The organism is Flavobacterium sp. GNP002 (assembly GCF_054343795.1).
On record NZ_JBTGUW010000001.1, the window covers coordinates 3,460,287 to 3,517,957 of the forward strand.

The following is a 57,671-nucleotide window of genomic DNA, read 5'->3' on the forward strand; positions in this document are numbered from 1 at the left end:
GATAATTGTTCCTTGCCTGTCTTCTAAAATCAAATTCACATGATCTATTGCATCTTCAATAATCTCATGAATATTATTTGATTCTTTAGTAATATCTAATTCTTTCTTTTCTAATTTAGAAATTCGTAGTACATTTTCTACCTGAGCATGCATGCGTTTATTCTCATCCTTAATCATTTGAAGGTATCGCAAAACCTTCTCTTTATCATCTATTATTTTTGGATTTCTAATTGCATCCAAAGCTAAATTTATAGTTGCAATTGGAGTTTTAAACTCGTGCGTCATATTATTAATGAAATCGTTTTTGATTTCAGAAATTTGACGTTGACGAATTAATTGATTCAATGCACTCGTGTAAGCAATTAAAATAATCAGTGTAAAAACAATAGAAAGAACTGTTATACTAACGAGTTCTGACAATAAAAATTTCTTCTTTAGAGGAAATGTTACTAACAATTGATATTTACTATTCCCTTCATTATCTGTAAAAATGGGAATTGAATAGGTAGCATCTTTATCATATTTAAAATCATTTGATTTAATTTTGGTAGCTAAATTATTGCTGTAAATACCAAATTCAAATCTTGTTTCAATACCATATTCTCCTAATTCTTTTTTAATCAGTTTCTGTAAAACATCACTGGAAACACGTTCTTCAAGTGGCATTGCAGACAAAACATCCTTAGAGGAAATTTCAAAAAGAGCATTGTCTAAAATATCCAGATTACCTGATTTTTCAATTCTAACATCAGGAATCAAACTTTGGCTCACTCCTGATTTATCTATTGAATTATTGTTATAAACTTCAGTTACCCGTTTGGAACTAAAGCTCTTAAATTTTTCACTATCAAATTTTTTATCAAAGAACGTTGGTGAAATATTATAATCTTCAGAAATTATACTGTTTGAATATATAATCGTTTTATTTGTTCTTGGATTTTTTTGAACATAATAAAACTCTAATATGTCATCCTTTTCAGGTACTTTTCCTGTACTGTCTTTATAATGATTTATTTTATCATAAAAACTATATGTTTCTTGCTTCTGTATCTTATCTGCTACATTACCAATAACTTGTTTAACATGAAATTTAAACTGCTCATCATTGTTTTTGAACGAAGTATTAAACCAATACACTTGAACAAGAATTATCCCTATTAAGGACAGACTCATCAATAAAACAAGTAATCTAAAAAAAAGTTTATTCATCGAAACAAATTTAGTATTTTAACAATATATTAAATAATAGATTAACCAAACATTAACACCTATAGCACATTTTGTTTAATCTTTAAAATTTTAAGAATTTTAACAACTTCTAATTTTGTAGTTTCTATAGAAGTATTTTCTATGATGAAATCGCTTTTTGAGATGCGTTGTTCATCAGTCCATTGTGCATTTATTCTTTTTAAAACAAGTTCTCGTGTCGTTTTATCACGCTCAATAACTCTCTGAATCCTTGATTCTACTGGTGCTGTGACAGTTATAACCAAATCGCAATTTTTATAACTACCACTTTCAAATAAAATAGCAGCTTCATAAATAACATAAGAAGCTGCAGTATGTTGCAAAAGCCATTGTTCAAAATGTTTTTTTACTGCAGGATGAACAATTTTATTAAGTTTTTCTAATTTTTCAGGGTTATTAAAAACAATTTTGGCTAATTCTTCTCTGTTTAACTTCTCATTTTCAAAAACTGTATCACCAAATACATTTTTAATAGCTTCAGTAATTTCTGAAGATTGCATGATTTTTCTGGCTTCGTCATCAGCAATGTACAATGGAATGCCAAATGATTTAAAATAATTTGCAATGGTGGTTTTCCCACTTCCAATACCGCCAGTTAAACCAATTATTTTTGTCATATTAAACTTTGAAAAATAATTCAGGGAAAGCTTCTTGAGGATTTTGTTTCAAAATGATAATTTTATAAAAAGATTTTATAAAACCGGTTCCGTAACCATAAAATTGTTTCCAAACGGCTATCAATGATAAATACCCAATTTTCAAGCTTTTATTTTGATAAGAAGACACCAAAAACAGTACCAAAAAGTAAACAAAATACAATTGAAGAAGCAAATCAAAATTAAAAAATAGCATCAATAAAAATGAAGTAAAAAATCCAACTATGAATACCGAAGGAAAGAAAAAAGTTAGCTTATTGTATTTTGGATACCAACTATTCAAAATTGGTCGTGCTTTCCCAAATTTATTTACCTGAATAGAAAACTTATCCCAATCAATTCTTCTTTTGTGATATACGAATGCTTTAGGAAAAAGTTTAGTCTCAAAACCTAAATTCCACAAACGAATTGATAAATCCGGATCTTCACCAGGGTGAATATTTCCAAAACCTTTCGATGCTTCAAAAGCTTTTCTGGACAATCCCATGTTGAAACTTCTAGGCTGAAATTTATCTATTTTTTCTGAACCACCTCTAATTCCACCAGTGGTTAAAAAGGAGGTCATTGCAAAATTAATTGCTTTCTGAATATCTGAAAAACTATCCAAAGCTTTATCAGGTCCTCCAAAACAATCTACATAATTCTGTTTTAAAGCTTTATCAACTTCTGTTAAATACTCCTTTGGAATAATACAATCTGAATCAAAAATGATAAAATAATCTCCTCTTGCTTTTTTCATTCCGTAATTTCGTGAATCCCCAGGTCCTGAATTTTCCTTGTAATAGTAAGAAATATCTAGTCTGTCCCCATATTTCTGAGCTACATCTTTACAAGCTATGGAGGAACCATCTTCAATAATAACAATTTCAAAAATTTCGTTATACGTTGAATGAGATAAACTCTCTAAAAGTTCATCAACTTCATCCGGACGATTGTAAACTGGTATAATTAGGGAAAATAACATAAATTATGAATGTGGTATTAAAGATGTTTTTTTAGGCTCAAAAAATTTTAACAAAGATAATCTTTATCCATAAAAAAACCATCAACTATTAATTGATGGTTTTTAAAATATTTAATTCTGTAATTTGTTTAGCCAATACTTTCGATGTTTACCACTTCGTTTGCATCTGCTTTATAATCAACGCCTTCTACGTCAAAACCAAATAGATTGTAGAAATCTTTTCTGTATCCTTCTAAATCTCCTATTTCAGATAAATTTTCAGTTACAGCTTCAATCCACAATTTAGCTATTTTTTCTTGAACATCAGGACGCATTTCTAAATCATCAATACGGATTCTTCCTTTTTCATCAACTGGAATTTCATTGCCAGTATACAATCTTTCTTGGTACAAACGTTGAATTTGTTCGATACAACCTTCGTGAATTCCTTCTTCTTTCATTATTTTATACAACAAAGAAATATACAATGGAATAACCGGAATTGCAGAACTTGCTTGTGTTACCAATGCTTTATTTACCGAAACAAATGCTTTTCCATCAATGTCAGCTAAACTGTCAGTAATGGCAAAAGCAGTCGCTTCAAGATGATCTTTCGCACGACCTATTGTTCCTTTTCTATAAACCGCTTCGGTCAATGATGGTCCAATATAAGAATAAGCAACAGTTGTAGCGCCAGGAGCCAATAGATTTTGAGCTTTTAAAGCATCAATCCACATTGACCAATCTTCACCGCCCATTACAGCAACTGTATTTTCAATATCCTCACCACTACAAGGCTCAATTGAAATCTCTGAAACTTTACCAGAATGAAAATCAACCGTTTTATTAGTAAAAGTACTTCCGATAGGTTTCAAAACAGAACGATGCAAAACGCCTGTAACCGGATGCATACGAACAGGAGAAGCTAAACTATAGATTACTAAGTCCACTTGCCCTAAGTCCGCTTTTATAAGATCTAATGTTTGTTGTTTTACTTCATTCGAAAAAGCATCTCCATTGATACTTTTTGCATATAAACCAGCAGCATGAGCTTCATTTTCAAAAGCTGCAGAATTATACCAACCTGGTGAAGCTGTTTTACCTTCTGTTGGAGGTTTTTCAAAAAATACACCAATAGTTCCTGCTGCAGATCCAAAAGCACTTGTAATTCTCGAAGCTAAACCAAATCCGGTTGAAGCTCCAATTACTAATACTTTTTTAGCCCCGTTTATAGGTCCTTTTGATTTAATATATTCAATTTGATTTTTAACATTTTGTTCGCATCCTTTTGGGTGAGATGTCGTACAAATAAATCCTCTCATTCTAGGTTCTATAATCATACTCTTGGTTATTCGTTTTTATATTTATTCGTGTAATAGTTTTATCGCTGATGCAAAAATTTTGCTTTTATAAGGAAACAAATATAAAGTAAAAAATTAGTTCAGCAAGGCTTTAGCGTGATTTAAGGCCGAATCAGAAACTACAGTTCCTGATAACATTTGAGCAATTTCTACGACTCTTTCTTCTCCATTTAATAACTTCAGTTCAGAGAGAGTATCTTCGCCAACAGTTGATTTAAATACTTTGAAATGTGCATTTCCTTTAGCAGCGATTTGTGGTAAATGGGTAATGGCAAAAATTTGCATTTCCTGACTCATTTCCTTCATAATTTCTCCCATTCTAATAGCAATTTCTCCAGAAACACCGGTATCGATTTCATCAAAAATCAATGTTGGCAATTTGGAGTATTGTGCTAATATCGCCTTAACAGCAAGCATAATCCTTGACATTTCTCCACCGGAAGCTACTTTTTTTAATAAACCGAAATCAGTTCCTTTATTTGCTGAGAATAAAAACTGAAGCTCATCTTTTCCATTTTGGAAATATGTTTCAGTAGTCTTAATATCAATATTAAAGCGAACATTTGGCATTCCCAAAGTTTCTAAAATGGTAATCAACTTTTGAGATAAAACTGGAATCGAATTCAATCTATTGTTATGAATTGTGGTCGAAAAAGCATCCAATTCAATTGTTTTTTGTTCAATAGAAACAATCAGCGCCGCAATTTCTTCTTCCATATTGCCTAATTCTAAAACTGAATTTTCCAGATTAGCTTGAATTTCCAATAATTCATCTACAGAGGAAACCTGATGTTTCTTTTGTAAATTAAAAATTACCTGAAGCTTTTGACTAATTAAATCCAATTGTTCCGGATCATTAACAAGTTTTTCGGAGCAACGATTCATTTCAACTGAAATATCATCAAACTCAATCGTTACGCTTGTAATTCTTTCTAATAAAGAATGATATTCAGTCGAAAAATAGGCGATTTTTTGTAATGAAACCTTGATTTCATTCAAATTATGCATCACACCTATTTGCTCTTCATTGGCTATAGCTAAAGACCTATCAATAGATTCTTTTATAATCTCAACATTATTCAACTTCTCAAAATCAGCCTCAAGAGTTTCTTGCTCGCCAGATTTTAATTGAGCAGCAACTAACTCATCCAGTAAAAAAGTATTGTATTCCTGCTCTTTCTTAGATTCGCTTTGTCTTTTCAGCAACGAATTCAATTTGGATTTATCCGATTTATAGCTTTTTAAAAGCGCCTGATATTCCAGAATTGTTTCTTTATTATTTGCAATTGCATCAATAATTTCGAACTGTACATTTTCATCTGAAAGTTCTTGGGTTTGTTGTTGCGAATGAATATCAATCAAGAACAAACTCAATTCCTGCAATTCCTGAAGATTCACAGGACTATCATTTATAAAAGCTCTTGATTTTCCAGAAGGCAGAATTTCACGTCTAATTATGGTATCATTTTCATAGTCCAAATCATTTGCTTCAAAAAAAGAAAGCAAATTATACTTAGAAATTTCAAAATGAGCCTCAATGATACACTTTTCTTCTTTGTTTTTTAAAGAAGTCAAGTCGGCTCTTTTCCCTAAAACCAGTCCTAATGCTCCTAAAATTATTGATTTTCCTGCACCCGTTTCTCCTGTGATTGTTGAGAAACCTTTTGAAAAATCGATAGACAATTTTTCTATTAAGGCATAGTTTTTTATCGAAAGTGACGTTATCATTTACTGTATTGTTTTGTGATGTGAAGCTGGATTAATCTAAAAATTGGAAATCAATTAATATTTCATCAGCATCCATTTACTTGAATTCAAAGGAGAAATTTTATTCAGATTATCGACTAAATCTGAGATTGTAATACTGGGTCCACCAGAAAATATAGAAACTATTTCATCAGATTTAGCATCGAAAAAAACACGTGTTAAAAATGCGTTGGGTCTGGAAGTATTTAGTTTGGCCAAATCGATTAGTGATCCTTTCACTTTTTCTTTGGACGCTTTTAAATCCTGATTCATTACATCCAAACCTACATGATAATCGAGCATGGTTTGACGTATTTGTTTGAATGCTGGAGATAAAATATCATTTATCAAAAAGTAGCGATTTTGATTTCCATCAGCTTGACTCCATCCTTTAGAACCGCCTTGTTGTGCTATATTTGAAATATTTTGAGCAATTTCAAAATACGAATTTCCAGATTCGGAAACAAAAGTATCTGCATCCATTCCTAAAATCATATAACTGTAAAAAGCCAATACAGAAACTAAATTAGAATCGAATGTAGTAGGACTAAAAATTAGATTTTCAAACTCTATATACCTAAAATTAAAGTCTTTATCATTGTAATTTAATACCGGAGATGAATATGAGGAATTAAAAATAGGTCTTGAAGATTGTACTTGAATCGTTGCCGTAAATTGATCTGAGTTGTTCGAAGAAACAGTAATATACATCGAACAATTAATTTTCTCATTTTGCTTAACCGTTTGCCCAGTCCAATCCGTTTTATTTACAAACTCACTTATGGAAGTTTGCAAGGTTTTAAAAACTTGCTGATTTGTAACACTCAATTTTTGTGCATCAACCGTTACCGTACAGTTTAATTGTTGCGCTTGTGAAAGCCCAAAAGAAAAAAGCAGAAAAAAAATAATTATTTTATTCATCTGTAGATTTGTATTATCTCTTAACGGTTAACAATAGTTCAAACAGCAATATTGCGTTTGTATTAATCCGACACCCTATTTCATAAAATGTACTTTCACCTTTTCTAGAATATCATCAGCAACAGCTTCTTTTGATTTTAATTCCATTGGCTCAATATTGAAATTTTTATCAATAAAGGTAACTTTATTCGTTGCTTTACCAAAACCAGCACCCTGATCTTGAAGCGAATTTAAAACAATCAAATCTAAGTTTTTTTTCTGAATTTTCAAGGTTGCATTTTCAATTTCATTTTCTGTTTCTAAAGCAAAACCTATCAAAAACTGGCTTTTCTTTTGTTCGCCTAAAGAAGCTAAAATATCCTTCGTTTTTTCGAGTTCAATTGTAAAATTATCAGCTGCTTTTTTTATTTTTTGTTGTGCAACATTTTTTGGTTTGTAATCTGCAACGGCAGCTGCTGCAATCGCAACATCCACATCTGGATAAAACTGATGACAAGCCACGTACATTTCTTCTGCAGATACAACAGGAATCACATTAATTAATGGATTTGAAACTTTACAATTTGTAGGTCCCGAAACCAAAATCACCGAAGCACCTAGATTTGCAGCGCTTATTGCTATATCAAAACCCATTTTTCCCGAAGAATGATTTCCTATAAAACGCACAGGATCTATTGCTTCGTATGTGGGACCTGCAGTAATTAATATTTTTTTTCCTTTAAGAGGTAATTTGCTATTTAAATCAGCTTCAATAAAAGCAATAATATTTTCAGGTTCAGCCATTCTTCCTTCACCGGATAATCCGCTTGCCAGTTCACCGCTTTCCGCAGGAATTATGACATTGCCAAATTGAGTCAGAGAAGAGAAATTAGCAATAGTAGAAGGATGTTTGTACATGTCTAAATCCATTGCAGGAGCAAAATAAACCGGACATTTTGCTGATAAATAAGCTGCAATCAAAAGATTGTCACAAGTACCATTTGTCATTTTAGACAAAGTATTTGCAGTTGCTGGAGCAATAACCATCAAATCAGCCCAAAGAGCTAATTCAACATGATTGTTCCATTTTTCGTTCTCATCGTCTTGATTATAAAAACTGGAATGAACAGGATTTTTGGATAACGTGGATAACGTAAGAGGAGTTACAAAATCCTTAGAAGCAGGTGTCATTATCACTTGGACATGTGCACCTGCTTTTATGAAAAGTCGTACTAATGTGGCTGTTTTATAGGCTGCAATTCCACCAGAAACTCCAAGTAGAATTTTCTTACCGCTTAAAACTGACATAGTAACTATTATTTATTTGAATCTCTGTGGTAAATTTTACCATCTAACCATTCTTGAACTGCTAAAGCGTGTGGCTTAGGTAGTTTTTCGTAAAACTTTGAAACCTCAATTTGCTCTTTGTTTTCAAAAACTTCTTCAAGACTGTCATTATATGTAGCAAATTCTTCCAATTTCTCTGTCAATTCTTTTTTAATTTCAGAATTGATTTGGTTTGCTCTTTTAGCCATAATGGTTATTGCTTCATACACATTACCAGTAGGTTCTTCAATAACAGTTTTGTTGTATGTTATTGTATTTACTGGAGCATTCGTCTTTTTTAAATCCATGACTTTATTTATTTAGTAAATTTTTGTAAATCTTTATCTATTCGAGCTAACATTTCGCTTGCTTCTTGCTTGTATTTAGTATCCGCTTTAAACTTAATCAAATTCAATTGTGCAGCTTTTGCAACATTTAATCGCTCTTCCATTTTTGATGGAATACTATTAATTGCTAATTGATACGCTGAATCTAACTTGTAATATAAAGCATCTTCTTTAAACGGAGTTCCAGGATAATCTGCTACAAAATTGTCTAAAGCAACAATTGCTGATTTATAATCAGAAATTGTATTGTATCCTTTAGCATTTTCAAAAACCTTTTGCTCTATTTTCTCACTCAGTACTTTTACAGTTGCATTCGCTTCTGTCAAGTACGTTGAATTAGGATAATTATCAATAAATGCTTGTAATTTATCTAATGCTTTAGTAGTGTCTGTTTGATCTAAACTATAAACTGGTGACAACATAGAATAGCTTTTTGCTCCTAAATATGCTGCTTCTTCCAGTTTTTCACTTTTAGGATATCCTGAAACAAAACTCTCAAATTGGTATCCTGCCAAGTAATATTGTTGCGTTTTGAAATATGATTGAGAAAACATATAAAACAATTTTTCAGCTTGAGGTTTCCCTCTGTAGGCTGGAGCAATTTGTTCAAAAATACGAATCGCTTTAGAATATTTCCCTGCATCGTATAATTTAGTGGCCATTTCAAATTTAACAGCGACATCTTCGGTTTTTAATGCTTTTTGGTATTCGTTACAAGAACTGAATAAAACTACAAGAAGCAATAGAGATATTATTTTTTTCATTTTTTTACTTTTTTTATGATTTCTTGGTTGAAACAACCCATAAAATCATACCGAAGTTTCGGTGGCAAATTTAGTTATTAATTTAGCGACTTCAAAATATATTTTTTGTTTAAAAAAAGACTCTTTTTTTATCCTTGTTTATTGACTTTTTTGACAAATTGATTAATTCTTTCTGCTAGAGAATCGTCTACTTTTACTAATGGTAAGCGCACGGTGTTTTCTGAAATTCCCAGTGATAGAAACACTTGTTTGATTCCTGCTGGATTTCCTTGCTCAAAAATCATATCAATACAATCTGCTAAAAGGTATTGTGATTTGAATGCTTCATCCACTTTACGATTCAATCCTAATCGAATCATTTCAGAAAATTCTTTAGGAAAACCTTGCCCAATTACAGATATAACGCCTGATCCTCCTGCCAAAACCATTGGCAAAGCAATCATATCATCTCCTGAAATTACCAGAAAATCTTTTGGTTTGTTTTTTAACAATTGCATGGCTTGAACGATATCACCTGCAGCTTCTTTTATGGCTACGACATTTTCAAAATCATTAGCCAAACGTATAACCGTTGAAGGCAACATATTGCTGGCCGTTCTTCCTGGAACATTGTATAAAATTACTGGAATTGGAGATGCTTCAGCGACTGCTTTAAAATGCTGGTATATACCTTCTTGTGTAGGTTTGTTGTAATATGGAGAAACCGATAATATTGCTGCAAATGAAGACAAATCTCTTGTTTTCAACTCTTCTACAACTTTTAAAGTATTGTTTCCTCCTACTCCAAGCACTAATGGCAAAGCACCATTATTAGCTTCGATTACGGTACTAATAACTAATTCTTTTTCGTCTTGAGACAATGTTGCATTTTCGGCAGTTGTACCTAAAACCACAAGATATTCAATTCCTCCGTCGATTGAAAAATTTACAATTCTTTTTAATGCTTCGGTGTCAATTGAAAAATCTTCTTTAAAAGGGGTTACAAGAGCAACACCAGTACCTATTAATGATTGCATATTAGTTTTATATTTTGTTTAATAATTTTAAATATTTGAATAGCTCACTTACAAAAAGTGTATAATTATCAACATCTGTTTTAATCATAAAATGATTTAATCTTTTGTCTATTGATGAAAAACCAACTTTAAATTGCGCTTTTGAATTATGAGTGATTTTTAATAAAATTGCTTTTTCTATGTCGTAATAACTGATTAACAAATCATATTTTTGATTGATAAAATCATTTACTTCCAAAGAAGAAATTTCTCCATTCCATTTTAAATCTCCTGAAGTAAATACAGGATATGTTTTCTCTAGAGTTTTCTTAAATTTATCTCCGTAAACAATTGTTGTTATATTTTCTGATGCAATTCCGTTTGCTTTTAACTGTTTAATCAATAATTCAGTTTTGGCAAAATGAGTGGCATCAACCAGTAAACCAATTGTTTTTACAACATTAACTGACTCAATATTTTTTAAATTTTGAAAGCTTTTTTTTAATGTTTTTTTTACAAAAAAATCCTTTATATAATTCAAAAACATATTACTTTTACTTGATTACAAAATTAATTAATTAAGTCGCATTTAAAATGGTAAATCTAAAAAAGTATAACGATGTTTCTAAACTTTTTGTTATATTCTTAACATTTTTTTTTATTGCTTCCTGCAGCAAACAAAATTACTACGTTACTAAGATAGAAGGCAAACGAATTCCAATCACCGAAAAGGAAATTCAAGTCCCTCAAATTGAAAATTTTATCAAACCTTACAGAGAACATATCAATAAAGATTTAGATAGCGTTCTTGCTTATTGCCCTGAAACATTAGACAAAAGCACAGGTAAATGGCAAACTACAATTGGTAATTTGATGGCTGATGTTACTTTAATGAGAGGAAACATTGTATTTCAAGCGAGAGAAAAAAAGAGCATTGATATTTGTTTGCTCAATAGCGGAGGGATTCGTTCTATACTTCCAAAGGGAAATGTAACTGCAAGAACGGCTTTTGAAATTATGCCTTTTGAAAACAGTTTGGTTGTGATTGCTTTAAAAGGAGAACAAATTCTTGAAATGGTCGATTATTTTATCGCCGAAAAAAAACCACATCCACTAGCTGGACTAACTTTTACCATTGGCAAAAACAACCTTCCTAAAAACATATTAGTACAAGGAAAACCGATACAAAAAGAGACTATTTATTATGTGGGAACCAATGATTATTTATCTAATGGTGGTGACAACATGAATTTCTTTAAGAAAGGGATTCAAAAATTCGATTTAGACTATAAACTACGAAATATTCTTATTGATTATTTTAAAGCAGTAGATACAATTCCTGTGATAAATGATGTTAGAATTACTGTAGAATAAAGAATTCGAATTTAGATAATAAAATAGTTTTAGAAAACATAAAACCCTAGCCCCGATTACTTCACCTAACTTTTATTCTCATAGGAGTTCAGTGAATTACATTTGAAGTGAAAATCATTTTTTATCGTTTTTCAGGATAAAAAATATTGCATCGAAAAGTGGGAAATAGCTCCAAAAAAATATAAAATGAAAAGAAGAGAATTTATAGAAAAAACAGCTGCAGGTTCAGCTTTACTGAGTTTAGGCTTATCATTAAGCAGCTTTGAATCTTCACAAAAAAGACATATTACTATTTTACATACTAATGATGTACACAGTTACATTGATCCGTTTCCTGCAGATCATCCCAGAAATGCAAATATGGGTGGAGTTGCGCGAAGAGCAGCATTGATTGAAACGATTCGGAAAGAGAATCCAAATGTATTATTGCTGGATGCAGGCGATATTTTTCAAGGAACGCCTTATTTTAATTATTATGGCGGAGAATTAGAATTCAAATTGATGAGCATGATGCAATATGATGCTTCTACGATAGGAAATCATGATTTTGATAACGGTGTTGAAGGTTTGCACGCACAAATGCCTCATGCCAAGTTTGAGTTCCTATCAGCCAATTACGATTTTAAAAATACCGTAATGGACGGTTTTGTAAAACCTTATAAAATATTCAACAAAAACGGCATTAAAGTAGGTGTTTTTGGGCTTGGAATTGAGCTTGAAGGATTAGTTGATAAAGGAATGTATAAGGAAACCGTTTATAATAATCCTGTTGAAACAGCACAGGATATGGTTCGGATTTTAAAGAAAGAACAGAAGTGCGATTTAGTAGTTTGTTTGTCTCATTTAGGGTATAAATACAGAGATGAACCTAATAAAATATGCGATTTGAAATTAGCGGAACTAACGCAAGACATTGATTTAATTATTGGCGGACACACACACACTTTTCTAGATAAACCTACCGTTGTAAAAAACCTTGCCGGTAAAGAAGTACTGGTAAATCAAGTGGGTTGTTATGGAATAAATCTGGGCAGAATTGATTTTTATCTTGATAATGACAAAGCAAAAGCGTTTGAAGGGAAATCGATTATTGTATAACAGTAATCGATTTTTTTTTGGCATTTATCACTTCTAAATCAATAACAAATCTATAAAAGGAATAATAACTGGTAACATACAAAATCATTCCCAATGGCCTGAAGTATGTTGGTGGCAACTTAGATAAAAGGCATTTTTCAATGAAAACTGTAAAATAGAGTGCAGTAGATAATAATCCAAAAATAGCCAGCCAAGGCGAATTATTACTGTCGTTCATGATATAATTAGACAAAATAACACCAGCAAGAATCGACACTAAAACATTTTGAACAACCAAAGGATAATAACTCCCTTTTGGAATTTCATCCGAAATGGAAAGCAAATAGGAGAAAATAAATACAAAAGGAATAATTGCTATTAGTATCGGTATAAAATCCTTAATCTTATTCAACTTTATGATATAAAATATCAGTAAAATTCGATGAGTTAAAACACCTATTAAGCCCAAAATCAAAAAAAGTATTGATTCTGAAAGAATGAAAATACCGGTAAGGAACAAAAAAAATAGGGTCGTAAAAAAAAACACATTTCTTTCCTTAGAAGTAACCCAATAAAGATAGATTAGTAGTAAGGCTACCAAGGGTCTGAATGCAAACATAATTTCTTTGAATGAACATAATTCTGCTAGAACTTCAATAAATGAAAAAGAAAAAAGCAAAGCAATGATTACTTTTTCCTGTGAAAAATTATACTTTTTTATCTGTAGCCACATTAGCGTTATTTATTAGATTCATAAAATCATCCTCGGAGATTATTGATATGTTTAACTTCGTTGCTTTATCGAGTTTAGCAGGTCCCATATTATCTCCTGCAACAACATAATCCGTCTTTGCCGAAATAGAGCTTCCCACTTTTCCACCATTATCTTCGATTGCCTTTTTCAAATCGTCTCTTGAAAATTTCTCAAAGACTCCTGAAACAACAAATATTTTTCCGGAAAGTTTATCTGTAGCATTTGGGTTTATCTTTTCAACAATTTCAAATTGAACACCAAAACTTTTCAGTCTTTCAATTATAATTCTATTTTCTTGGTTTTCGAAAAAGTCAAGTACACTTTGCGCAATTCGTTCCCCTATTTCATCCACCAAAATCAAATCCATCAATGTGGCCTGACTCAATGCATCAATACTTTTATAATGTTTGGCTAGTTTTTTTGCTACAGTTTCACCGACAAATCTAATTCCAATAGCAAACAAAACGCGCTCAAAAGGAATACTTTTTGAATTTACTACACCTTTAACCAAATTTTCAGCAGATTTTTGAGCCATTCGCTCCAAAGGAAGAATTTGCTCAACTGTCAATTCATATAAATCAGCATAATTATGAACCAATCCATTATTAAAAAGCAAAGCTACCGTTTCTCCTCCTAAACCTTCAATATCCATTGCTTTTCTGGAAATAAAATGCTGGATTCTCCCAATAATCTGTGGAGGACAGCCATAAAAATTAGGGCAATAATGATTGGCTTCGCCTTCGGTTCTCACCAAAGCCGTATTACATTCCGGGCAATGTGTAATGTATTTTGTTGGCTCTGTATTTTCAGGACGTTTACTGAAATCAACAGCAATAATTTTTGGAATAATCTCTCCTCCTTTTTCTACAAAAACAGTATCTCCTAAACGAATATCTAGTTTCTCAATTTGATCTGCATTGTGCAAAGAAGCACGTTTCACGATGGTTCCTGCTAGTTGTACTGGCTCTAAGTTGGCCACAGGAGTTATAGAACCCGTTCGTCCTACTTGATACGAAATTGAATTTAATAATGTTGAAACTTGTTCTGATTTGAATTTATAAGCAATTGCCCAACGAGGAGATTTCGCAGTAAAGCCCAATTCATCCTGATAATGAAAAGAATTTACTTTCACCACCACACCATCTGTTTCATACGGAAGGTCATGTCTGTGAATGTCCCAATAATCTATAAACTCGAAAACCTCGGCTAAATTATTGGCTAACTTTGCTTCTTTCGGTACTTTGAAACCCCAATTTCTGGCCGTTTCTAATCCTTCGAATTGCGATTTGAAAGGAAGATTATTTCCAATTAAAAAATACAACAGGCAATCTAACGGTCGTTTTGCTACTTCAGCACTATCTTGCAATTTTAAACTTCCAGAAGCTGTATTTCTGGGATTTGAATACGGTAATTCACCTATTTCGATTAAATCCTGATTCATTTTTTCGAAACCTGCAAAAGGCAAAATGATTTCACCCCGAACATCAAATACAGCCGGAAAATTTCCTTTTAATTGTAACGGAATTGATTTTATGGTTTTGATATTATTAGTCACATCATCTCCTTGAAAACCGTCTCCACGCGTAACAGCACGCTTTAGTTTTCCGTTTTCATAAGTAATGCTGATGGATGCGCCATCGTATTTTAGTTCGCAAGTATATTCTAATGGAACAGCTCCTAAAACTTTTTGAACACGTTTTTCCCAATCCATTAATTCTTCCTTAGAATAGGAATTATCAAGGGAATACATTCTGTGTTCGTGAGTAACGGTTTGGAAATTTTTGGTAATTGCACCTCCAACTCGTTGAGAAGGGGAATTTTCATCAAAGTATTCTGGATATTTATTTTCTAAATCCTGAAGTTGTTTTAATTTAACATCAAATTCAAAATCGGAAATTGTGGGTTTATCCAACACATAGTAATTGTAATTGTGTTGATTTAATTCTTCCCTTAATTTTTGAATCGTATTTTGAATATCCATAGAAAATAAAATTGGCTATTTTAGTTTTGAAAAAGTGTACTAAAATAACCAATTTAAAAGAAATAGCAATACAATTATGAAGTCATAATTGTATTTATTTGTTGGTATAAAAGACCATCGCTTAAAAATGAACCTTGCTGTATCAATTCAAAAATAGAAGTGTTACGCTCCTCTGTAAACTCTTTTTTTCCAACTTTCATTTCAATAGTTTCTGTAAACATATTATCACTAAGCCATTGCAATCCATCTTTGGTTAAAAAATCAACTTCAGGAACTAATGATTTTAAAACTATCGATTGAACATATGTATCAAAACAATGGAAAAGGAAAATATGATTTTTAGAAAAATGTTCTAAATAAGTTGCTTTTGAAAGAACACCTTCCCAAATTAAATCAGAAAAAACGTCTAATTCTTGTTCCGCAACTTCTGGTTTTTCGGATTTCATTTTATCCCACTCTGCTTTATCAATTGCTTGAGTGGCTAAAAAAGTACTGAATTCCTGATTCAATTCCTCAAATTGTTCTTTTGTTAGTCTGGAGTATTTCATTATTGTATTTTAATATTTAACTTTTGCCTTAACTCTCGTTTGAGATTTTGAATCAAAAAAAAGCCCTCTCAAACGAGAGGGCAAATTTAATCTATTTTTATGTGTTTTTAGAAAATATATCTAACTCCAAACTGTGCTTGCCATCTTGACAATAAACTTGCATCATAATTGAACGTTTTAGTTTGAGTTCCATTAAAAGTGTATGTTGGTATTTTTGTAGTTTGATTTACAGATACACCAATTGGTTGTACACTTGTTGGTACTTGAACTAATCCCCAATCAGAATTAATCAAATTTCCTAAATTCAATACATCGATACTAAATTGAATAGTATTTGTTTTTGTAGAAGCAGAAGAAACTTTAAAATTATAATCTTGCATTACTTTAAGATCCCATTTTCCTCTCCATGGAGATAAAGCTCCGTAACGCTCTGCATACTGACCTCTTCTTTCACTCAAATAATCATCTTGACTGATAAATGCATCAAAAGCTGCTCCTTGTCCTGCTCCTGAAAAAGCCATTGAATTAATCTCAACTGACGTTGGAATATACATTAAATCATTTGCTCCTGATCCGTCATTATTGATGTCTCCTCCATAAATATAGTTAAAACGTCCACCTTGAGCATATTCAAAGAAAGTAGAAACTGTAGTCGCCCATTTGTCATTACCGTATTTCCATTTTTTTGAAGCTACACCAATAAAACGGTGTGTATCTCCATATTTAGAATTAGATAAAACGGCATTATTTACGTTCCCTAAAGCTGGGTTAAATGCGAAAGCATCACCTGTAATTTCTGCTTCAATTGAATTCACATCTTGAGATTTCAAATAATTATAGGCAACACTAGCAAACAATCCATTATCAAAAGTCTTTTGTACTTTGACAGAAGAGTTAAACGCACTTCCTTTATCAGAATTGGTCATTACATACGCATTGTTACTTTGCTTATCCGTAGCATTATCATAAATTAACCTGTTATCAACACCCGTAAGAGTTCCTGATGGAGTTCTTAAACCCCAGTTTTGTACGTGAACTCCATTAATATCTTTGTTATATGACATGTCAACAGTAACAATATAGTTACTTTCAAATTTATGATCAACACCTAAACTTGTTCTCCATACTTGTGGCCATTTATAATCTGGATCCATAATTTGAAAAAAACCATCATCAGCACCGCTCACTTGATTTCCTAACCAAACAAAAGGAATTCTTCCTGTAAAAATACCAGTTCCTCCACGAAGTTGTGTTGTTTTGTTTCCATTTACATCCCAATTAAATCCAAGTCTTGGAGACCATAGTAATTTATCACTTGGTAATTTTGTTGAAATTAAAGGAATTTGATTGCCTGTTTCTGGGTCATAATACTGAGTAGCATTATTTCTGGTAGAACCATTTTCTGTATCTATATACTTTTGAATCAAATCAGCTGTGTTGAAATATAAAGGTTTGTCAGCTCTTAAACCAAATGAAAATTTAAAATTATCATTTACGCTCCAGTCGTCCTGCATATAAAATGCAACTTGACCTACATTTAACTCTGATAATTTCCATCCATTATCTTCTCCCACGCCAAAAGAGTTTTTAGCTGTAAATTGATTTTGTGCATAAAGTAAATTCTGAGCAATTATACTTGTTGCAAAAGGCTTAGCAGCATCAGCTAAAAATGCTGCAACATTTGAATACGGTGTATAGAAAGTTCCCGCATAACCATTAGGATTACCAAAATTATCATATCCGGCTAGGTTAAATGAATTTTGAAACTGAAATTTTTCAAAAGAACCACCAAAAGTAAAAGAGTGATTTCCAACCGTATAATTTAAGTTATCTGTAACTTGAAAAACTTTTTGATCTAAAGTATTATTGATAGAAAATGGTTCATGACCTGCAATAATATAATTTGATCCTGCTCCGTCTTGAATATTAATAACTGGTGCTGGTGAAGAAAATGGATTTCTAAAATCATCAAAATGCGTATAACCAGCCTGTAGTTTATTAGATACTTTTTCATTAATCTTAGAGTTTAACTCTAACAAAAAAGAACTCAATTTATTATTGATTTGATATCCAGAATTTTGAAATTGTAAAATAGAAGCATTTGGACCTCTAAACCCTAAAGCTGATGGGTGAGCCGGCTTATCTTTGGAGGCATCCAAAAAGTTATAAATAACAGCTAATTTATTATTATCATCGATATTCCAATCTAATTTTACAATCCCTTTTCTTGAGTTTGAATTATGAGAAAAACCTTGATAAGCACCCGTATTATATCCTAATGAAGATAACGCATTTGAAACATTAATCAAATCTGTTTCTAAAACTCTAGATTCATTAACGCCTGTTACAGCATCACCGTTATTAGCAACAAAGTTTGATCCTAAGTCACTTCTTTCGTCAATTTCAAAATTAGTAAAGAAGAATAATTTATTTTTAACAATTGGTCCACCAATACTAAAACCAGCTTGAGTTTGCTCTAATGAAGGAACAAAAATCTTTTCACCTTTAATTTTACTTCCAGTCATATCTTGGTTTCTAAAGAAGCCGTACACTGTACCATGAAATTCATTTGTTCCTGACTTCGTAACTGCATTCACCGATGCTCCTGTAAAACCTGACAAAGTCACATCATAAGGCGCCGTAGCCACCTGGATTTGTTCAATTGCGTCTAATGAAATTGGCTGAGCTCCGGTTTGTCCACCAGGAGTTGCAGCATCTAAACCAAAAGGATTATTAAATACAGCTCCATTCAAAGAGAAATTATTGAACTTCTCATTTCTACCACCAAAAGAACCGCCACTTGCAGTAGGCTCTAGTCTGGTAAAATCTGAAGCTGATCTTGATATTGACGGTAATGTAGTCAATTCTCTGCGACCAATAGTTGTTTCGGCACCAGTTCGTCCACTGGAAAAAACCTTATTCTTTGCACCAGTAACTTTCACTTCATCTAATTTCTGACTTTCATCTTTCAAAAGAACATCCAGACTAAAAACCTTCCCTAAATCAAGATAAACATCATTGAATTCTTCACTTTGATAGCCTACAAAAGTTACAACAATTTTGTAAGGACCACCAATTCTCATATTCAACATGCTGAACCTTCCGTCTTCATTAGACAAAGCAGAATACTTAGACCCTGTAGGGGTATGAATAGCTAAAATAGTTGCAGCTGGAAGTGTTTCACCTGCTGTACTTTTTACAATTCCTTTAATACTTGATGTTGTAGTTTGTCCCATCATGGCAACAGAACTACAAAAAATCAGAAGTAATGTAATAAATTTTCTCATTTGTTTGAATTTGTGTTATTTGTGGCGCAAAATTAAGCAAAAAAAAATCACTCCTAAGAGTGATTTTTATATTTTATTAACAAAATGTTAATGAAATGTTATTTTTCAGCAACAATTTCGTAATCTAATTCAACGATAACATCTCTGTGTAAACGAACGCTAGCAGTATATTTACCAGTACGTTTAACGATTCCGCTTGTGATGAATTTTCTTTCGACTTGTTGTCCACCTTTAGCTAAAGCTTCAGCGATATCAATATTCGTGATTGAACCGAATAATTTTTCACCACCTGCTTTTGCAAAGATTTTAATTTCGATAGCTTTTAAAGCTTCAGCTAATGCTTTTGCATCTGCTACAACTTTAGCTTCTTTGTGAGCTCTTTGTTTTAGGTTTTCAGCTAATACTTTCTTTGCAGAAGAAGTTGCTAAATGAGCGTGACCTTGTGGGATCAAAAAGTTACGACCATAACCATTTTTTACCGTTACAATATCATCTTTAAATCCTAAATTTTGAACGTCTTGTCTTAATATAAGTTCCATGTTGTTGTCCTTTGTTATAGAAGTTAGGTTTCATGTTTCAGAAAACCAACAACTGAGTTAAATTATTATTTTAGTAAATCCGCCACATATGGCATTAAAGCTAAGTGACGTGCTCTTTTCACAGCAACTGAAACTTTTCTTTGGTATTTTAATGAAGTTCCTGTTAAACGACGAGGAAGTATTTTCCCTTGCTCATTAACAAATTTCAATAAGAAATCAGCATCTTTATAGTCAATATATTTGATACCTGATTTTTTGAAACGACAATACTTTTTAGTTTTGTTAGTTTCTATGTTTAAAGGAGTAAGATATCTGATATCTCCGTCTTTTTTTCCTGAAGCCGATTGTTGTAATGTTGCCATGATAATTAAGCTTTTGTAGATTTTAATTTAGTTCTTCTTCTTTCAGCCCAAGAAATAGCGTGTTTGTCAAGACTTACAGTCAAGAAACGCATTACTCTTTCGTCACGTCTAAATTCAGTTTCAAAAGCAATAAGAACTTCTCCAGCTACTTTGAATTCGAATAAATGGTAAAAACCACTTTTTTTGTTTTGAATTTCGTAAGCCATTTTTTTAAGACCCCAGTCTTCTTTTGACACCATTTCTGCTCCTCTACTAGTAAGAAAATCTTCAAATTTGCTTACTGTTTCCTTTACCTGAACTTCAGATAAAACGGGATTTAAAATGAAAACAGTTTCATAATGATTCATAAATATATATTTATTTGTTATTTTGGGTGCAAAAGTAATCAATTAATCTGATTAAACAAGTCTTATTTCATTTTATTCGACGTATGGTAAAAAAATCCGCTCAATTAGTTTTTTCTAAATAAAAAAGTAATATATTTACTTTGCCAAATCTAAAATACTAAATTATGAAACTAAACTGTGTTGTAGTAGATGATAGTTCTATACAAAGAATGATTATCGCAAAGTTAGTTAATAATCATCAAAATTTACACTTAATCGGTGATTTTTCTAATGCAATCGAAGCTAGAAGTTGTATGTCTATACATAATGTAGACCTTATCTTTTTAGATATCGAAATGCCAGTGATTAGCGGCTTTGATTTCTTGGATGGTTTAAAAGTAAAACCTCAAATTATTTTCATAACCTCAAAAGCTGAATATGCTATGAAAGCCTTTGATTATGATGCTACGGACTATCTTCAAAAACCAATTGCAATTGACAGATTCAACGCTTCGGTTAAAAGAGCTATTGACTTATATCTACTAAAAAAAGAAAATAAAGAAGAAGAAGGAGAGCATATTTTCATTAAAAGCAATTTGAAAAAATTGAAAATATTCACTTCAAAAATAAAATGGATTGAAGCTTTTGGTGATTATGTTAGAGTAGTTACTGAAGAAGACAGCAATCTGGTACTTTCTACCATGAAAGCTTTTGAAAATGATTTGTCAAAAGAGAAATTTGTACGTGTACACAAATCCTACATTATCAACATCGACAAAGTAGAACGTTTCAATAGTAAATTTGCTGAAATTGGGGTAACTAAAATTCCTTTGAGCAGACACAAAAAAGAAGATTTAGTAAAAGCACTTGCCTTTTCATAGACAACTAAATTTTAATAAAAATCGACGTTAGACGTAACTTTTATAGCTCTGTATTGAGCGACAGCTTCAAAACTATTCAACATTTTCTGGATAGTTTTTTTTGTGTTTACAATTGATGTATTCTGAGGAATCTTAATTATAATCGTACGAATATATTCATTCCTAATTCTACTTATAGCAGGCTCTTCAGGTCCAAGTACCGGCATATTTAGGTTCTGACTCATCACTTGATACAACCACATCGAGCCTTCTTTTAATTTATTATAATCACGTTGTTTCAAAGTAAGTTTTATAATCCTGAAATACGGTGGGTATTTATATATTTGCCTGTCATACAACTGTTCTTTGTACATGCCTATATAATTATTCATTGTAACTTGCTGAATTGTATTATGATTTGGATTATACGTCTGGATAACTACTTTACCTTGTTTTTCTGAACGTCCTGCCCTTCCTGCAACTTGAGTCATCATTTGAAAACTTCTCTCGAAAGCCCTAAAATCAGGATGATACAACATATTATCAGCATTCATGATTCCTACCAAACTTACGTTATCAAAATCCAACCCTTTGGCAAGCATTTGCGTTCCTACTAAAATATCCATTTCTCTATTCTTGAAACTATCGATAATTTTTTCGAATCCAAATTTTCCTCTGGTAGTATCCTGATCCATTCTTCCAATTTTTGAATTTGGAAAAATAGACACCAATTCTTGTTCAATTTGTTCGGTTCCAAAGCCTTTTGTAGTCAAATCAACACTGGAACAGGAATGACAATGCGTAGGTTTTGCCATTGTATATCCACAATAATGACAACGCAACTGATTTTTATGCTTATGATACGTCAAGCTCACATCACACTGCTGACATTGCGGTACGTGACCACAGGTGATACATTCTATTACAGGAGAATATCCACGTCTGTTTTGGAATAAAATAACCTGCTCACCTAATGATAAAGCGATATTGATTTCCTCAATCAAAACATCACTAAAATGTCCTGTCATTTTTTTACGAAAGTATTTATCTTTCAAATCCACCAATTCAATATTCGGCATCATGACATTTCCAAATCGTTCCGAAATCTCAACCAATCCAAATTTATCCGATTTGGCATTGAAATACGTTTCAATACTTGGCGTAGCCGAACCCAAAAGTACTTTTGCTTTATGCGAATGAGCCAAAACTATGGCTGCATCGCGAGCATGATAACGCGGTGCAGGATCTACTTGCTTAAAAGTCTGTTCGTGTTCTTCATCTACAATTATGAATCCTAGGTTATAGAATGGTAAAAACAAGGATGACCTCGCTCCTATCACCACTTGTGCTTTCTCAGAATTTATCAAAACTTGATTCCAAACTTCGATGCGTTCATTATTATTATATTTCGAATGAAAAACAGCTACTTTATTACCAAAATAAGTTCTCAATCTACCAACCAATTGAGTAGTCAAAGCAATTTCCGGCAATAAATACAAGATTTGTTTTCCAGTTTCTAAATATTCTTCAATGAGCTTAATATAGATTTCTGTTTTTCCGCTCGAAGTGACACCGTGTAATAAACACACTTCTTTTTGAATGAAACTCTCTTTTATTTCCTCAAAAGCTTTTTGCTGAGCTGAACTCAACTGCAATTGATCCTCGCGTATTTTTCCTGTGAAATTTACTCGGTCTTCCTGAAGAAAATAATCTTCGAATATTTCTTTTTCTATTAATGCCTTAATAACTGCCGATGAAGAATTGGCCGCTTCTACCAGTTTTTTAACGGTAATTGGCTTCTTCTCCACAGCACTCAATTGAAAATAATTCAATACGATTTCTTTTTGCTTGTTGGCACTTTTGAGTGTTTCTAATAATTCGCTCAACCCTTCGTTTGATTCATATTTAGGATGCAAACGAACATATCGGACTAACTTCGGTTTGTAGGTTTCCTGTATTTCTTCCTGAAGCACTAATATGTTTTTGTCAATCAATTTTTGAATAACAGGAAAAATATTCTTCTTGTTCAAAATAGACATTATGTCCTGCACTTTCAGAGAACTTTGTTGCTGCAAAGCTTCGTAAACCAGAAATTCATCATCCGAAAGTAGACTTGTATCAACAACCAAATCTGTTTTTTGAGAAATAACGGTTTCGCTTTCCAGCAAAAGCGCACTTGGCATGGCACCACGATACACATCACCAATGGCGCACATATAATAGGAAGCAATCCATTGCCAGTGTGCAATTTGGATTTCAGTTACAATAGGTTTTTCATCCAGAATTTGATGAATTTCCTTTGCTTCATATAAAGTGGGTTTGTTTTGATGGATTTCAATTACTAATGCCGTGTAAATTTTACTTTTTCCAAAAGGAACTGCCAACCGCATCCCAATTTTTATATAATGGAACTCCGCTTCAGAGACGCTATAAGTAAAGGTTTTGGCTAGAGAAAGTGGTAAAATTACTTCGACGAAATGCATTTCTATTTTATTATGAGTTTTGAGTTATGCTAATTCTTTATTTTGAACTCATAACTCACAATTTAAAATTATTTTACTCTATTCCAGGTTTGTGTTCTTCCAAATAATGCTACGCCGATATATCCGCGCACTTTTAATTTGTCATTTCCTTCAAGAGCCAAAAAGCATTTGTACAATTTTCCAGATGTTGGGTCAAGAATTTTTCCAGAGTTGTATTCATTACCATCTTTTGTTAGTCCTTTAATTATAACAAGACCTAGAACTGGTTTATTTTTTTCATCACCTGAACAATTTACACACAAGCTTTTTTTCTTTTCAGCATCTAAAATGTCGATGATTTTTCCATAAATTTTTCCTGAACGCTCGTAGATTTCCACAATTGATTTGGCTTTTCCAGTTTGATCATCAATAGTCTTCCATTTCCCGATAACGGTATGATTTTGACCATAGAAAACCATCGAAATAAATAATGCGATTATTGTTATGCTTTTTTTCATTTTAGTATTTTTTTTTAGCCTTTACAGCAATTACCGATTGTAACAAATAACAGGAAACTGCTCTTAAATTAAAACTATTTTGATTTGAAAAATTATTCTTTTTTTGCTTTCAATTTATTTACTGTTGCATTCAATTCGAAACCCAACAGCAATATCATGCAGTTAATCCAAATGTAAAACATCAAAATCAATAATGTTCCTATCGACCCGTATAATTCATTGTATTTAGAAAACTTTATGACCCATATCCCAAAAGCATACGAATCCAAAAGAATCAATATGGTAGTAAATACGGAACCTATCGATATAAATGCTCTGTTTTTGTCATGTTTTGTACCAAACTTAAAAAGTATAGATGTTGTTCCTAAAATCATTAAAACAACAAATGCATATCTTCCCAAAACAATTAACGCAATTTGATCACTCAGTATTGTTTTTTGAATAAAAACTTCAAAAACTACTATTGTTGCAACGGTCACAATCAATAAAAAAGACAATAATAAGGACATTCCCAAAGCAACTATATATTGCCTGATAAATCCTCTTTTTATGAGAACATGACGGGAAGATTCAAATCCTCCAAGGATTCCATTTAAACCGTTTGCCATCAACAAAATCGACAATAAAAACCCATAAGACACTAATCCTGAGTGACTATTGTTAAGAATATCATTGATGATTTTATAAATAGCATCATACGTATTAGGCGGTACTCCTTCCTTAACAAACAGTAAAAAATCATCCTGAAAACCCTCAATAGGAATGTACGGAATAAGGTTTAATATGAATAAAGCAAAAGGAAATAATGCCATAAAGAAACTAAATGCAATCGCACTGGCATGATACGTTAATGCGCTTTCGACAATTCCTAACCCGTATAATTCCAACAAGTCATATAACGACAATCCTTGTAACCAAGGAAGCTTTATTTTTTTTAGCACATTAACCAGATTCCGTAGTATGGGAATTCTTTGTAATTTAACTTCTATTTCTTTACTCATATCGCTTTTAAGCTCAAATCCATGTTATAAATAGAATGTGTCAATGCTCCTGATGAAATATAATCTACGCCACATTCTGCATAATGCCGAATAGTTTTTTCATTGATATTTCCCGAAGATTCTGTTTGGCATTTATCACCAATCAAAGCTACTGCTTTTTTAGTATCGTCATAATTAAAATTATCTATTAAAATTCTAAAAACACCTTCACTTTCCAGTATTTCTTTTATTTCATCCAGATTTCTGGCTTCAACAATAATTTTTAAATCCAGATTATTTTCTTTTAAAAAAGCTTTGGTTTTGGCTATAGCCAAAGTAATTCCGCCAGCAAAATCATTATGATTGTCTTTGAGCATAATCATATCATACAAAGCAAAACGATGGTTTTCGCCTCCGCCTATTTTTACAGCCCATTTCTCACAAGCTCTGAATCCTGGCGTGGTTTTACGCGTATCGAGGATTTTAGTGTTTGTTCCTTCTAACAAACGAACGTATTCTTTGGTTTTAGTGGCAATCGCTGACATTCTTTGCATTGAATTCAAAACTACACGTTCCGATTTCAAAATAGATTGTGAACTTCCCGAGACATGAAAAACAATATCCCCTTTTTTTACTGGAGTTCCATCCTCGATAAAAGTTTCTATTTGCAAATTAGGATCTACATACTCAAAAATCATTTTGGCAAAAGCCACACCTGCAATTATGCCATCTTCTTTTACGAGCAACTTCGCTTTTCCAGTTGCAGTAGTTGGAATACAAGCCAAAGAACTATAGTCGCCAGGACCTACATCTTCCCGAATGGCATTTTGTATCAGTATGTCTAACTCGTTTTTAAACTGTATATCGCTAATCATTTTATAGAAAATTTATGGAATGCTAAAGTAAGATTTATTTCGTGGATTTAAAAACATGTACACTGCGTTCTTTGAAAAAAGAGATAAACAAATGTGTTTTAACAAAGTATTACATCTAAATTAAGATAAGAATACCATTCTCTTTTAGCATTGCTAATATCTAATTTGTTAATTTTATCCAATAAAATCAATTCTTTTATACTGTAGTGTATTATTTAAAATCTTATATTTGAAGTAGTAACTAAAAAACTGATTATGAAATCTTTTTTAAGCCTTCTTTTTGTATCCTCGATACTATTGACCTCTTGCAAAAAAGAAGTTGAACCACAAAATACCGCAACTCCTACAAATGTAGTTCCCTTTACTGAAGTTGGTAAACAAATGAAGACTGAAGCTTCAACAGCAACTCAGGTTCAACAAACTACCAATACGGTAAATCCAAATAATGCTGTAGCAAATGGTGGTCAAGTAGCTGCCGGAATGAACCCAGCCCATGGTCAGCCATCACATCGTTGTGATATTCCCGTAGGTGCTCCATTGAATTCTCCACCAGCCTCAACTGCAAATAAACCTGTAGTTCAGCAACAAAATCAACCAGTTCCTACATCTTCTTCAGTTACAACATCAACACCTGTTGCTGCAACACCAACTCCTGAAGGAATGAACCCACCACATGGCCAAACGAATCACCGATGTGATATTGCCGTTGGTGCAGCATTGCCTAAATCATAATTGAATTAATTATCAAACTAAAACTGGCGTAAATTCTAAAGAGTTTACGCCTGTTTTAGTTTTTTGAATTAATCTATTTAAAATAAAACAAGAACTTTTCTAAAAAAAAATAATTTACAAACCCCACAAAAATGAATGCCATAAAAATTTTTGATTTTAATTTAGAAAGCGATCTCGCAAATTGGAAAGTTGTAAATGATGCTGTGATGGGCGGAATCTCCAAAAGTAAATTCTATCTTAATCCAGATGGAGATGGAACTTTTGAAGGCACAGTATCTTTAGAAAATAATGGCGGATTTTGTGCTGTAAAATATACTTTTGAATCATTAATTATAAAAAGCAATACACATTTTTGTATTCGGATTAAAGGAGACGGTAAACAATATCAATTTAGAGTAAAGACCAATCGAACTGATTCACATTCGTATGTATTTCCTTTTCAAACCATCACAGATTGGCAAACAATTGAAATTCCAATAACCGAATTGTATCCCGCTTTTAGAGGAAAAAAATTAAATCAGCCTAATTATGATGGTTCTAATTTAGAAGAAATCACTTTCCTGATAGGTAATAAAAAAGAAGAAACGTTTCGATTGCTTATTGATAGCATTGAGGTAAAATAAATATTATTAAAGCTTTTTTGTACAAACTTAAAGTCAGATTATTAATTTCTACCAAAGAAAAAAAGACAAATTAAAACTGTTAATTTCTCTATCTTTGCGCCTCTGAAATCCAACAAAAATGAATATCAAATTGATTGCTATCGGTAAAACTGATAACAAAGCCTTACAATCTTTAATAGACGATTATACCAAACGTTTGTCTTTTTATATCAAGTTTGATTTAGATATTATTCCTGATATCAAGAACGTGAAAAACTTATCAGAAAGTCAACAAAAAGAAAAAGAAGGTGAATTGATTTTGGCTAAAATTACGCCTACGGACCAACTTATTTTGTTGGACGAAAACGGAAAAAACTTTTCCAGTGTAGGCTTTTCAGAAGAATTACAAAAGAAAATGAACTCCGGAGTAAAGACTTTAGTTTTTGTTATTGGCGGACCTTATGGTTTTTCGGATTCCGTTTATGCCAAAGCACAAGGAAAAATATCGCTATCTTTAATGACATTTTCCCATCAAATGGTGCGGTTGTTTTTTATCGAGCAATTGTATCGCGGCTTCACTATTTTAAGAAACGAACCGTATCATCATCAGTAATTATTTTGTTTAACGTTTTCTTTGTTTGAAGTTTAGTAAAAAAATTCTTCTTGTTTTATATTAAATTCCGACGATGGCAACTTTAAACTATTAATGAAAATTTTGTTTTGAATGTAACTTCCAAAATTCAAGTTTTTATCAAAACAAAAAACATACTGGTTTGATGTACTACTTGGAAATTTATTCAAATAGGTTTGCAACTCTTCTTGTTTTACCACCATATCATCTACTAAAATTTCATTGTTTTTAGTAAAAAAGACCACAACTCCTGCCTTTGGTTTTTCCATTTTGTAATACACATTGGTAAAAGGAATAAAAGCCAAATTTTTTCCAATCGTATCTGCGTAGGAATAATAATTTTCAGCCTTTTCATTCTTGTGTGTTTTTTCTTCGCGCTTTTTTTGTTGCAACTTCATGATTTCCGGAATGGCAAGTCGTAACGGCAATCGTTTGTCAACATTTAGAATCCAATTAGTCGAAATAATACTGTTTTTTCGGTTTACTTCTGCCAGCGTATCTTTTCCTTTTGTTCTGAAAAAAATATAGATTGGCGAAAGATCTTCAACATTTTTTACTATTGAAGTATTTGCTTTTGGCAACAAAATATCTTCTTTATTTCCACAAGAAAACAAAGTAAAAAGAACAATCAGCGTAAAATATTTCATCTTTATAAATTTATTTTATTGAATAATGTAACGCATTCCATAGCTTCTTTTACATCGTGAACGCGCAGGATTTTTGCTCCTTTGGTTAACGCCAAAGTATTCAAAACCGTAGTTCCGTTCAATGCATTATCTATTGTTGTTTCAAGCGTTTTATAAATCATTGATTTTCTGGAAATCCCAACAAGAAGTGGTAACTCCAGCATGTTAAACAATTCCATTTTTTGAAAAACTTCGTAATTTTGAGCTATTGTTTTGGCAAAGCCAAAGCCCGGATCGATCATCAAATCATTAATTCCAAAACTTCTGGCAACAGCTACTTTCTCCGAAAAATAGAATAACATTTCTTTTACAATGTCATTATAATCTGTAAGTGTTTGCATCGTTTGCGGGTTGCCACGCATGTGCATCATAATATAAGGAACATTGTATTTTGTAATAATTTCAAACATTTTATCATCCAGATTTCCGGCTGCAATATCATTGATAATGGCCGCACCGCTTTCAATCGAAGCTTTGGCCACCTGACTTCTAAAGGTATCAATCGAAATTATCGTTTCTGGAAAATGTTTTAAAATCAAATTTACAACAGGAACAATTCTCGAAATTTCTTCTTGTTCCGAAACAAATTCTGCATTTGGTTTGCTCGAATAAGCGCCGATATCTATAAAAGTTGCGCCATCAAGCAACATTTTTTCGACTTGAGCAAGTATTTCAGATTCATTTTTATACTTTCCACCATCAAAAAAAGAGTTGGGTGTCACATTCAAAATCCCCATTACTTTGGGAGTTGATAAGTCAACAAGTAATCCTTTGCAGTTAATAGTCATTCGTTTACAGTTTTAAAGACTTCAAAATTCTACATTCAAAAAAAAATATCTTATTTTTGAAAAAATTTCAAGACAAATATACATCAATAATGAAGAATACTTCAAAGGAATATGATACGGTGATTGCGACTTGTCGTGCGCTGTATATCAACAAAATGAAAGATTACGGATGTGCTTGGCGCATTTTACGATTGCCTTCACTAACAGATCAAATCTACATTAAAGCCCAAAGAATTAGGAGCTTACAAGAAAACGAAGTTCGCAAAATTGATGAAGATGAAACAGGCGAATTCATCGGGATTATCAATTATTCGATTATGGCATTGATTCAATTAGAATTAGGCGTTGTGGATCAACCCGATTTAGACGTTGCAAAAGCCACTGAATTATACGATGCCAAAGTCAAACTAACCAAAGATTTAATGGAAGACAAAAATCATGATTATGGTGAGGCTTGGCGTGAAATGCGTGTGAGTTCACTGACTGATTTGATTTTGCAAAAACTACTTCGTGTCAAACAAATTGAAGACAATAAAGGAAAAACATTAGTTTCTGAAGGGATCGACGCTAATTATCAGGATATGATAAATTACTCCGTTTTTGCTTTGATTCTAATGGGTTTTGGAAATAAATAACAAAAAGCTATCACAAAAATGAAATCGCTAGTATTCTAAAATCACAAACTGGAACCAAGAATGGCGATACCATATTCCATTAAAAATCAAATATCATCTTCATATGAAAAATGTAATTACTCAATTTTCTCGAATTTTCGTTGGAATCCTATTTATTATCTCCGGTTTAATCAAACTAAATGACCCAATTGGGTTTTCGTATAAACTGGCGGAGTATTTCAGTGAACCTGTTTTCAATATGCCCTTTTTTGTCCCATTTGCACTAGGAATTGCTTTATTTTTAGTAATTCTTGAAGTGGTTTTGGGTATTATGTTGCTCATTGGTTACAAAACCAAATTTACTATTTGGAGCTTATTAATCCTGATTGTATTATTTACTTTCCTGACTTTTTATTCCGCTTATTTTAATGTGGTAAAAGACTGTGGTTGTTTTGGAGACGCTTTAAAACTAACTCCTTGGCAATCATTTACTAAGGATATTATTTTACTTTTATTTATTCTGATATTATTTTTCAATCAAAAATTGGTAAAACCTTTGTTTACCAATAATGTACAAAACATAGTAATTTACGCAAGTATCGTTTTGTCTTCATTGATGGGCGTTTGGGTTTTAAACCATTTGCCATTGATCGATTTCAGACCTTATAAAGTAGGTAATAATATCCAAAAAGGAATGCGAATTCCTGACGGAGCAGAAAAATCTGTGGTAGAAATGGTCTTTATTTACAAAGTTGGTGGTGTCGATAAAGAATTTACTGAAAAAGATTTGATGGCAATTCCTGAAGGCGCCGTATTTGTAGACCGAAAAGACAAAGTTATCACAGAAGGTTACGTTCCTCCTATTCATGATTTTACAATGGAAAAAGACGGATCTGATTATAAAGAAGAATTTTTAGAAGCACCAAAATTGATGTTGATAACCGCTTATGATTTAACAAAAGCGGATCACAGTGGAATGGCAAAATTAGAAAAACTGAATCTCGATGCAAAAGCAAAAGGATATCAGGTGACTGCAATGACAGCCTCTTCACCAGAAGAAATAGCTGCTGCAAAAAAACAATTCGGATTGACATTTGACTTCTATTTTTGTGATGCCATAACGGTAAAAACGATTGAAAGAGCCAATCCAAGTATCGTACTAATTGAAAAAGGAACAATAAAACAAAAAGTTCATCATAACGATATTGCAGATTTAAAATTCTAAATAAACCATAAAAACTATAAAGCCGTAAAGTCCGAAACAGGAAACTTTACGGCTTTTTTTTTAAAAGTATGGCAAGTGCTATTCCTAAAAAACCATTAAATCAAAATCATTCAATTATTTTTAAACTACAACGATATTGCTTTGTCATTTTCGAATAATGCTTTCAAAATTTCTTATTCTGTATAACGCATTCAAATTGTTTGATTAACTTTGTTTAAAAACTATACGATAATGAAAAAAATAATAGCATTACTACTTGCGTTTGTCACCTTCTCTTGCACATCTACTGCGCAAAAAACTAAGTTCTCAAAAGAAGCTTTATCTGAAACCCTTTTAGCTACTGATGGAAGTCAAGTCGCTTTTAAGGATATTTTGAAACAGTACAAAGGAAAAACACTCGTAATTGAAGTTTGGGCTTCATGGTGTGGTGATTGTGTAAAAGCAATGCCTAAACTAAAAGAATTACAAGCTAATAATCCTGATGTTGCTTACTTGTTTATTTCAATGGATAAAACTGCTGATAAATGGAAAGCTGGGATTGAAAAACATCAATTAAAAGGTGGGCATTTCATGGCAAATGACCAAATGAAAGGTGTATTTGCAAAAGCTGTGGATGTGGATTGGATTCCAAGATACATCATCGTAGACAAAACTGGAAAAATAGTATTATACCGCGCTATTGAAACAGATTTTGAAAAAATCAATGAAACCTTAAAAAGTTTGAAATAATCGTTATAGAATTATTTTAAAAACCATTATAAAATTAAAACCAAAAACTAAATATAACACAACGAAAATGAGAAAGAAGATTGTAGCAGGAAATTGGAAAATGCATAAAAATGCAGAACAAACTGAAGATTTATTAAATGAACTAATAGCAAAAATACCAACAGATACTACTGTTCAGGTTATTGTAGCTCCTACTTTTGTGAACTTAGCGTCTGCTGTAGATCATTTAGAGTTTACTAATATTGATGTTGCTGCACAAAATGTTCATCAAGCCGAAGGTGGCGCTTTTACTGGCGAAATCTCAGCAGATATGTTAAAAAGTGTTGGTGTAGATATAGTAATTTTAGGACACTCAGAGCGCAGAGCCATATTTCATGAAACAGATGCTTTGATTGCTAGTAAGGTAAATACAGCTTTAGAACATGATATGATGGTTATTTTTTGCTTCGGAGAAGAATTAAAAGACCGTCAATCAAAAAATCATTTTAATGTGGTAGAAAACCAGTTGCGAGATGGTTTATTCCATATTGAATCAAAAGACTGGGACAGTATTGTTTTAGCCTATGAGCCAGTTTGGGCAATAGGAACTGGAGAAACAGCTTCTCCGGAACAAGCGCAAGAAATGCATGAATTCATCAGAGAAACAGTTCGTAAAGCTTTTGGAAGTGATATCGCTGAAAGCGTATCAATCCTTTACGGCGGAAGTGTAAAACCTGAAAATGCAAAAGAAATATTCTCAAAACCAGATGTAGACGGAGGTCTTATTGGTGGTGCTGCACTAAAAGCAGATGATTTTGTAGCAATTGTGAATGCTATCTAAATTTCATATTTAAACTTCATAAAAAAAGCGGTGATTCATTTCACCGCTTTTTTTTTTAAATTCCTATTTCTACCTGAAAACGTAAATACCAATTGTTCTTGGTACTTCCGTCGAAATAATTTAAAGTATCAAAAGTCAATTCGCTTTGTAATTTAAAAGTATGTTCCCAAATATATTTGGTTAAACCAACAGTATATTGTTTAGAATTTGGAGCCAAAGTCCTAATATCCTCTCCTACTTTTTGAGTCGAATACCTCCCGATAATTTCATAGTTTGAAGGAAAATTATAACTCAACTGATGATCAAATCCGTTACCTACATAAGCATAATTAGATTGTAAAATGTCGTCTGGGTTTATAGTAACAGCATTACTAGAAGTAGTTCTCGACATGTAACTTGACATTGCTGCCCAGCCATTATATTTCAGCATAGCATCAAGCATAACTGATTTCATAGTGCGGGCTTCGAATAAATCATTACCTAATTGTCCTTGTGTTCTTTTAGCATGATTATTTTGCTGAAAAGCTCCGGAAAGCATCAATTTTGGCTTTTTTTCTCTTACAATATCCCCTTCAAAATAGGTCCCGTCCCTAGAAAAAGCTCCAAAAGGCAACAGCTCCACTTTTCCGGTTACGGCAACTCCTGCATCTGCATTTCCTGTTATATTACGTCCTTCGCCTGTTGAAACAGCAGTTTTGAAATTATAGGAAAATTTATCTTTAAACTCGTTCATGTTATGCACTTGAAAACCAAAATCCCTGTCTATTGTAAATCGGGCATTATTAATCGATCTATCGGTTAGCTGTAATCCGCCTGAAGAATTTACACGCTGTCGATTTCCCGGTAATTTTGTTTGCCCAAAACTGATATTCCAGTTTTTATTAGGTCTGTAAAAAACAACTGCATCACGAATAATATTAATATTTTCTCCTTCTTGAATTTCTCCCACATCGCCCGGGGCAAATGACAATTGGACTGCATATAAAAATTTTGGTGAACCTACATAACCGTCAAATCGCAAACGCAAACGTCTGATTTGCCCATCATAGACGCCATCTTCACCTTCATTTTCAGTATAAGTAACTCTGTTTTGCATTCGAAACCTAATATTTAATTGGTATAAACTGTCAGGAGAAGTAATTCCAATCCCTTTACCAAAGCTATAATAAGGAAGTGCAGATAATTTTAAGTCATTATCTTGTTTATTTTGCTTTATAGTAACTTGAGCATTGCTAGCAATACTTAGTAGAAAAACAAAAAATAAAATGATTTTTTTCATTGTGTAGTTTTGTATTAGTGGTGCAAATTTAAAATAAAATTTGATTTACAAATGCCGTTTAAATAGTGATTACTACCTTTGCAAAAAAAATAAGCATGTCAAACATTTATATTGGGTATCATTTTACTATTGAGCCTAAAGAACTAGGTTCTGAAATATTAATCGCAGAGTTAGGAGAAAGAGCATTTGAGAGTTTTACAGAAACTGAAACCGGTATTTCTGCTTTTGTACAAAAGGATTTATGGGATGAAATGATTCTTGATGATATTCATATTTTACAGTCAGAAGAATTTACGATTGATTATACTTTCGAAGAAATCGAGCAAGTAAACTGGAACGAAGAATGGGAAAAGAATTTTGAAGCAATTGATGTTGATGGAAATTGTCATGTACGTGCGCCCTTTCACCCAAAAACTGATGCTGAATTCGATATTGTTATCGAACCAAAAATGAGTTTTGGAACAGGTCACCACGAGACAACCCACATGATGATACAACATTTATTAGAAATGGATGTTACTGGAATGAAAACACTGGATATGGGATGCGGAACTGCTATTTTAGCAATACTTGCCGAGATGAAAGGAGCGCAACCAATTGACGCCATTGATATTGACAATTGGTGTTATTTAAATTCTATAGAGAATGCACAACGTAATAATTGTAAACACATTACAGTTTACGAAGGTGAAGCAGCATTATTAGAAGGTAAAAAATACGATTTGATTATTGCTAATATCAACAGGAATATTTTGTTGAACGATATGCAAAGTTATATAGACAGTTTAAATCCTAATGGAACGCTACTTTTAAGCGGTTTCTATCAAGAAGATATACCATTTATAGATGCTTCTTGTACTGAAAAAGGACTAACTTATGTTAAAAAATTTGAAAGAAACAATTGGGTATCTTTAAAATATGTAAATTAGTAGTATTATTTTTTTATTAATTACGAAAGTACAAAAACCTACAAAATGAGTACTAAAGAAAAAGTAAGAGAAAGAGTTAGTATTAAGGAAGCTATAAGTTTAGACAATGAAATAGTCGTTTACAATGATGATGTAAATACTTTTGACCATGTCATTGAAACTTTAATTCGTGTTTGTAATCACACTCCCGAACAAGCTGAACAATGTTCATTAATTGTACACTATAATGGAAAGTGTACCGTAAAAACTGGCCCATACGATAAATTAAAACCACAATGTACTCAATTATTAGAAGCAGGATTAAATGCGGAGATAATTTAAGAACAGTAAAACTTCCCTTTGAAAAATAAAATACTGTGAATAATTCATAAACATTCTCTTTTATTCTATATTTGAATAAAAAAAAGTGTTTTTATGGAAGAATATGGTAAAATTTTAGTTTTTGTAATGCCTGTCTTTTTGATATTGATTATCATCGAGAAAGTTTATGGGCATTACAAAGGGGAAGACACCGCTCCAAATATGGATTCTGTTTCAAGCGTAAGTTCTGGAATGGTTAACTCCCTAAAAGATGTTTTGGGTCTTAGTATCACGCTGGTTTCCTACGATTGGATTGTCTCTAAAATCGCTTTATTCAATCTTGAAGCTACCTTTTTAACCTATTTTATTGGATTTATAGCTATTGATTTTTATGGCTATTGGAGCCATCGTTTGTCACATCAAATTAATTTTTTATGGAACAAACATGCCATTCACCACAGTAGTGAGGAATTCAATTTGGCTTGTGCCCTACGCCAACCTGTTTCCAGTTTTGTCAATTTGTTTACCTTTTTATTGATTCCTGCAGCTCTTTTGGGTGTTCCCTCCAAAGTGATTGTAATAACACTACCGATTCATTTATTTCTTCAATTTTGGTACCACACCAAACATATTAAAAAGATTGGTTTTCTAGAAAACATACTGGTATCCCCTTCCCATCATAGGGTTCATCATGCTATCAATCCTGAATATATGGACAAAAACCATTCACAGATATTCATTATTTGGGATAAATTGTTTGGTACTTTTCAAGCGGAATTAGAAAGTGTTCCACCTGTTTTTGGAATCACAAGACCAGCGAGAACATGGAATCCAATTAGGATTAATTTTCAGCATCTATGGTTACTAATAACCGATGCTTGGCGCGCCGAAAACTGGAAAGATAAGTTTACCATTTGGTTCAAACCAACGGGCTGGCGTCCAGAAAATTTTGAAGAAAAATATCCCGTAACTAAAATCACCAATGTCTATGATTTTGAAAAATATGGCCTCCAACATTCTAAAAAACTGATGTACTGGTCCTTGTTTCAAGCTATTATTACGTTGTTACTTATTAGTTATATGTATAATTATATCGCCATAATAGGTTTGCCAAATGTATTTATTTACGGAGCATTCATTTTTCTTACGGTTTACAGTTATACGGAACTTATGGACACGCGAAAAATTTCTGTGTTTTGGGAAAGTATCCGGTTTGTATTTGGAATTGGACTGATTTTCTATTTTGGAGATTGGTTTGGCATGGATCAACTCTTTCCTTTTGCGAGTTATATTATTGGCGTTTACCTCCTTTTATCCTTGGCTGTAACGATATATTTTGTCAGCATTAATTTTGAAAAAGAAACAATGATTGTAGCTCAATCTTAAAAAGATAAAATGAAAAGTAACTTAATTTTAAATAGGTTCATCGGGTTTAGTCTAGTCTATCTTTTGATAATTCTTTTTGGAAGAGAAGAAATTGCTTGGTTTTTGAAACCATTTTTATTGCCGTTTCTAATTCTGGCTGTTTATATACACGAAAGATTTATTACCAAAAAAGTTCTTTTGACAGCTTTGACTTTGTCGTGGATAGGCGATATTATTTTGATGTTTGCTGACAAAGGAGAATTGTATTTTATTGCGGGATTGATTGCTTTTTTACTTTCGCATATTTCTTATATTATACTGTTCAGCAAACAATTAAAGATTTATTTAAAGAAAAGTAAAATCATTTTCTGGGTAGGAGTTACAGCAATTGCCTTTTATTTAATCGTAATGATGCTGATTTTGTTGCCAAGTTTGGGAGATTTAAAAATCCCTGTTTTTGTTTATGCACTGACAATTTCAATTATGTTGTTATTTGCACTCAAAGGGTTCTTAAACTGGCAAAAACCTGCCAGTATATATATTTTAATTGGTGCTATCGTTTTTGTGGCTTCAGACAGCATTTTGGCCTTTGATAAATTTTACGCACCACTACAATATAGTTCCTTCTTGATTATGGCAACTTATATAATTGCGCAATATTTGATTGTTATTGGTATTTTGAAATTAAACAAAAAAAAGTAGCATTTCCTCACGAGAATGCTACTTTGATATGAAATTTCTAACGATTAATGAGGCAATTTATTTTTCAATAATCCATACAAATAAGTTCCCAAAAGAGCCCCGAAAAGCACTATCAAAACGGTCCAAAAACCTGATCCAAGCAAGATGAATATTGGACCCGGACAAGAACCTACCAATGCCCAACCCAATCCAAAAAACAATCCGCCAATCCAGTACCGTGCAGATCCTTTTTCTTTATCTGGAATTTCTATAGATTCTCCTTTGATGTCTTTTATGTTATTTCTTTTTATGATTTGAATCCCAATAATTCCTGTCAAGATAGCCACAGAGATAATTCCGTACATGTGGAATGACTGAAATTGAAACATTTCGTAAATGCGATACCAGGAAACGGCTTCAGATTTGGTCAGTACAATTCCAAAAACAAATCCAACTAATAAATATTTCAGTATATTTTTCATGCTTTTTATTTTAAATTTTAAATAATGATTGCTTAACTACTTTACAATTAATGGCAATAAGAAATGCGCCATTATCAAACCGCCGATAAAAAAACCAATTACCGCTTTCAAAGAAGGAATTTGTAAATTACTCAATCCTGAAATGGCATGTCCAGAAGTACATCCACCGGCATAACGAGAACCAAAACCAATCAAAACTCCACCAATAAGCAGTATGAAAATACTTTTTGGAGATTCTAAAATAGCTGTTCCAAAAAGTGCATCCGGCATTAATTTTCCGTTTGGAGCTTCAATACCAAGTTGTGCTAATTGTGCAATTGTTTTCGGGTTAATGTCTACATTGGAAGCATCACTCATAAAATGAACGGCAACAAAACCGCCTAACATAGCACCAAGAACGACTACTAAATTCCAGCGTTGTGCTTTCCAATCAAAATCAAAAAAAGCGACTCGTTTCCCTAAACCAGCCATCGAACAAAGCGAACGCAAATTAGAAGACATTCCGAAAGACTTACCAAAATAAATAAGTGCTAACATAATCAAGCCGATTAAAAAACCGGAAACATACCAAGACCACGTTTGAAAAATAATATCCATGTTGTTTTTTTGTGCAAAGATAAGATGCATTTTTCGAGATTTTAGAAGAAATGCTACATTAGGTTAAAAAGTGTGTATCCAAATTATTAAGGGAACACGCAATAAGGTCTAAAGTTCTGTTTATATTTGTATTATTTAAATTACATGGTATTGTAATTGCTATTTATATTTTACCTAATAAATTTATTTTTAAACATGAACAAATCAATCCTTCTTATTGCTTTACTTATTAGTTTAGCTTCTTGCTCCAGTACACAATCTACTTTGAAAAATACGGATGATAATGCACCAAACCTTACACTTTCTAAAGACAACACTTTTGTAATTACGGAATACAGTAAAGACAAAAAATATGGTTATGATAAAGATTATCCAATCAATATTTTCTTTAATAACACTAAAAACGAGACAATCAATCAAGGTCGATTTTTGAACGCATTAGCAGGACCTAATGGTGAGAAAATCACGTTTACTAAATTAGAAAGCTGCTGTCCGTTTCCAACAAAAAGAAGTGAAATGGGTGCTGGATTTCTGGATGTTTATGAATTAAAATGGGTTGGTCTGAAAAAACCAGTACTACTCTATTTGAACATCTATGAAAAAGGAATTTTGATGGTTCCAACGGGACTTTCATTGAAAAAATAATAGACTTAAAATCCCAAAATATCCTTATAAACCAAATCCTTAGCCCTGATGTTCCCGAAGCCTCGGGAGAAATCCTCCCGTTTTTCAGGGAGATTGCAATCTCGTCCTAATGACGAGACAGGAAAAAGCTCCTAATAAAACGTTAATCCAATAAATTATTTGAAAATCATAAATCGGAAATCGTAAATCATAACTACCTTTGCACTTTCTAAAAAATTCATATTATGAACCTACAACATATTCCACAAATTAAATATACTGACAGTGGTAATTTCTTCCTACTTGCTGGGCCTTGTGCCATTGAAGGTGAAGAAATGGCGATGCGAATTGCCGAAAAACTAGTTGGAATTACTGATACTTTACAAATTCCTTTCGTGTTTAAGGGCTCTTTTAAGAAAGCAAACCGTTCTAGAATTGATAGTTTTTCAGGAATTGGAGATGAAAAAGCATTAAAAATCCTTAGAAAAGTTTCGGAAACATTTAAAGTTCCTACTGTTACGGATATTCATACGAATGAAGATGCGGATATGGCTGCTCAATATGTTGATGTGTTGCAAATCCCTGCTTTTTTAGTGCGTCAAACCGATTTAGTCGTGGCTGCTGCCAATACCGGAAAAGTAGTCAACTTGAAAAAAGGACAGTTTATGAGTCCGGAAAGTATGAAACATGCGGTTCAAAAAGTATTGGATTGTCACAATGAAAACGTGATGGTTACGGATAGAGGAACAATGTTTGGCTACCAAGACATGATCGTTGATTTTAGAGGAATTCCTACGATGCAACAATATGCTACTACTGTTCTTGATGTTACTCACTCACTACAACAACCCAACCAAACGGCTGGTGTAACTGGTGGAAGACCAGATATGATTGAAACTATTGCCAAAGCTGGTATTGCTGTAGGTGTAGATGGAATCTTTATTGAAACCCATTTTGATCCTGCTAATGCAAAAAGCGATGGAGCAAATATGTTGCATTTAGATTACTTTGAATCCTTAATGACCAAGTTAGTTGCCATTAGAAAAACAATAAATACATTTTAAATTTAGGACCCAAATACAGTGAAGCATTTTTTTTTATTTTCAGCATTCCTAATTATACTATTTACTAATACTACAATTGCACAGGAAAAAAAAATAATACAAGATCGATATACCAGTCATAACAAAGGTAAATTTTTTGTTTCATGGGGTGGAAATAGAGACAGTTATTCTAAATCTGATGTGACTTTTCGAGGTAAAGACTACAACTTTACTCTGGAGAACATTCAAGCACATGACAAACCAAAAGGATGGCATGTTGATTATATTAATCCATCTAGAATGACTATTCCTCAAACTAATTTTAGATTGGGATATTTTATAAATGATCATTACAGTGTTGCTATAGGAGTGGATCACATGAAATATGTGATGACGCAAGATAAAGCCGTAAACATTGATGGTTACTATCCTAATCCCGGATCATATAATGAGTTATTGCCTAATAATCAGGTGCTTTTGACCGAAGAGTTTCTACTTTATGAACACACCGATGGTTTAAATTATGTCAACAGTGAATTTTCAAGACACGATGATATTTCCTCTATTTTTAAAATCGAAAATACCGACAAAATTCAAGTTAATTTAACTGAAGGAGTTGGTTTTGGTTTATTGTATCCAAAAACAAATACAACCTTATTAGGAAAAGAACGTCATGATGATTTTCATGTTTCAGGGTATGGTACTTCTTTGAAAGCAGGTTTAAATGTTACTTTTTTCAAGCACTTTTATATACAAGGAGAACTTAAAGGAGGCTACATCAATATGCAGGATATTAGAACAACGCAAAGTTCTGAGGATAGTGCTTCACAAGATTTTTTCTTTTTTCAGAGAATCATTGCAGTAGGAGGAATATTCAAAATATAATTCATCCTCAATCAAAAATTAAATAAGCTGTCATATATGATGGCTTTTTTTTATGAATTTGATTTTAAAAAAAACTAAAATATATAAAATTAACATCTGTTTGATTATTTGATTTTTTTTCTTTTTTTTTAATTTTAATTAGTTAAATTTAACCATCGGATTTGCTTGTTTCAAGTTGGGTAATTTTAATACAATATAATTCTTTAAAATTATAAATGATCAAAAATAACACCACCACTTCTTCTTTAAAAACAGACTATCACTTTGATAATTTTTTTAATATATCAGCTGATTTTATATGTATCGCAGGATTTGATGGCTATTTCAAGAGAATAAATCCGGCTGTTTCAAAATTATTAGGCTTTACGGAAGAGGAATTATATTCTCGACCAATCAGCAGTTTTGTTTACACAGCCGACCTCCAAATTACTTTAGAAACCAGGGAACAAGTATATAAAAATAAGCCTCTTTTGAATTTTGAAAACCGCTATTTAACTAAAAGCGGAGAAATTGTATGGTTATCATGGACATCAATGCCTGTTGATTCCGAGAAATTAGTGTATGCAATTGCCAAAAACATTACCCATAAAAAAAGAATGGAAGAAGAGCGCAATTTGCTCATTGCAAATTTGACGCAAATCAACAAAGAACTAACGGTTTTGTCACATAAAACTTCGCATGATTTAAAGTCACCGATAAATAACATGCTTTCTGTTTTCAGTCTCATTGATGTTTCAAAAATCAATGATCCAGAAACGTTGGAATTAGTAGAAATTCTTAAATTAACTAGTGAAAATTTAAAACAAACTTTAAATGATTCAATTGATCAATTAGTAGAAAACGAGAGTATTAATACTCAAATTGAAGAAATAAATTTAAATGAATCCCTTAGTGAAGTGCTTACTTCCATAAATTCTTTAGTTTGCGATTCAAAAGCAATTGTTAATGTTGACTTTTCCGCATTTGATAATATTACTTTTAACAAAGCATACATCAAAAGTATATTTTTGAATTTACTTACTAATTCCATTAAATATGCAAAACCACATCATGTACCCGTTATTACTATCCAAACCAGAAAATTCAATGGAGTAAATCAATTAATTTTTTCTGATAATGGACTTGGTTTTGATATGGATAAAGTGAAGGATAAGATTTTTGGATTGTATGAAAAATTCCACAATAACATAGACAGCAATGGTATAGGATTATATTTAGTGTATAATCACATTACTAGTTTAGGCGGGAGAATCGCCGTGGAGAGTAAAATAAATGAAGGTGCTACATTCACAATTTCCTTCAAATATTGAAAAAAAACAGCATGTAGCATCTTCAAAAATTAGGGTGTTTTTATTTTACAATTCCATTCTGATCTATCAAATACATAAGTGAAGCCATAGTTGCCGCTCCTAGTTCCAACTCTCTTTTATTGACAGCATCAAAAGTGTCGTTTGCAGCATGATGATAATCAAAATAACGCTGAGAATCCGGTTGTAATCCTACCTTTACAATGTGATTGGATTGTAAGGGACCAATATCAACACCAGAATGTCCTTTTACAAATTTGTGAATTAAATAGGGTTCGAATAACGAGGCCCAACTACTAATTTTATTGAAATTAGCTTCATCAGCTTCAATTGAAAAACCTCTTGGAGAAAACCCGCCCGAATCACTTTCTAAAGCGAAAATATGGTTCTCATTGTTTTTATTGGACTGTGTTTCATATTCTTTTCCGCCTCGAACACCATTTTCCTCGTTCATAAACAAAACCACACGCAACGTGTTTTTAGGTTTGTAACCAATATTTTTGAATATATTCAACACTTCCATACTTTGGACACATCCTGCTCCATCGTCATGAGACCCATCTCCAAGATCCCAAGAATCCAGGTGACCTCCAACAACCATTATTTTTTCAGGATGTTCAGAACCGGTCATTTCACCAACCACATTATAGGATAAAACATCCTCAAATGTTTGACATGATTGTTTCAAGTAAAAAGTTGCATTGGGATTCGATTTCAAACTTTTACTCAAAAGTTCGGCACCGTTGGTACTAATAGCAGTTGCTGGAATCCGTTGCTCTTTTGCAATGTCGCCGTAATTAGTTGCACCGGTATGCGGGAAATCATCTAATCTTAAGTTCATAGAACGTACAATCACTGCCAAAGCACCTAATTTTCCTGCCTCTCTGGCTCCTGATGATCTCTGGTCCACACAACCACTGTAGGCCTTAAAGGTCTCTACAAACTCTGGATTCATCGGTCTATTAAAGAAAATAATTTTTCCTTTTACTTTTGCTTCACCAAGTGCTACTAATTCTTCTAAACTTTTTACTTCTATCACATTGGCATTCAATCCAGTTTTTGGTGTCGCTACAGAACCTCCTAAGGCACAAATGGGTAACGTTATTTTTTGTTTCCCTACTTGTAAATAAGCGATTTCTTTTTCGCCACGAACCCATTTTGGCACCATTACTTCTTGAAGATACACTTTATCTAAACCCAAAGTTTCTAATTGTGCTTTAGTATACAAAACGGCTTTTTCTGCTCCTGTGGAACCTGATAATCTGGATCCGATGGTATTGGACAAATGATCCAGCCAAGGATAACATTTGGCATTGGTTAAGGAAGATTTGTAAATTTCCTTTAAAGTTTGTTCCTCTTTAGTTTGCGCAAATACGGTGATTCCACCAAATAAAAGTACGGCTAAAACAATTGATTTTTTCATAATAAATTTGGAGCTTTTTTTGGTATTCTTCTTTATAATTTTGGTTTTGGTTGCTGTTGCAATTTCGTAATTCTTTACGAATATTTAAGGTGAGATTCAAAAAAAAACCTGCAAGTTTAAAAGCTCTTGCAGGATATCCTATTTAATTTATCGGTTCAAAACTGATTGCTGTTCCTCCTCCTGGAGCTAAATTCAACTTAATTTTTGATTTGCTGGAAACTATCATCGTGCTAATTTTATAAGCAATTGGATTATTTTTCCAATTGGCATTTTTAGCATCTTCATAAATGATCGCTTTGTATTTTTTTCCTTTGGTTAAGAAGTCTAACTTTATTTCTGATGTTCTGGCATTCTCATCGGTGATTGCTCCTAAAAACCACGTTTCCTTTCCTTTGGTTTTTCGGGCAACCGTAACATAATCACCCGGCTCCGCTTCTAAATATTTACTTTCATCCCAATCCGTTTCAACATCTTTGATAAACTGAAAAGCATCTGGATATTTATCGTAATTTTCTAATAAATCAGCTGCCATTTGCAACGGAGAATACATCGTAACGTATAAAGCGAGTTGCTTGGCTAAAGTGGTATGAACCTGCTCCGTTTTATTTTTATCATAATAACTCATTTTAATTTCAAAAATTCCTGGCGTATAATCCATAGGTCCTCCCAATTGTCTGGTAAAAGGCAAAATGGTTTCATGCATAGGCGGATTTCCAACGCTCCAAGCATTGAATTCATTCCCACGAGCTGCTTCGGCAGCGATATAATTAGGATACGTTCTTCCAAAACCAGTTGGTCTTGATGATTCGTGAGAGTTAATCATAATCTTGTAATCCGCAGCGCGTTTTACCACAAAATTGAAATGATTCACCATTGATTGTCCGTCATGAAACTCACCACGCGGAATGATTTTACCCACATATCCAGATTTTACTGCAGGATATTCGTATTTTTTCATCAAATCAAACGCACGATCTAAGTGTCTTTCGTAATTCCCTACTGAACCCGATGTTTCATGATGCATAATCATTTTGACATTTTTTTCTTTGGCGTAAGCCGAAAGAGCTGCAATATCAAAATCCGGATACGGCGTTGTAAAATCAAAAACTTCCTCTTTCCAGTTTCCGTTCCAATCCTCCCAACCTACATTCCAGCCTTCTACCAATACGCCATCAAAACCGTTTTTTGCGGCAAAATCGATGTATCGTTTCGTGTTTTCGGTAGTAGCGCCGTGCTTTCCTGACGCTTTTGGAGCATCAGCAAAATTAGTGGCATTTTGAGAACCTGCATAATCCCAAGTAGATTTCCCTACGTGCATTTCCCACCAAATCCCAACATATTTCATAGGTTTTATCCAAGAAGTGTCTTCTAATTTTGACGGTTCGTTTAGGTTCAAAATCATTTTAGAGGCCACAATATCTCGCGCATCATCGCTAATCATGATGGTTCTCCAAGGCGATACGCAAGGGGTTTGCAAATAAGCTTTGTCACCAATAGCATTCGGAACTAATTCGGCTTTTAATTTATAATTTGTCACGTCAGCATTCAAATGCATGACCGGATAATTGACTACTGCCGCTTCAAAAATATTGAGATACAAACCTGATGGCGCTTTCATCATCAAAGGTGTTTGAACCATGTATTTCCCTGGAATCGATTTCACTCCAATTCCGTTGTTCATATTGATTTTGCTATTATCAATTTCTGAAAATTTAGTTTCGTTGTATTCGTATTCATTGCTGTCAAAATCACCTGGAAGCCAGAATACCTTATTGTTTTCGGTTAAATTGAATTGGGTAACCTCATCAGAGATTATAAAATAATTAAGCTCCGCTTGTTTTGGAAAATCATATCTGAAAGCTACCCCTTCATCAAAGACTCTAAAAATGATATTCATTTTCACCTTAGTTTCCTTGTTGATCAGCGAAACATTAAGTTCATTATAGTGATTAAGAATACTAGCTTGTTCTCCCAAAACTGGTTTCCAAGATTCGTTGAAGCTGGAAGTTTTTGAAGTCAGGATATCAAAATTAGCGTCTAAAGCTGGTTTTTCCTTTAATTTTATACCTAGAGCGCTTTCCAAAACGACCGCTTTGTTTTTGTAATTTAAGGAATAGCTAGGTTGTCCATTACCAGCTAACTTAAAATTTAATGCTATTTTACCTGATGGCGACTGAACGCTTTGGGCGTTGCCTACAATGAAAAGAAAGAGAAGAGAAAGAGAAAATAAATATTTCATTTTTGGATGATTTTTTTGAATGGATAAAAGTAAATAAAATAGCTGTTTTTCATAGTATGACTTTTAACAAATACCGTTTTTTTGTTAAAAAAAACCCTTCAGTACTACTACTGAAGGGCCGATCATAAATAAACAAACCAAACATTTACTTAATCAACACAAAATCAACTTTATTATTAGTGCTAGAATCCGTACCTACAAAAACCTGAAAAGCACCAGGTTCTGCGATAAACAGTAAATCCGAATTATAAAATTTTAATTCTTCAAGAGAGATTTCAAAAGTTACTGTTTGTTTTTCCCCTTTTTTAAGAGCAATTTTCTGGAATCCTTTTAACTCTTTTAAAGGCCTTGTAACAGATCCTACTAGATCTCTTATGTACAATTGAACCACTTCTTTACCATCATAATTTCCTGTATTGGTCACATCAACAGTCACTTTTACTTTTTCATTGAAGTTCATTTTATCGGATGAAACTTTCAAGTTTGAATATTCAAAATTCGTATAACTCAATCCAAAACCAAACGGATATAAAGGCTCATTTCTTTCGTCGATATAGTTCGATCTGAATTTTTCGAACTTTCCTTCTTTATTCCCTAACGGTCTTCCCGTATTTTTTTGATTGTAATAAATAGGCACTTGCCCAACGCTTCTTGGAAAAGTAGCAGTCAATTTTCCGGAAGGGTTTTCATTTCCAAACAAAACATCCGCAATAGCACTTCCCGCTTCACTTCCTGCAAACCAAGTATTCAAAATAGCTGGAACTGTTTCGTTTTCCTGTACCAATACTAACGGACGGCCTGTAAATAAAACTAACACAACCGGTTTTCCTGTTTTCAATAAGGCTTGCAATAAGTCCTTTTGTGCTTGTGGAATCTCTAAGTTTGTTCTGCTACTGCTTTCTCCGGACATTTCTGCTGATTCACCTAAAGCGGCTACAATCACATCGGATTGATTCGCAATTTTCAAGGCTTCCGCCAATAATTCTTCGGAAGTTCTGTTGTCGCGGTGTAAGGTTTTACCAAACATGGTTGCTTTTTCTTCGAAAGCTGCATCATAATCCAGATTGCTTCCTTTGGCGTAAAGCACTTTAGTATCCTTCCCTGCCACTTCTTTGATTCCTGCAACTAATGAAATGGATTTATCCATATTAGTAGCCACACTCCAAGTTCCTGCCATATTTTCTTTGGCATCAGCCAATGGTCCGATTAAAGCAATCGTCCCTGATTTTTTCAAAGGAAGTAACTGATTGTTATTTTTTAATAAAACCAAAGATTGTGCTGCAATTGCTCGTGCTTCAGCTCTGTGTTTTTTTGTGAAAATTTCTGTTTTCGCTCTATTTTCATCACAATATTTATACGGATCATGGAACAATCCCAAATCATATTTCGCATTCAAAATAAGACGCGTTGCATTATCGATTTGTTCAATCGTTACTTTACCTTCTTCCACTGATTTTTTTAAAGTTGTTAGGAAACCTTCGCCCACCATATCCATTTCAATTCCGGCATTCAAAGCCAAAGCAGAAACAGTTTGCAAATCGCCCATACCGTGTTCAATCATTTCAGGAATTCCGGTAAAATCAGTTACGACAAAACCTTTAAATCCCCATTGTTTTCTCAATACATCAGTCATCAACCACTTATTTCCAGTAGCGGGAATTCCATCAATTTCATTGAAAGAAGCCATTACGGAACCCACGCCTGCATCAATAGCCGCCTTGTAAGGAGGAAAATAATCGTTGTACATTTTAATTCGGCTCATATCTACCGTGTTGTAATCACGTCCAGCTTCTGGCGCACCATATAAAGCAAAATGTTTTACACACGATAAGATGGTATTGTTTTTTGACAAATCATTTTGTTGATAGCCATTCACCATTGCTTTTGCAATTTCGCTTCCCAAAAACGGATCTTCACCCGAACCTTCAGAAACTCTACCCCAACGCGGATCACGAGAAATATCGACCATAGGCGAAAACGTCCAGTTGATTCCATCGGCACTTGCTTCTTTGGCGGCGATTTGGGCAGAGCGCTCAATTAGTTTCATGTCCCAGGTAGCAGACAATCCAAGCGGAATAGGAAAAGTCGTTTCGTACCCGTGAATGACGTCCATCCCAAAAAGTAACGGTATTTTCAAGCGGCTTTTTTCGACAGCAATTTTCTGTACTTCTTTTATTTTCTGAACTGATTTGATATTGAATAAACCACCCACTTTTCCGTCTTCGATATTCTTCGCCACATTCGAACTACTGGCTGCACCTGTAGTAATATCGCCTGAAGTTGGCAAATTCAACTGTCCAATTTTCTCTTCCAAAGTCATTTTCGAAAGTAACTCTGCAACGAATTCTGTTTTCGGTTTAATTTTAACCTCCTTTATAGATGTCTTTTTTTGGCTGTAGCCAAAAAGCGAAATTCCAAAAAGTAGTATGATCAATTTAATTTTCATTTTGTCTGTTTTTTATTTGTTTGAACATCCAATCATAAATTTCTTGGTTGTCATATACTCGTGACCAACTGTCGTGATTGGCATCAGCAAAAATTGTCAACGTCACATTAGTATTACAGGTTTTTAATTTTTTATACATCGCAATCGAATACTCTACATTCACGACATCATCCAGCAAACCATGAAAAATCCGGGTAGGAATGGCTGCAATTTTACAGTTTTCAATCATTGGGATTCTATCTACATATCCTGCAATAGGCACCAAAGCGGCAAAGGTTTCAGGATATGCAACAACTAGATTCCAAGCGCCCCAAGCTCCCATACTAAGACCTGTGAGATAAATTCTGCTGCTGTCAATGTTGTTTTCTTTTTGGATTTTTAAAATCAAACGGTACAATACTTCCTCATTCCAATATTCATTTTCTGGACATTGTGGCGCCAAAACGTAGGCGTCGAGTTCGTGACTTTTCAAATACTTGAATGGTCCATGTGCTTTTACTTTTTTAATATCCGTTCCTTTTTCACCAGAACCATGAAGAAATACAATTAAAGGCTTTTTATCTTTTGTAAGCTTAGGAATATGTAAAGCGTACGCTAATTCGCGTTTTTGAACGATTTCGGTTTTTAAGGTACCAATTACATCATTTTGTGAAAATGAATTCGATGATATTAAAAAGGCCATTGCAAAAAATAGATATTTCATACACATTTAGAACTTATACTTACCTGAATGAAAGCCAAGGTTAATTAAACCTTTTTTTACCTCTGGTGCATTCATGAATAAATTCCATATTAAACCCGTACGATAGTTTTCTAACATCACCATTTCTGGTCCTTGATCAATAGCTAAATACCGTTTTGTTGTCCATTGATACTGCTGACTGTGTGCATCATAAAAGCCCGCCACTCCCCAAGTATCATTTTTATAATTCTCGTATAAATTACGAATGAATGCTTTAGATTCATTTGGTGTGTACACAATTGAACTGATGGCAGCTGTAGGTGAAATGACCCCTTTATCGTTACTTGGCATATGCGCATCATAGCCGACAGATCCATCTTCATTTCTTGAATACGAAGCCGTTAAACCCCAATAATTAGCTCCATATCCTTTATAACTCTTAGGATTAGCAATTGCATATAAATAGTTAATTTTAGTATGATTGGAATTTAAATCCCAATAGTTGGCATATTTATCCGTTAACTGATTTGGGTCTAATCCTAAATAAGAATAATGAGCCCAAAATAATGGACCTCCGAATTCTTCAGCACCATTGTGTTTTAAAATCAATGGCAAATTGTATTTGGTTTTGGTTGAAACTATGCCTCCATTTCTTGACCATCCTTCATGATAAGCTGCAGGAGTTATGGGGTATGATGGCGAAGATGCTGCCATGACATACGTAATCAAACATTCATTATACCCTTCTAAGGCAAAATTCATATCCCAGTTGTAATTAGGAGACCAATGCCAATATAATTTATTCTGATTGTTTGTGTACCATTGCCAGTCAATCCCTTTCCAGAGTTCATCAAATTTTAGGCTGACTGCCTTTTCATCAGCAGTTCCGTTTTTGAGGTATTCCCTGACAACTATAATACCGGCTGCCAAAAAAGACGTTTCAACTAAATCGCCTCCATTATCTTTTATGCCAAAAGGTTTTACTTTACCAGTATTTCCATCAATCCAATGTGACCAAGCTCCATGAAAACGATCTGCGTTAGCAAGGAAATTGGCAATTTTATTCAATCTTTTGGTACCTTCCTCCTTCGTGACATAGCCTCTAGACATACCTGAGACTATTGCCATCAATCCAAAACCGGAACCTCCTGTAGTAACCACATGAGAATCATTTTCAGGATAATAACCGTCAGGATGGAAGCGTTCCCGTGCCAAACCAGAATTTAGCTCTGCATATTCCCAAAAATAAGCGAAAGTTTGCTTTTGAACGAGATCTATAAGTTCCTCATCTGTTACTTGCGCACCAGGAGTTTTTACTTTAACACTTTCATTTGATTTATCACTAAAGGAACTGCAACCGAGAAAAGTAAAAGCTATAAATAAAACTGAGATTTTAATCATCTTTGGATTTTAAACAATTTAAGTTATTAGAAATAAATCCCCCTTCTACACTTTTTTTTTGTAGAAGGGAGATTATCCTCTTTTAATTATACCCCGGGTTTTGACTTGACAAACCAGCAGCTTGTCTAATAAAAGAATCTGGCATAGGAAATAGCTCGTTTTTACCTACAGTAAATGTTTTACCATCAACAGCAAATGCAGCTGCCGCTTGTCCTGTTCTAACTAGATCAAAGAATCTGTCGTGCTCAAAAGCCATTTCTACTCTTCTTTCTTTCCAGATTGCAGTTTTTACATCGCCTTGAGAAACAGCAGTTGTATTTGCTAATCCAGCTCTGTTTCTGATTTGGTTCAACAAAACAATAGCCGTGGGAGTTTGGTTTAATTCATTCAACGCTTCAGCTTTCATTAAAAGGACTTCTGCATATCTTAAATATTTAATATTTACATCTGTTTCCCATCCATCTGTAAATGCAGAAGAATATGCTTTGAAGTTGTATCTTTCATTTTCAACAGTAACTGGTACTACTCTACCATCGTATAAGGTCGTTCCTCTAAAAATGATTGTTGCATTTTTTCTCACATCCCCAACTTCATAAGCGTTTACTAAACTTTGAGATGGAGTATTGAATCCCCAACCCCATCCACCAGCACCACGAGCACCTTGACTGGCTGAATACCCTTGAATACCTTTGGCAGGAATTGAACCAACACCATTGATTTCAAAAATAGATTCATCTCCGTTTTCTCCCGCTACTCTAAACATAGCGGCATAATCTGGAACAATAGAATATCCTGTAACTAAATTGCAGTTGTCTACCACTTTTTGCCAATTTTTTTGATATAAATTTACTTTAGCTAATAACGCATGAGCTGCGCCTTTTGAAGCTCTTGCTTTTTCAGCGGCTGAATACACTGATTTATTAGGCAATACTGCAATTGCATCATTCAAATCGCTTTCTATAAAAGCATACACCTCAGCTGCAGTTTTACGAGTCAACAACATTATTTTATCTTGTTCAGATGTCGGATTTGGTAAATGATCTACAATAGGTACACCGCCATACGCTTTTACCAATGTAAAATACATAAATGCTCTTAAAAATTTAGCTTCTCCTATTAGCCTCGCTCGTAAACCTGCATCTGCTTTATCTAATTTAGGAATAATATTTAAAGCTTGATTGCATCTATTAATCCCATCATAATTGGCATTAAAAGTACTTTCTACCGAAGGATTTGATGCGTTATATGTTAATGCATCTAACACATCTTTATCACTTCCGGTGTCTCCGGGAGACGAACCTTTATCGGCATCGTCAGAAGTAATGCTTGAGAGTCCAATCCAACCAAAAGAGGTCATATCCCAATCTAAAAATTTGCTGTAAATTGCAGTTACAAAAGTGGTTGCACCAGCGTCATTATTGAACAGTTCAATATCTGCTGTAGAAATAGATTCCGTTTGGTTTACATCCAAATAATCATCAGCACATCCCGAAAAAAAGCAAGCGGATAACGCGAACATTGTTATATATATCTTTTTCATAATATTAAAATTTTAAATTAGCACCAACAACGAAAGATTTTAAAGTAGGATAAGCATCCAACTCAATTCCTTGATTTCCGTAAGGATTACCATCTCCATTTAATTCTGGAGAGAAACCTGAGAATTTTTGGGTGATAAATGGGTTTATTGCATTCAGATATATCCTGCAATAGCTTAAAAATTGATTTTCCTTGATTGGAACTTTATAACCTAAAGTTATGTTATTTACTCTGAAGAAATCACCTGATTCTAAATAGTAGGTAGAAGCTACCGGCACTTGATTGAATGGAGCTGGATTTGCAGCATTTGTATTACTGGCACTCCAGAAGTCTGTAGCCAATGATTGCTCTATATTTTCACCTGTAAAGCGTTGTGCTTTTTTACCATTGTAAACTTTTGCTCCACCTGTACCATATCCGTCAACAGAAAAATCGATGTTTTTATAGTTTAAACCCACTGATACTCCATAATTAGATTTTGGCAATATTGAGCCTACATATTTTTTATCATTAGTTGCAAATAAAGCCTCTTGCGTCACTTTTGCACCACTGGCAGTATAATACAACATTTTACCATTTGTAGGATCTACACCAGCAAATTCATAGATATAAAAACTTCCTAGCGGCTGACCTACAGAGGTGCTATTAAGTAATTTAGTATCCTGACCGTTACCTAAATTACCTCCAATAATCGGGGAAATTTCAAAATCCTTTAAACCTGAAAGCTTATTTATATTTTTTGAATAATTTCCTCCAACCCAGTAACTCAAATTGTCTGTTAACTTATCATCCCAACGCAATGCAATTTCATACCCTTTATTGGATACTTCGCCTACATGTCCTGGTGTAGCTACTACAATTCCTGAAGTTGGATAAGGTCGCACATTCAAAATTACATTTGTTGTATTTTTTTCATAAACATCAAAAGATCCTTTTAACCTCCTATTCAATAATTCAAAATCTAAACCTATAGAAGTTTCTTCGGTAATTTCCCAAGAAAGACTTGGATCCACTTGAGAATTGATTGTAGTTCCTTCATTTAGTATTGAACCTCCTAAATAACTTGAAAGCCCTGATGCATAAGCTTGATTGTTAAGCGGTACCGTTTGATTTCCTAATCTACCCCAACCTCCTCTTAATTTCAATAAGTCTATTCCTTTTACATTAGCCATAAATTCTTCTTTGGTGACAATCCATCCTAAACCAAAGGCAGGAAAAGTTCCCCAACGATACTCTTTAGCAAAATTAGATGAGCCATCACGTCTGATTGTCCCTGTAATTAAGTATCTATCCATTAACTTATATTGAAAACGACCAAAGTATGAAGCCAATCTAGTTTCATTAAACGCTTCATCTCTATAACTGATTACGTTAGCTACATTATCAACACCTGCCAATGACCAATAATTAGAATTTGCATTGACATTCTTTCTTCTTATCGTCAATTTTTCTCTTGCTCCTTTAACTGATGTTTCGATACCTGCAGTTAGTTCAACATCATGAATTTCATTAAATACCTTATTGTAGGTTAAATAATTTGATAAGTTCCAATTAAAATATTGCTCTCTTCCTTTAGTCAACTCATTAATATTAGTTGGTAAAGAATTTCCTGGACTTGGATCTCCAGCAATATCAATAGCTCTTGTATTTTCAAAATTATATTGCTTCCAAGAATAATATTCACCGTTAAACTGTGAAGTGAATTTTAATGATTTTACAATATCGTAATCTAATTTTAAACCTCCTTGTAAGCTTATGCTACGTTGTTCTTCATCATAAAAGTCTAATTGAGCAACTGGATTTCCAACATTATTAAAGGAAGAACCACTTGTACTTGCAACACCATTTGCATCTACAAAGGAAACTCCGTATTGACCTGATGCAAAACGTACCGGAACGATAGGAGATTGTTTGTAAGCGTTAGTAAAAGCACCTAATGGTTTTGGACTTGAATTAGCTGATGTAAAACTAAAGTTTTGATTTAAAGTCAATTTTTTAGAAATTTTATATTCGTTGTTATTTCTAAAAGTAAAACGACTGTAATCAAGACCGTTTAAAATTGCTTTTTCTTCATAATTCCCTATACTGAAAAAGTATTTTATACTCTCGGTTGCCCCAGAAATAGATGCATTATTTTGAGTATACGAACCAGTTCTAGTAATAGCATCTAACCAATTTGTATTTACTGGTTGATTTTCAGAAAATGTTGTCTTGTTCAAAGCAGCATTTGAATATCGTGCATATGCTTCGCTTCCTGCCATTTTTACCGTTCTTAATGGTTTTCTAAAACCGGCAAAACTTTCAAATTCAACTAAAACCTTGTCGCCTTTACCCTTTTTAGTGGTAATAATAATAACACCGTTTGCTGCTCTTGTACCATAAATAGCTAAAGATGAAGCATCTTTCAAAATCTCATAAGAGGTAATATCATTTGTATTTATGTTATTGATATTATCAGTAGGCATTCCATCTACAACATACAAAGGAGTTCTTCCGCCTAAAGCAGTACCTAATCCTCTAATAATTACCGAAGGAGTACTTCCTGGTAAGTCTGAAGAAACTACCTGAACACCCGCCGCTTTACCTTGTATAGCTTGCGAAGCATTCAATACCTTAGTTTTAGATATTTCCTCCGCTTTTAATGAAGTAATTGCGGTAGTATTATCAATCTTTTTTCTGGTTCCATAACCAATGACAACCACTTCTTTTAATTCCGTGTCTTTGGATTCCTCTAAATTTATGTTCATCGGTGCTGCCGTTGCAGGTACTGATAAAGCATCAAAACCTACCATGCTTATTTTTAATACTTCGCCAACATTGGCATTGATACTAAAATTACCGTCAAAATCGGTATCCGTTGAAGTTTTGGAATCAGCCGCGACTATCATGGCTCCTGGAATCCCTATTCCACTTTTATCCAGAACTTTTCCCTTAATTACTTGTCCAGACATATAAGCCGGAAGTAAAATGAGTGCTAAAAAGCTAAAAATAATATTTCTCATATAGTAATGATTTGTTAAAGTTAGTGGAGCCAAAGTAAATAATTACAACGTTATAGTTACTAAAACAGAAATACTACATGAATACATCAAAACAATAAAATAAGATTCTAAATCTATCTATAACTGCTAAAAAGAATACTTACGAGATACCGCACTACATCTACATGATGTAGTAATGATGTAGTGTTATTTCATAATAAATACACTGAAATAATATATTATCTATAAAAAATAAAGCTTATTTATACAGTTAATAAAAATTTAGAGAGGTTTTCATCCTGAACAAGGTTTAGTTTCTTTCTTAAGCGATAACGATGAAGCTCTACACCTCTGAAAGAAATATTCATCATGGGTGCAATTTCCTTGGAGGAAAGATTCATTTTTAAGTAAATGCAAAGCTTAATGTCCTTTGAAGTCAGGTTTGGATATTTTTTTGAAAGGTTAATTATAAATTCATTGTGGATTTGATTCAAATTTGTTTCAAACGTTTCCCATTCATGTTTGTTCACGGCATTGATTTTTATAGCTTTTTTAATTTCACTTTTTAGCTTATTAAAATCCATATCGGAATCAAGAATACCATGTATGTTTTCAATCATTTCACTTTGTTTCGCAATCGAAAGTGATTTGCCTGCAACCTCAGAAGATTTGGTTTGCAGTTCCAGTTCTAAAATGTGTTTTTCATACTCCTGAATGTTCAATTCATTTTCGGCTTTTAATTCCATCTCCAGAATTTTCTTTTGATGTTTCAACTCTTCATCACGCAACTCCAACTTCTGTATATATTGCATTTTATTCCATTTGTAATACAGATAAAATATACCTCCAATCACAACTAGATATAATAAAATCATCCAAAAAGAAAAATACCATGGTTTAGCAATAACAAATTGGAAGTTGGAAATTTTATCATACGTAAGGCCGTCGTGAAGGTAAACGGTAATCTCATTGGAACCACTATTTAAATTGTTCAAAACAATCAAACCTTCATTTACAGGAATAAATTCTTTGGCTCCATTTATTTTATAAAACAAGTTAGGTCTTGTTGCGCCAAAAACACCTGATATCACATGTAAGCGGAGCTCAGAATTATACGGAATCTTTGAGTTATTTTGAACCAAATTATTATTAACAAAAGCTTCTACACTTATATTTGATGCTTTCTTGTTCGCATATTTTACTTGTAACGAAATAAAGCCATCATCCAAGTTTAACAGATAATTAACTTTGTTTTTGAAAACTTTTACATTGTCATTAATGATTTTCCCTTTGTAATATTTCTCTTGAATAATATTGCGAATAAATTTATTATCATGTGCATAAATATTGTACAAAAGTCCTTCTTGAAGTATCAGAAAATGGTTTTCATCAATGGAAACAATGTTTGATACATTTTTAAAATTAGTATTGAACAATTCATTTTCTTCCAATTGATTGGTGATTGAATTATAAGTGTACCAGGATTTATTAATTAAAAAAAGGATTTCATTTCTGAACTCAAATATTTTCACTCCAAAATCATTACTTATTTTACTGTGTTGGGTGACATTCTTGATATCGATTGTTTCGTATGCATCATTATACAGAATTCGATACAAGCCTCTATTATTATCAGCAGCCCAAATTTCATTTTTTCTATTTTGAGCGACATATTTAATCGGTTTCAATATTCCTTTTATAACTATCTTTTGATTCAAATCATTAGTATCATTATAAATAATTACGCCGCTGTATGTTGCTTGTAAATAGGAATTATTAATATTGCTTTTGGCTAAATTCCAACCTCCGTTTATAGTACTTAACTTAGAAAACAACCCATTCTCGTATACAAAAGTGCCTTCGTTATGGCCTACGAGGTATTTGCTATTTATTTTACTGATGTCCCAGGCTTGTCCTTGCGTATTAGGAATCAACGAAAGTAGTTTGTCTTCATATTTAAAAACACCATGATTAGAAGCCATCAAATAGCCATTTGAAGTACTCGCCACGGAATAAACGGAACCTAAAATACCTGAATTATCATAAAAAATAGAAATGGGAGAATTAACCTCAACATGAGCAATTCCGTTGTCTAACCCTAACCACAAATCATTCTCTTTGTCGAGACCAATGCTCAAAATGGAATTATTCATCAATACATTATTTCGATTGATGTTTTTGTAAGCGCCAGAATTTAAATCAAAAATATAAACTCCTTTATTTGCAGTTCCTATAATCAATTTATTGTTTTTAATGAATTTGGCGACATTGATATTTGCCGCTTTTAAAATGGTATTTAATGGACTTTGCCATTCTTTCAAAATACCGTTTTCTTCCAAATAAATTCCATTTTTTTTAGTGAAGAAATAGGTTTTATTTTGGTGTTTTTCAATAGCATGAATGACGTTGTTC

At 33.0% G+C, this 57,671-nt stretch carries 53 protein-coding genes (2 of these 53 cut by a window edge); 18 read left to right on the top strand and 35 right to left on the bottom strand.

Features of this window, described 5'->3' with window-relative positions:
- The 11 genes from ACXX80_RS15130 to ACXX80_RS15180 all read right to left on the bottom strand — a co-directional run.
- A protein-coding gene (locus ACXX80_RS15130) for a sensor histidine kinase (RefSeq protein WP_417951413.1) crosses the window boundary here: on the bottom strand, positions 1-1,209 show its 5' portion. The gene continues 375 nt to the left of window position 1, outside the view; the window shows 1,209 of its 1,584 coding nt (coding positions 1-1,209); its start codon is at positions 1,207-1,209; the stop codon falls past the left edge of the window.
- Positions 1,210-1,268: 59 nt separating this feature from the next.
- On the bottom strand, positions 1,269-1,865 hold the full coding sequence (coaE, locus tag ACXX80_RS15135; protein WP_458553972.1) for a dephospho-CoA kinase: 597 nt from the start codon (positions 1,863-1,865) through the stop codon (positions 1,269-1,271).
- 1 nt (position 1,866) lies between these two features.
- The gene (locus ACXX80_RS15140; protein ID WP_458553973.1) at positions 1,867-2,868 is read right to left on the bottom strand and encodes a glycosyltransferase family 2 protein; all 1,002 of its coding nucleotides are present in this window, start codon (positions 2,866-2,868) and stop codon (positions 1,867-1,869) included.
- 128 nt (positions 2,869-2,996) lie between these two features.
- On the bottom strand, positions 2,997-4,187 hold the full coding sequence (gene fabV / locus ACXX80_RS15145; protein WP_458553974.1) for an enoyl-ACP reductase FabV: 1,191 nt from the start codon (positions 4,185-4,187) through the stop codon (positions 2,997-2,999).
- 96 nt (positions 4,188-4,283) lie between these two features.
- Entirely contained in the window at positions 4,284-5,936 is a 1,653-nt protein-coding gene (gene recN, locus ACXX80_RS15150; protein ID WP_458553975.1) for a DNA repair protein RecN, read from the bottom strand.
- Between the two features lie 54 nt (positions 5,937-5,990).
- Positions 5,991-6,875 (bottom strand): type IX secretion system protein PorD, encoded by an 885-nt coding sequence (porD, locus tag ACXX80_RS15155; protein WP_458553976.1) that lies wholly within the window; start codon positions 6,873-6,875, stop codon positions 5,991-5,993.
- 75 nt (positions 6,876-6,950) lie between these two features.
- Complete coding sequence (gene coaBC / locus ACXX80_RS15160; protein ID WP_417992181.1) at positions 6,951-8,162, bottom strand: bifunctional phosphopantothenoylcysteine decarboxylase/phosphopantothenate--cysteine ligase CoaBC; 1,212 nt, start codon at positions 8,160-8,162, stop codon at positions 6,951-6,953.
- Between the two features lie 8 nt (positions 8,163-8,170).
- A complete protein-coding gene (locus ACXX80_RS15165; RefSeq protein ID WP_026709525.1) occupies positions 8,171-8,488 on the bottom strand; it encodes a DNA-directed RNA polymerase subunit omega in 318 nt (105 codons plus the stop codon).
- A gap of 8 nt (positions 8,489-8,496) precedes the next feature.
- Entirely contained in the window at positions 8,497-9,291 is a 795-nt protein-coding gene (locus ACXX80_RS15170) for an outer membrane protein assembly factor BamD (RefSeq protein ID WP_458553977.1), read from the bottom strand.
- Between the two features lie 128 nt (positions 9,292-9,419).
- Positions 9,420-10,307, bottom strand: a complete 888-nt coding sequence (gene dapA / locus ACXX80_RS15175; protein ID WP_458553978.1) for a 4-hydroxy-tetrahydrodipicolinate synthase — start codon at positions 10,305-10,307, stop codon at positions 9,420-9,422.
- A gap of 7 nt (positions 10,308-10,314) precedes the next feature.
- Positions 10,315-10,833: a DUF6913 domain-containing protein gene (locus tag ACXX80_RS15180; protein ID WP_458553979.1), complete on the bottom strand. Its 519-nt coding sequence runs from the start codon at positions 10,831-10,833 to the stop codon at positions 10,315-10,317.
- 47 nt (positions 10,834-10,880) lie between these two features.
- Between ACXX80_RS15180 and ACXX80_RS15185 the strand changes: the two genes are divergently transcribed.
- Entirely contained in the window at positions 10,881-11,660 is a 780-nt protein-coding gene (locus ACXX80_RS15185; RefSeq protein ID WP_458553980.1) for a 5'-nucleotidase C-terminal domain-containing protein, read from the top strand.
- A 186-nt stretch (positions 11,661-11,846) separates the two neighbouring features.
- Positions 11,847-12,758 carry a bifunctional metallophosphatase/5'-nucleotidase gene (locus ACXX80_RS15190; protein WP_458553981.1) on the top strand — a complete coding sequence of 304 codons (912 nt, stop codon included), beginning with the start codon at positions 11,847-11,849 and terminating at the stop codon, positions 12,756-12,758.
- Here the strand turns inward: ACXX80_RS15190 and ACXX80_RS15195 are convergent.
- The 7 genes from ACXX80_RS15195 to rpsF all read right to left on the bottom strand — a co-directional run bounded on the left by ACXX80_RS15195 (position 12,748) and on the right by rpsF (position 20,555).
- Complete coding sequence (locus ACXX80_RS15195) at positions 12,748-13,149, bottom strand: hypothetical protein (RefSeq protein WP_458553982.1); 402 nt, start codon at positions 13,147-13,149, stop codon at positions 12,748-12,750. The genes ACXX80_RS15190 and ACXX80_RS15195 overlap by 11 nt on opposite strands.
- Before the next feature lie 295 nt (positions 13,150-13,444).
- Positions 13,445-15,472, bottom strand: a complete 2,028-nt coding sequence (ligA, locus tag ACXX80_RS15200) for an NAD-dependent DNA ligase LigA (protein WP_458553983.1) — start codon at positions 15,470-15,472, stop codon at positions 13,445-13,447.
- A gap of 74 nt (positions 15,473-15,546) precedes the next feature.
- Positions 15,547-16,020 carry a DUF6495 family protein gene (locus ACXX80_RS15205; protein ID WP_458553984.1) on the bottom strand — a complete coding sequence of 158 codons (474 nt, stop codon included), beginning with the start codon at positions 16,018-16,020 and terminating at the stop codon, positions 15,547-15,549.
- Between the two features lie 107 nt (positions 16,021-16,127).
- Positions 16,128-19,307 (bottom strand): TonB-dependent receptor, encoded by a 3,180-nt coding sequence (locus tag ACXX80_RS15210; protein WP_458553985.1) that lies wholly within the window; start codon positions 19,305-19,307, stop codon positions 16,128-16,130.
- Positions 19,308-19,405: 98 nt separating this feature from the next.
- Positions 19,406-19,846 carry a 50S ribosomal protein L9 gene (rplI, locus tag ACXX80_RS15215; RefSeq protein ID WP_458553986.1) on the bottom strand — a complete coding sequence of 147 codons (441 nt, stop codon included), beginning with the start codon at positions 19,844-19,846 and terminating at the stop codon, positions 19,406-19,408.
- A 65-nt stretch (positions 19,847-19,911) separates the two neighbouring features.
- Complete coding sequence (gene rpsR, locus ACXX80_RS15220) at positions 19,912-20,208, bottom strand: 30S ribosomal protein S18 (RefSeq protein WP_007138295.1); 297 nt, start codon at positions 20,206-20,208, stop codon at positions 19,912-19,914.
- Between the two features lie 5 nt (positions 20,209-20,213).
- Positions 20,214-20,555, bottom strand: a complete 342-nt coding sequence (rpsF, locus tag ACXX80_RS15225; RefSeq protein ID WP_035671622.1) for a 30S ribosomal protein S6 — start codon at positions 20,553-20,555, stop codon at positions 20,214-20,216.
- Between the two features lie 164 nt (positions 20,556-20,719).
- On the opposite strand from rpsF, the gene ACXX80_RS15230 reads away from it, so the two are divergent.
- On the top strand, positions 20,720-21,415 hold the full coding sequence (locus ACXX80_RS15230; RefSeq protein WP_458553987.1) for a LytR/AlgR family response regulator transcription factor: 696 nt from the start codon (positions 20,720-20,722) through the stop codon (positions 21,413-21,415).
- Positions 21,416-21,426: 11 nt separating this feature from the next.
- On the opposite strand, the gene priA is transcribed toward ACXX80_RS15230, so the two are convergent.
- From priA to nadC, 4 genes are all read right to left on the bottom strand, one after another.
- A complete protein-coding gene (gene priA / locus ACXX80_RS15235; RefSeq protein ID WP_458553988.1) occupies positions 21,427-23,877 on the bottom strand; it encodes a replication restart helicase PriA in 2,451 nt (816 codons plus the stop codon).
- A gap of 68 nt (positions 23,878-23,945) precedes the next feature.
- Complete coding sequence (locus ACXX80_RS15240; RefSeq protein WP_458553989.1) at positions 23,946-24,374, bottom strand: DUF2147 domain-containing protein; 429 nt, start codon at positions 24,372-24,374, stop codon at positions 23,946-23,948.
- Positions 24,375-24,466: 92 nt separating this feature from the next.
- Positions 24,467-25,375, bottom strand: a complete 909-nt coding sequence (locus ACXX80_RS15245; RefSeq protein WP_315210473.1) for a YihY/virulence factor BrkB family protein — start codon at positions 25,373-25,375, stop codon at positions 24,467-24,469.
- Positions 25,372-26,229: a carboxylating nicotinate-nucleotide diphosphorylase gene (gene nadC, locus ACXX80_RS15250; protein ID WP_315210470.1), complete on the bottom strand. Its 858-nt coding sequence runs from the start codon at positions 26,227-26,229 to the stop codon at positions 25,372-25,374. Before nadC ends, ACXX80_RS15245 begins: the two co-directional genes overlap by 4 nt.
- Positions 26,230-26,484: 255 nt before the next feature.
- Between nadC and ACXX80_RS15255 the strand changes: the two genes are divergently transcribed.
- The 3 genes from ACXX80_RS15255 (at position 26,485) to rlmH (ending at position 28,176) form a co-directional block, all read left to right on the top strand.
- The gene (locus ACXX80_RS15255) at positions 26,485-26,961 is read left to right on the top strand and encodes a hypothetical protein (RefSeq protein WP_458553990.1); all 477 of its coding nucleotides are present in this window, start codon (positions 26,485-26,487) and stop codon (positions 26,959-26,961) included.
- Between the two features lie 131 nt (positions 26,962-27,092).
- The gene (locus ACXX80_RS15260) at positions 27,093-27,584 is read left to right on the top strand and encodes a CIA30 family protein (RefSeq protein WP_458553991.1); all 492 of its coding nucleotides are present in this window, start codon (positions 27,093-27,095) and stop codon (positions 27,582-27,584) included.
- Between the two features lie 118 nt (positions 27,585-27,702).
- Complete coding sequence (gene rlmH, locus ACXX80_RS15265; protein ID WP_458553992.1) at positions 27,703-28,176, top strand: 23S rRNA (pseudouridine(1915)-N(3))-methyltransferase RlmH; 474 nt, start codon at positions 27,703-27,705, stop codon at positions 28,174-28,176.
- A 32-nt stretch (positions 28,177-28,208) separates the two neighbouring features.
- Here the strand turns inward: rlmH and ACXX80_RS15270 are convergent, their stop codons facing one another.
- The gene (locus ACXX80_RS15270; protein WP_458553993.1) at positions 28,209-28,841 is read right to left on the bottom strand and encodes a hypothetical protein; all 633 of its coding nucleotides are present in this window, start codon (positions 28,839-28,841) and stop codon (positions 28,209-28,211) included.
- 2 nt (positions 28,842-28,843) lie between these two features.
- Entirely contained in the window at positions 28,844-29,668 is an 825-nt protein-coding gene (folP, locus tag ACXX80_RS15275; RefSeq protein WP_458553994.1) for a dihydropteroate synthase, read from the bottom strand.
- Between the two features lie 89 nt (positions 29,669-29,757).
- Here folP and ACXX80_RS15280 point away from each other — a divergent pair, with 89 nt between their 5' ends.
- The 4 genes from ACXX80_RS15280 to tpiA all read left to right on the top strand — a co-directional run bounded on the left by ACXX80_RS15280 (position 29,758) and on the right by tpiA (position 33,056).
- Complete coding sequence (locus ACXX80_RS15280; RefSeq protein ID WP_417966460.1) at positions 29,758-30,303, top strand: DUF1599 domain-containing protein; 546 nt, start codon at positions 29,758-29,760, stop codon at positions 30,301-30,303.
- 103 nt (positions 30,304-30,406) lie between these two features.
- On the top strand, positions 30,407-31,507 hold the full coding sequence (locus ACXX80_RS15285) for a BT_3928 family protein (RefSeq protein WP_458553995.1): 1,101 nt from the start codon (positions 30,407-30,409) through the stop codon (positions 31,505-31,507).
- Positions 31,508-31,738: 231 nt separating this feature from the next.
- Positions 31,739-32,236, top strand: a complete 498-nt coding sequence (locus ACXX80_RS15290; RefSeq protein ID WP_458553996.1) for a TlpA family protein disulfide reductase — start codon at positions 31,739-31,741, stop codon at positions 32,234-32,236.
- A gap of 67 nt (positions 32,237-32,303) precedes the next feature.
- Positions 32,304-33,056, top strand: coding sequence for a triose-phosphate isomerase (gene tpiA, locus ACXX80_RS15295; protein WP_315210438.1), 753 nt, complete (start codon positions 32,304-32,306; stop codon positions 33,054-33,056).
- Between the two features lie 55 nt (positions 33,057-33,111).
- Here tpiA and ACXX80_RS15300 read toward each other — a convergent pair whose 3' ends face one another.
- The gene (locus ACXX80_RS15300) at positions 33,112-34,335 is read right to left on the bottom strand and encodes a porin (RefSeq protein WP_458553997.1); all 1,224 of its coding nucleotides are present in this window, start codon (positions 34,333-34,335) and stop codon (positions 33,112-33,114) included.
- Between the two features lie 95 nt (positions 34,336-34,430).
- Between ACXX80_RS15300 and prmA the strand changes: the two genes are divergently transcribed.
- From prmA to ACXX80_RS15320, 4 genes are all read left to right on the top strand, one after another.
- Complete coding sequence (prmA, locus tag ACXX80_RS15305) at positions 34,431-35,264, top strand: 50S ribosomal protein L11 methyltransferase (RefSeq protein WP_458553998.1); 834 nt, start codon at positions 34,431-34,433, stop codon at positions 35,262-35,264.
- Between the two features lie 45 nt (positions 35,265-35,309).
- Positions 35,310-35,585: an ATP-dependent Clp protease adaptor ClpS gene (locus ACXX80_RS15310; protein WP_315210431.1), complete on the top strand. Its 276-nt coding sequence runs from the start codon at positions 35,310-35,312 to the stop codon at positions 35,583-35,585.
- Between the two features lie 93 nt (positions 35,586-35,678).
- Positions 35,679-36,950, top strand: a complete 1,272-nt coding sequence (locus ACXX80_RS15315) for a sterol desaturase family protein (protein ID WP_458553999.1) — start codon at positions 35,679-35,681, stop codon at positions 36,948-36,950.
- Between the two features lie 9 nt (positions 36,951-36,959).
- Entirely contained in the window at positions 36,960-37,631 is a 672-nt protein-coding gene (locus tag ACXX80_RS15320; protein WP_458554000.1) for a lysoplasmalogenase, read from the top strand.
- A gap of 44 nt (positions 37,632-37,675) precedes the next feature.
- On the opposite strand, the gene ACXX80_RS15325 is transcribed toward ACXX80_RS15320, so the two are convergent.
- On the bottom strand, positions 37,676-38,092 hold the full coding sequence (locus ACXX80_RS15325) for a DUF6691 family protein (RefSeq protein ID WP_458554001.1): 417 nt from the start codon (positions 38,090-38,092) through the stop codon (positions 37,676-37,678).
- A gap of 36 nt (positions 38,093-38,128) precedes the next feature.
- Positions 38,129-38,689, bottom strand: coding sequence for a YeeE/YedE family protein (locus ACXX80_RS15330; protein WP_458554108.1), 561 nt, complete (start codon positions 38,687-38,689; stop codon positions 38,129-38,131).
- 195 nt (positions 38,690-38,884) lie between these two features.
- Here ACXX80_RS15330 and ACXX80_RS15335 point away from each other — a divergent pair, with 195 nt between their 5' ends.
- From ACXX80_RS15335 to ACXX80_RS15350, 4 genes are all read left to right on the top strand, one after another.
- A complete protein-coding gene (locus ACXX80_RS15335; RefSeq protein WP_458554002.1) occupies positions 38,885-39,334 on the top strand; it encodes a 2-dehydro-3-deoxyphosphooctonate aldolase in 450 nt (149 codons plus the stop codon).
- A 224-nt stretch (positions 39,335-39,558) separates the two neighbouring features.
- Positions 39,559-40,377: a 3-deoxy-8-phosphooctulonate synthase gene (kdsA, locus tag ACXX80_RS15340; protein ID WP_315210417.1), complete on the top strand. Its 819-nt coding sequence runs from the start codon at positions 39,559-39,561 to the stop codon at positions 40,375-40,377.
- Between the two features lie 18 nt (positions 40,378-40,395).
- Positions 40,396-41,241: a hypothetical protein gene (locus ACXX80_RS15345; RefSeq protein WP_315210414.1), complete on the top strand. Its 846-nt coding sequence runs from the start codon at positions 40,396-40,398 to the stop codon at positions 41,239-41,241.
- Positions 41,242-41,456: 215 nt separating this feature from the next.
- Entirely contained in the window at positions 41,457-42,551 is a 1,095-nt protein-coding gene (locus tag ACXX80_RS15350) for a PAS domain-containing sensor histidine kinase (RefSeq protein ID WP_458554003.1), read from the top strand.
- A gap of 40 nt (positions 42,552-42,591) precedes the next feature.
- Here the strand turns inward: ACXX80_RS15350 and ACXX80_RS15355 are convergent, their stop codons facing one another.
- The 8 genes from ACXX80_RS15355 to ACXX80_RS15390 all read right to left on the bottom strand — a co-directional run.
- Positions 42,592-43,971 (bottom strand): M28 family peptidase, encoded by a 1,380-nt coding sequence (locus tag ACXX80_RS15355; protein WP_458554004.1) that lies wholly within the window; start codon positions 43,969-43,971, stop codon positions 42,592-42,594.
- 142 nt (positions 43,972-44,113) lie between these two features.
- Entirely contained in the window at positions 44,114-46,210 is a 2,097-nt protein-coding gene (locus ACXX80_RS15360) for a glycoside hydrolase family 97 protein (protein ID WP_458554005.1), read from the bottom strand.
- 145 nt (positions 46,211-46,355) lie between these two features.
- Positions 46,356-48,656: a beta-glucosidase BglX gene (gene bglX / locus ACXX80_RS15365; protein WP_458554006.1), complete on the bottom strand. Its 2,301-nt coding sequence runs from the start codon at positions 48,654-48,656 to the stop codon at positions 46,356-46,358.
- Complete coding sequence (locus tag ACXX80_RS15370) at positions 48,646-49,359, bottom strand: carboxylesterase family protein (RefSeq protein WP_458554007.1); 714 nt, start codon at positions 49,357-49,359, stop codon at positions 48,646-48,648. The genes bglX and ACXX80_RS15370 overlap by 11 nt, the downstream gene beginning before the upstream one ends.
- Before the next feature lie 6 nt (positions 49,360-49,365).
- Positions 49,366-50,739 carry a glucoamylase family protein gene (locus ACXX80_RS15375; protein ID WP_458554008.1) on the bottom strand — a complete coding sequence of 458 codons (1,374 nt, stop codon included), beginning with the start codon at positions 50,737-50,739 and terminating at the stop codon, positions 49,366-49,368.
- A gap of 82 nt (positions 50,740-50,821) precedes the next feature.
- The gene (locus ACXX80_RS15380) at positions 50,822-52,279 is read right to left on the bottom strand and encodes a RagB/SusD family nutrient uptake outer membrane protein (protein ID WP_458554009.1); all 1,458 of its coding nucleotides are present in this window, start codon (positions 52,277-52,279) and stop codon (positions 50,822-50,824) included.
- A 4-nt stretch (positions 52,280-52,283) separates the two neighbouring features.
- Entirely contained in the window at positions 52,284-55,280 is a 2,997-nt protein-coding gene (locus tag ACXX80_RS15385; RefSeq protein WP_458554010.1) for a SusC/RagA family TonB-linked outer membrane protein, read from the bottom strand.
- Positions 55,281-55,522: 242 nt separating this feature from the next.
- Positions 55,523-57,671: the 3' portion of a helix-turn-helix and ligand-binding sensor domain-containing protein gene (locus ACXX80_RS15390; RefSeq protein WP_458554011.1), read on the bottom strand. Its footprint extends 596 nt past the window's final position; the window shows 2,149 of its 2,745 coding nt (coding positions 597-2,745); its start codon lies off the right edge, out of view — the gene reads right to left on this strand; it ends in the stop codon at positions 55,523-55,525.

Coding starts and splice junctions, on each gene's coding strand:
- coaE (WP_458553972.1), bottom strand. CDS start 1,865: ATGACAAAAATAATTGGTTTAACTGGCGGTATTGGAAGTGGGAAAACC.
- ACXX80_RS15140 (WP_458553973.1), bottom strand. CDS start 2,868: ATGTTATTTTCCCTAATTATACCAGTTTACAATCGTCCGGATGAAGTT.
- fabV (WP_458553974.1), bottom strand. CDS start 4,187: ATGATTATAGAACCTAGAATGAGAGGATTTATTTGTACGACATCTCAC.
- recN (WP_458553975.1), bottom strand. CDS start 5,936: ATGATAACGTCACTTTCGATAAAAAACTATGCCTTAATAGAAAAATTG.
- porD (WP_458553976.1), bottom strand. CDS start 6,875: ATGAATAAAATAATTATTTTTTTTCTGCTTTTTTCTTTTGGGCTTTCA.
- coaBC (WP_417992181.1), bottom strand. CDS start 8,162: ATGTCAGTTTTAAGCGGTAAGAAAATTCTACTTGGAGTTTCTGGTGGA.
- ACXX80_RS15165 (WP_026709525.1), bottom strand. CDS start 8,488: ATGGATTTAAAAAAGACGAATGCTCCAGTAAATACAATAACATACAAC.
- ACXX80_RS15170 (WP_458553977.1), bottom strand. CDS start 9,291: ATGAAAAAAATAATATCTCTATTGCTTCTTGTAGTTTTATTCAGTTCT.
- dapA (WP_458553978.1), bottom strand. CDS start 10,307: ATGCAATCATTAATAGGTACTGGTGTTGCTCTTGTAACCCCTTTTAAA.
- ACXX80_RS15180 (WP_458553979.1), bottom strand. CDS start 10,833: ATGTTTTTGAATTATATAAAGGATTTTTTTGTAAAAAAAACATTAAAA.
- ACXX80_RS15185 (WP_458553980.1), top strand. CDS start 10,881: ATGGTAAATCTAAAAAAGTATAACGATGTTTCTAAACTTTTTGTTATA.
- ACXX80_RS15190 (WP_458553981.1), top strand. CDS start 11,847: ATGAAAAGAAGAGAATTTATAGAAAAAACAGCTGCAGGTTCAGCTTTA.
- ligA (WP_458553983.1), bottom strand. CDS start 15,472: ATGGATATTCAAAATACGATTCAAAAATTAAGGGAAGAATTAAATCAA.
- ACXX80_RS15205 (WP_458553984.1), bottom strand. CDS start 16,020: ATGAAATACTCCAGACTAACAAAAGAACAATTTGAGGAATTGAATCAG.
- ACXX80_RS15210 (WP_458553985.1), bottom strand. CDS start 19,307: ATGAGAAAATTTATTACATTACTTCTGATTTTTTGTAGTTCTGTTGCC.
- rplI (WP_458553986.1), bottom strand. CDS start 19,846: ATGGAACTTATATTAAGACAAGACGTTCAAAATTTAGGATTTAAAGAT.
- rpsR (WP_007138295.1), bottom strand. CDS start 20,208: ATGGCAACATTACAACAATCGGCTTCAGGAAAAAAAGACGGAGATATC.
- rpsF (WP_035671622.1), bottom strand. CDS start 20,555: ATGAATCATTATGAAACTGTTTTCATTTTAAATCCCGTTTTATCTGAA.
- ACXX80_RS15230 (WP_458553987.1), top strand. CDS start 20,720: ATGAAACTAAACTGTGTTGTAGTAGATGATAGTTCTATACAAAGAATG.
- priA (WP_458553988.1), bottom strand. CDS start 23,877: ATGCATTTCGTCGAAGTAATTTTACCACTTTCTCTAGCCAAAACCTTT.
- ACXX80_RS15240 (WP_458553989.1), bottom strand. CDS start 24,374: ATGAAAAAAAGCATAACAATAATCGCATTATTTATTTCGATGGTTTTC.
- ACXX80_RS15245 (WP_315210473.1), bottom strand. CDS start 25,375: ATGAGTAAAGAAATAGAAGTTAAATTACAAAGAATTCCCATACTACGG.
- nadC (WP_315210470.1), bottom strand. CDS start 26,229: ATGATTAGCGATATACAGTTTAAAAACGAGTTAGACATACTGATACAA.
- ACXX80_RS15255 (WP_458553990.1), top strand. CDS start 26,485: ATGAAATCTTTTTTAAGCCTTCTTTTTGTATCCTCGATACTATTGACC.
- ACXX80_RS15260 (WP_458553991.1), top strand. CDS start 27,093: ATGAATGCCATAAAAATTTTTGATTTTAATTTAGAAAGCGATCTCGCA.
- rlmH (WP_458553992.1), top strand. CDS start 27,703: ATGAATATCAAATTGATTGCTATCGGTAAAACTGATAACAAAGCCTTA.
- ACXX80_RS15270 (WP_458553993.1), bottom strand. CDS start 28,841: ATGAAATATTTTACGCTGATTGTTCTTTTTACTTTGTTTTCTTGTGGA.
- folP (WP_458553994.1), bottom strand. CDS start 29,668: ATGACTATTAACTGCAAAGGATTACTTGTTGACTTATCAACTCCCAAA.
- ACXX80_RS15280 (WP_417966460.1), top strand. CDS start 29,758: ATGAAGAATACTTCAAAGGAATATGATACGGTGATTGCGACTTGTCGT.
- ACXX80_RS15285 (WP_458553995.1), top strand. CDS start 30,407: ATGAAAAATGTAATTACTCAATTTTCTCGAATTTTCGTTGGAATCCTA.
- ACXX80_RS15290 (WP_458553996.1), top strand. CDS start 31,739: ATGAAAAAAATAATAGCATTACTACTTGCGTTTGTCACCTTCTCTTGC.
- tpiA (WP_315210438.1), top strand. CDS start 32,304: ATGAGAAAGAAGATTGTAGCAGGAAATTGGAAAATGCATAAAAATGCA.
- ACXX80_RS15300 (WP_458553997.1), bottom strand. CDS start 34,335: ATGAAAAAAATCATTTTATTTTTTGTTTTTCTACTAAGTATTGCTAGC.
- prmA (WP_458553998.1), top strand. CDS start 34,431: ATGTCAAACATTTATATTGGGTATCATTTTACTATTGAGCCTAAAGAA.
- ACXX80_RS15310 (WP_315210431.1), top strand. CDS start 35,310: ATGAGTACTAAAGAAAAAGTAAGAGAAAGAGTTAGTATTAAGGAAGCT.
- ACXX80_RS15315 (WP_458553999.1), top strand. CDS start 35,679: ATGGAAGAATATGGTAAAATTTTAGTTTTTGTAATGCCTGTCTTTTTG.
- ACXX80_RS15320 (WP_458554000.1), top strand. CDS start 36,960: ATGAAAAGTAACTTAATTTTAAATAGGTTCATCGGGTTTAGTCTAGTC.
- ACXX80_RS15325 (WP_458554001.1), bottom strand. CDS start 38,092: ATGAAAAATATACTGAAATATTTATTAGTTGGATTTGTTTTTGGAATT.
- ACXX80_RS15330 (WP_458554108.1), bottom strand. CDS start 38,689: ATGGATATTATTTTTCAAACGTGGTCTTGGTATGTTTCCGGTTTTTTA.
- ACXX80_RS15335 (WP_458554002.1), top strand. CDS start 38,885: ATGAACAAATCAATCCTTCTTATTGCTTTACTTATTAGTTTAGCTTCT.
- kdsA (WP_315210417.1), top strand. CDS start 39,559: ATGAACCTACAACATATTCCACAAATTAAATATACTGACAGTGGTAAT.
- ACXX80_RS15350 (WP_458554003.1), top strand. CDS start 41,457: ATGATCAAAAATAACACCACCACTTCTTCTTTAAAAACAGACTATCAC.
- ACXX80_RS15355 (WP_458554004.1), bottom strand. CDS start 43,971: ATGAAAAAATCAATTGTTTTAGCCGTACTTTTATTTGGTGGAATCACC.
- ACXX80_RS15360 (WP_458554005.1), bottom strand. CDS start 46,210: ATGAAATATTTATTTTCTCTTTCTCTTCTCTTTCTTTTCATTGTAGGC.
- bglX (WP_458554006.1), bottom strand. CDS start 48,656: ATGAAAATTAAATTGATCATACTACTTTTTGGAATTTCGCTTTTTGGC.
- ACXX80_RS15370 (WP_458554007.1), bottom strand. CDS start 49,359: ATGAAATATCTATTTTTTGCAATGGCCTTTTTAATATCATCGAATTCA.
- ACXX80_RS15375 (WP_458554008.1), bottom strand. CDS start 50,739: ATGATTAAAATCTCAGTTTTATTTATAGCTTTTACTTTTCTCGGTTGC.
- ACXX80_RS15380 (WP_458554009.1), bottom strand. CDS start 52,279: ATGAAAAAGATATATATAACAATGTTCGCGTTATCCGCTTGCTTTTTT.
- ACXX80_RS15385 (WP_458554010.1), bottom strand. CDS start 55,280: ATGAGAAATATTATTTTTAGCTTTTTAGCACTCATTTTACTTCCGGCT.